This window comes from Shewanella yunxiaonensis (assembly GCF_018223345.1).
Taxonomy (GTDB): domain Bacteria; phylum Pseudomonadota; class Gammaproteobacteria; order Enterobacterales; family Shewanellaceae; genus Shewanella; species Shewanella yunxiaonensis.
Genome location: NZ_CP073587.1, coordinates 2,907,672 through 2,965,342 on the forward strand (window position 1 = coordinate 2,907,672; position 57,671 = coordinate 2,965,342).

Annotated in this window: 50 protein-coding genes, 1 other RNA gene and 1 riboswitch (2 of these 52 cut by a window edge); of the genes, 21 read left to right on the forward strand and 30 right to left on the reverse strand. The window is 49.9% G+C overall.

Annotated features, from left to right (window positions below; genetic code table 11):
- On the reverse strand, positions 1-65 hold the start of the coding sequence (locus KDN34_RS13360; RefSeq protein ID WP_212594216.1) for a zinc ribbon domain-containing protein YjdM. Its footprint begins 274 nt before the window's first position; only the first 65 of its 339 coding nucleotides appear in the window; it begins with the start codon at positions 63-65; its stop codon lies beyond the left edge, outside the window.
- Positions 66-386: 321 nt separating this feature from the next.
- Positions 387-1,310, reverse strand: a complete 924-nt coding sequence (locus KDN34_RS13365) for a carbon-nitrogen hydrolase family protein (RefSeq protein ID WP_212594217.1) — start codon at positions 1,308-1,310, stop codon at positions 387-389.
- 85 nt (positions 1,311-1,395) lie between these two features.
- Between KDN34_RS13365 and KDN34_RS13370 the strand changes: the two genes are divergently transcribed.
- On the forward strand, positions 1,396-2,340 hold the full coding sequence (locus KDN34_RS13370; protein WP_212594218.1) for a LysR family transcriptional regulator: 945 nt from the start codon (positions 1,396-1,398) through the stop codon (positions 2,338-2,340).
- 598 nt (positions 2,341-2,938) lie between these two features.
- The gene (locus KDN34_RS13375; RefSeq protein ID WP_212594219.1) at positions 2,939-3,670 is read left to right on the forward strand and encodes a DUF4197 domain-containing protein; all 732 of its coding nucleotides are present in this window, start codon (positions 2,939-2,941) and stop codon (positions 3,668-3,670) included.
- Between the two features lie 173 nt (positions 3,671-3,843).
- On the opposite strand, the gene gcvP is transcribed toward KDN34_RS13375, so the two are convergent.
- The 6 genes from gcvP to KDN34_RS13405 form a co-directional block, all read right to left on the reverse strand.
- Positions 3,844-6,732: an aminomethyl-transferring glycine dehydrogenase gene (gene gcvP / locus KDN34_RS13380; protein ID WP_212594220.1), complete on the reverse strand. Its 2,889-nt coding sequence runs from the start codon at positions 6,730-6,732 to the stop codon at positions 3,844-3,846.
- A gap of 110 nt (positions 6,733-6,842) precedes the next feature.
- A complete protein-coding gene (gene gcvH, locus KDN34_RS13385) occupies positions 6,843-7,232 on the reverse strand; it encodes a glycine cleavage system protein GcvH (protein ID WP_212594221.1) in 390 nt (129 codons plus the stop codon).
- 23 nt (positions 7,233-7,255) lie between these two features.
- Positions 7,256-8,350 (reverse strand): glycine cleavage system aminomethyltransferase GcvT, encoded by a 1,095-nt coding sequence (gcvT, locus tag KDN34_RS13390; protein ID WP_212594222.1) that lies wholly within the window; start codon positions 8,348-8,350, stop codon positions 7,256-7,258.
- 240 nt (positions 8,351-8,590) lie between these two features.
- Positions 8,591-9,814, reverse strand: coding sequence for an FAD-dependent oxidoreductase (locus KDN34_RS13395; protein WP_212596660.1), 1,224 nt, complete (start codon positions 9,812-9,814; stop codon positions 8,591-8,593).
- Positions 9,814-11,058 (reverse strand): 2-octaprenyl-6-methoxyphenyl hydroxylase, encoded by a 1,245-nt coding sequence (ubiH, locus tag KDN34_RS13400; RefSeq protein ID WP_212594223.1) that lies wholly within the window; start codon positions 11,056-11,058, stop codon positions 9,814-9,816. The genes KDN34_RS13395 and ubiH overlap by 1 nt, the downstream gene beginning before the upstream one ends.
- Positions 11,059-11,092: 34 nt before the next feature.
- Positions 11,093-11,668 (reverse strand): UPF0149 family protein, encoded by a 576-nt coding sequence (locus KDN34_RS13405; protein WP_212594224.1) that lies wholly within the window; start codon positions 11,666-11,668, stop codon positions 11,093-11,095.
- 226 nt (positions 11,669-11,894) lie between these two features.
- On the opposite strand from KDN34_RS13405, the gene KDN34_RS13410 reads away from it, so the two are divergent.
- The 4 genes from KDN34_RS13410 (at position 11,895) to sodC (ending at position 13,741) form a co-directional block, all read left to right on the forward strand.
- Positions 11,895-12,203: a cell division protein ZapA gene (locus tag KDN34_RS13410; RefSeq protein WP_212594225.1), complete on the forward strand. Its 309-nt coding sequence runs from the start codon at positions 11,895-11,897 to the stop codon at positions 12,201-12,203.
- Between the two features lie 32 nt (positions 12,204-12,235).
- Positions 12,236-12,418, forward strand: a non-coding RNA gene (ssrS, locus tag KDN34_RS13415) — 6S RNA.
- 16 nt (positions 12,419-12,434) lie between these two features.
- On the forward strand, positions 12,435-13,094 hold the full coding sequence (locus KDN34_RS13420) for a 5-formyltetrahydrofolate cyclo-ligase (RefSeq protein ID WP_212594226.1): 660 nt from the start codon (positions 12,435-12,437) through the stop codon (positions 13,092-13,094).
- Between the two features lie 119 nt (positions 13,095-13,213).
- A complete protein-coding gene (gene sodC, locus KDN34_RS13425; RefSeq protein WP_212594227.1) occupies positions 13,214-13,741 on the forward strand; it encodes a superoxide dismutase family protein in 528 nt (175 codons plus the stop codon).
- Between the two features lie 60 nt (positions 13,742-13,801).
- Here the strand turns inward: sodC and KDN34_RS13430 are convergent, their stop codons facing one another.
- Positions 13,802-14,752 (reverse strand): DUF808 domain-containing protein, encoded by a 951-nt coding sequence (locus tag KDN34_RS13430; RefSeq protein ID WP_212594228.1) that lies wholly within the window; start codon positions 14,750-14,752, stop codon positions 13,802-13,804.
- Between the two features lie 169 nt (positions 14,753-14,921).
- On the opposite strand from KDN34_RS13430, the gene rpiA reads away from it, so the two are divergent.
- Positions 14,922-15,578 (forward strand): ribose-5-phosphate isomerase RpiA, encoded by a 657-nt coding sequence (gene rpiA, locus KDN34_RS13435; RefSeq protein WP_212594229.1) that lies wholly within the window; start codon positions 14,922-14,924, stop codon positions 15,576-15,578.
- An 85-nt stretch (positions 15,579-15,663) separates the two neighbouring features.
- Here rpiA and KDN34_RS13440 read toward each other — a convergent pair whose 3' ends face one another.
- The 6 genes from KDN34_RS13440 to brnQ form a co-directional block, all read right to left on the reverse strand.
- Positions 15,664-15,975, reverse strand: coding sequence for a cupin domain-containing protein (locus KDN34_RS13440; protein ID WP_212594230.1), 312 nt, complete (start codon positions 15,973-15,975; stop codon positions 15,664-15,666).
- Entirely contained in the window at positions 15,972-16,517 is a 546-nt protein-coding gene (locus tag KDN34_RS13445; RefSeq protein WP_212594231.1) for a putative periplasmic lipoprotein, read from the reverse strand. The genes KDN34_RS13440 and KDN34_RS13445 overlap by 4 nt, the downstream gene beginning before the upstream one ends.
- A gap of 206 nt (positions 16,518-16,723) precedes the next feature.
- Positions 16,724-18,448, reverse strand: a complete 1,725-nt coding sequence (gene recJ / locus KDN34_RS13450) for a single-stranded-DNA-specific exonuclease RecJ (RefSeq protein WP_212594232.1) — start codon at positions 18,446-18,448, stop codon at positions 16,724-16,726.
- 88 nt (positions 18,449-18,536) lie between these two features.
- Positions 18,537-19,253 (reverse strand): bifunctional protein-disulfide isomerase/oxidoreductase DsbC, encoded by a 717-nt coding sequence (dsbC, locus tag KDN34_RS13455; RefSeq protein WP_212594233.1) that lies wholly within the window; start codon positions 19,251-19,253, stop codon positions 18,537-18,539.
- Positions 19,254-19,350: 97 nt separating this feature from the next.
- Entirely contained in the window at positions 19,351-20,259 is a 909-nt protein-coding gene (gene xerD / locus KDN34_RS13460) for a site-specific tyrosine recombinase XerD (RefSeq protein WP_212594234.1), read from the reverse strand.
- 65 nt (positions 20,260-20,324) lie between these two features.
- Positions 20,325-21,719 (reverse strand): branched-chain amino acid transport system II carrier protein, encoded by a 1,395-nt coding sequence (gene brnQ / locus KDN34_RS13465; RefSeq protein ID WP_212594235.1) that lies wholly within the window; start codon positions 21,717-21,719, stop codon positions 20,325-20,327.
- A 396-nt stretch (positions 21,720-22,115) separates the two neighbouring features.
- Here brnQ and KDN34_RS13470 point away from each other — a divergent pair, with 396 nt between their 5' ends.
- From KDN34_RS13470 to KDN34_RS13500, 7 genes are all read left to right on the forward strand, one after another.
- Positions 22,116-22,820 carry a tRNA1(Val) (adenine(37)-N6)-methyltransferase gene (locus KDN34_RS13470; protein WP_212594236.1) on the forward strand — a complete coding sequence of 235 codons (705 nt, stop codon included), beginning with the start codon at positions 22,116-22,118 and terminating at the stop codon, positions 22,818-22,820.
- Between the two features lie 81 nt (positions 22,821-22,901).
- Positions 22,902-24,128 (forward strand): ATP-dependent RNA helicase SrmB, encoded by a 1,227-nt coding sequence (gene srmB, locus KDN34_RS13475; protein ID WP_212594237.1) that lies wholly within the window; start codon positions 22,902-22,904, stop codon positions 24,126-24,128.
- A 174-nt stretch (positions 24,129-24,302) separates the two neighbouring features.
- A complete protein-coding gene (locus tag KDN34_RS13480; protein ID WP_212594238.1) occupies positions 24,303-25,514 on the forward strand; it encodes an efflux RND transporter periplasmic adaptor subunit in 1,212 nt (403 codons plus the stop codon).
- The gene (locus tag KDN34_RS13485; RefSeq protein ID WP_212594239.1) at positions 25,514-28,660 is read left to right on the forward strand and encodes an efflux RND transporter permease subunit; all 3,147 of its coding nucleotides are present in this window, start codon (positions 25,514-25,516) and stop codon (positions 28,658-28,660) included. The genes KDN34_RS13480 and KDN34_RS13485 overlap by 1 nt, the downstream gene beginning before the upstream one ends.
- A gap of 56 nt (positions 28,661-28,716) precedes the next feature.
- On the forward strand, positions 28,717-29,076 hold the full coding sequence (locus KDN34_RS13490; protein WP_212594240.1) for a VOC family protein: 360 nt from the start codon (positions 28,717-28,719) through the stop codon (positions 29,074-29,076).
- Between the two features lie 88 nt (positions 29,077-29,164).
- Positions 29,165-29,779, forward strand: a complete 615-nt coding sequence (locus tag KDN34_RS13495) for a TatD family nuclease-associated radical SAM protein (protein WP_212594241.1) — start codon at positions 29,165-29,167, stop codon at positions 29,777-29,779.
- A 77-nt stretch (positions 29,780-29,856) separates the two neighbouring features.
- A complete protein-coding gene (locus KDN34_RS13500) occupies positions 29,857-32,070 on the forward strand; it encodes a PAS domain-containing protein (RefSeq protein ID WP_228730344.1) in 2,214 nt (737 codons plus the stop codon).
- 26 nt (positions 32,071-32,096) lie between these two features.
- Here KDN34_RS13500 and KDN34_RS13505 read toward each other — a convergent pair whose 3' ends face one another.
- The 8 genes from KDN34_RS13505 to KDN34_RS13540 all read right to left on the reverse strand — a co-directional run bounded on the left by KDN34_RS13505 (position 32,097) and on the right by KDN34_RS13540 (position 41,810).
- Complete coding sequence (locus tag KDN34_RS13505) at positions 32,097-33,557, reverse strand: hypothetical protein (RefSeq protein WP_228730345.1); 1,461 nt, start codon at positions 33,555-33,557, stop codon at positions 32,097-32,099.
- Between the two features lie 93 nt (positions 33,558-33,650).
- Entirely contained in the window at positions 33,651-34,151 is a 501-nt protein-coding gene (locus KDN34_RS13510) for a hypothetical protein (protein ID WP_212594242.1), read from the reverse strand.
- Positions 34,144-34,617, reverse strand: a complete 474-nt coding sequence (locus KDN34_RS13515) for a hypothetical protein (RefSeq protein ID WP_212594243.1) — start codon at positions 34,615-34,617, stop codon at positions 34,144-34,146. Before KDN34_RS13515 ends, KDN34_RS13510 begins: the two co-directional genes overlap by 8 nt.
- Positions 34,618-34,854: 237 nt before the next feature.
- Entirely contained in the window at positions 34,855-35,388 is a 534-nt protein-coding gene (locus KDN34_RS13520) for a winged helix-turn-helix domain-containing protein (RefSeq protein ID WP_212594244.1), read from the reverse strand.
- 162 nt (positions 35,389-35,550) lie between these two features.
- Entirely contained in the window at positions 35,551-37,005 is a 1,455-nt protein-coding gene (gene nhaD, locus KDN34_RS13525) for a sodium:proton antiporter NhaD (RefSeq protein ID WP_212594245.1), read from the reverse strand.
- 224 nt (positions 37,006-37,229) lie between these two features.
- Entirely contained in the window at positions 37,230-37,967 is a 738-nt protein-coding gene (locus tag KDN34_RS13530) for a DUF481 domain-containing protein (RefSeq protein WP_212594246.1), read from the reverse strand.
- Positions 37,968-38,305: 338 nt separating this feature from the next.
- On the reverse strand, positions 38,306-40,462 hold the full coding sequence (locus KDN34_RS13535; protein WP_212594247.1) for a S46 family peptidase: 2,157 nt from the start codon (positions 40,460-40,462) through the stop codon (positions 38,306-38,308).
- Between the two features lie 163 nt (positions 40,463-40,625).
- Positions 40,626-41,810: an amino acid permease gene (locus KDN34_RS13540; protein WP_212594248.1), complete on the reverse strand. Its 1,185-nt coding sequence runs from the start codon at positions 41,808-41,810 to the stop codon at positions 40,626-40,628.
- A 295-nt stretch (positions 41,811-42,105) separates the two neighbouring features.
- Positions 42,106-42,204: riboswitch (yybP-ykoY riboswitch) on the forward strand.
- Positions 42,205-42,288: 84 nt separating this feature from the next.
- On the opposite strand from KDN34_RS13540, the gene KDN34_RS13545 reads away from it, so the two are divergent.
- Positions 42,289-42,846: a TMEM165/GDT1 family protein gene (locus KDN34_RS13545; protein WP_212596662.1), complete on the forward strand. Its 558-nt coding sequence runs from the start codon at positions 42,289-42,291 to the stop codon at positions 42,844-42,846.
- A gap of 55 nt (positions 42,847-42,901) precedes the next feature.
- On the opposite strand, the gene katB is transcribed toward KDN34_RS13545, so the two are convergent.
- From katB to KDN34_RS13560, 3 genes are all read right to left on the reverse strand, one after another.
- On the reverse strand, positions 42,902-44,362 hold the full coding sequence (gene katB / locus KDN34_RS13550) for a catalase KatB (protein WP_212594249.1): 1,461 nt from the start codon (positions 44,360-44,362) through the stop codon (positions 42,902-42,904).
- Positions 44,363-44,671: 309 nt separating this feature from the next.
- Positions 44,672-45,130 (reverse strand): PaaI family thioesterase, encoded by a 459-nt coding sequence (locus KDN34_RS13555; RefSeq protein ID WP_212594250.1) that lies wholly within the window; start codon positions 45,128-45,130, stop codon positions 44,672-44,674.
- A gap of 47 nt (positions 45,131-45,177) precedes the next feature.
- On the reverse strand, positions 45,178-45,789 hold the full coding sequence (locus KDN34_RS13560; RefSeq protein WP_407695772.1) for a DUF2238 domain-containing protein: 612 nt from the start codon (positions 45,787-45,789) through the stop codon (positions 45,178-45,180).
- A gap of 166 nt (positions 45,790-45,955) precedes the next feature.
- Here KDN34_RS13560 and serA point away from each other — a divergent pair, with 166 nt between their 5' ends.
- The 5 genes from serA to KDN34_RS13585 all read left to right on the forward strand — a co-directional run bounded on the left by serA (position 45,956) and on the right by KDN34_RS13585 (position 52,797).
- Positions 45,956-47,185 carry a phosphoglycerate dehydrogenase gene (serA, locus tag KDN34_RS13565; RefSeq protein WP_212594251.1) on the forward strand — a complete coding sequence of 410 codons (1,230 nt, stop codon included), beginning with the start codon at positions 45,956-45,958 and terminating at the stop codon, positions 47,183-47,185.
- 111 nt (positions 47,186-47,296) lie between these two features.
- The gene (ygfZ, locus tag KDN34_RS13570; protein ID WP_212594252.1) at positions 47,297-48,256 is read left to right on the forward strand and encodes a tRNA-modifying protein YgfZ; all 960 of its coding nucleotides are present in this window, start codon (positions 47,297-47,299) and stop codon (positions 48,254-48,256) included.
- Between the two features lie 233 nt (positions 48,257-48,489).
- Positions 48,490-49,170 carry an ABC transporter ATP-binding protein gene (locus KDN34_RS13575; protein ID WP_212594253.1) on the forward strand — a complete coding sequence of 227 codons (681 nt, stop codon included), beginning with the start codon at positions 48,490-48,492 and terminating at the stop codon, positions 49,168-49,170.
- Positions 49,163-51,691, forward strand: a complete 2,529-nt coding sequence (locus KDN34_RS13580; RefSeq protein WP_212594254.1) for an ABC transporter permease — start codon at positions 49,163-49,165, stop codon at positions 51,689-51,691. Before KDN34_RS13575 ends, KDN34_RS13580 begins: the two co-directional genes overlap by 8 nt.
- Positions 51,688-52,797 carry a lipocalin-like domain-containing protein gene (locus KDN34_RS13585; protein WP_212594255.1) on the forward strand — a complete coding sequence of 370 codons (1,110 nt, stop codon included), beginning with the start codon at positions 51,688-51,690 and terminating at the stop codon, positions 52,795-52,797. The genes KDN34_RS13580 and KDN34_RS13585 overlap by 4 nt, the downstream gene beginning before the upstream one ends.
- Positions 52,798-52,821: 24 nt before the next feature.
- On the opposite strand, the gene KDN34_RS13590 is transcribed toward KDN34_RS13585, so the two are convergent.
- The 4 genes from KDN34_RS13590 to KDN34_RS13605 form a co-directional block, all read right to left on the reverse strand.
- Positions 52,822-53,994, reverse strand: coding sequence for a serine hydrolase domain-containing protein (locus tag KDN34_RS13590; protein WP_212594256.1), 1,173 nt, complete (start codon positions 53,992-53,994; stop codon positions 52,822-52,824).
- A 161-nt stretch (positions 53,995-54,155) separates the two neighbouring features.
- Positions 54,156-55,091, reverse strand: coding sequence for a putative bifunctional diguanylate cyclase/phosphodiesterase (locus KDN34_RS13595; protein WP_212594257.1), 936 nt, complete (start codon positions 55,089-55,091; stop codon positions 54,156-54,158).
- A gap of 40 nt (positions 55,092-55,131) precedes the next feature.
- Positions 55,132-56,361, reverse strand: a complete 1,230-nt coding sequence (locus KDN34_RS13600; protein WP_212594258.1) for an MFS transporter — start codon at positions 56,359-56,361, stop codon at positions 55,132-55,134.
- 170 nt (positions 56,362-56,531) lie between these two features.
- Positions 56,532-57,134, reverse strand: coding sequence for a hypothetical protein (locus KDN34_RS13605; RefSeq protein WP_212594259.1), 603 nt, complete (start codon positions 57,132-57,134; stop codon positions 56,532-56,534).
- A 399-nt stretch (positions 57,135-57,533) separates the two neighbouring features.
- On the opposite strand from KDN34_RS13605, the gene KDN34_RS13610 reads away from it, so the two are divergent.
- On the forward strand, positions 57,534-57,671 hold the 5' portion of the coding sequence (locus tag KDN34_RS13610; protein WP_212594260.1) for a diguanylate cyclase domain-containing protein. Its footprint extends 1,233 nt past the window's final position; the window shows 138 of its 1,371 coding nt (coding positions 1-138); it begins with the start codon at positions 57,534-57,536; the stop codon falls past the right edge of the window.

The following is a 57,671-nucleotide window of genomic DNA, read 5'->3' on the forward strand; positions in this document are numbered from 1 at the left end:
AAAGTGCTGCCATCTTCATAGGTATAGCTGGAATTACAACTTGGACAATTTGGTAAATCACTCATTAATCAGTTCTCTATGTCACTGGTAGCTAACAAAAAATAGACACCAACCACTGCTAAAATGGCTACCATTGCAGTATTTTATTTTTTGGCATCATAAAGTTAAGTGAGCATTTTACAATTAATGGTGCAGATTTAGCAAAAGCACATAATAAACACGATTTAGCGCACATAATTCGCCTTATTGAGGCAATGTTTAACAAGTTGATGTGACCACTGCATTATAAATGAGCGCAATGTATTGCCCGAATTCATTATAAAATGGTCGCTAATTTATTGATTAAATACCATTAGCGACCTTTTCAGACAGTGATCAGCCGTGACTCATGATTTTAGGGTTACGCTCTTTTTTGCAGTGACATCCACTTGTAACGAGAACACATCAGGCCGCGCATAGTGCCCCACTACATCAAAATCGTAGCGAGACTTAGTGATTTGCGACATATCAATCTCCACCGACAATAGCCCTTCTTCCCCATACATTGGTCCCGCCAAGATGTTGCCAAGTGGGTCAACAATCATGCTTCCGCCTTTTATAAAGGGACGACTGGGATCCCAGCCCTCAGCAGAGCGGCCGGTTTGCTCTGGTGAACCTTGAACCTGAACGGCACTAATCACAAAACAACGCCCTTCGTGGGCGATATGACGCATACTGCATTGCCAAATTTCACGCTCGTCTACCGTTGGTGCACACCAAATATCAATTCCCTGAGCGTACATTGCCATACGCAATAATGGCATATGGTTTTCCCAGCAAATAGCACTACCAATCTTAGCAAACCCGGTATCCACCGTTGATAACATCGAACCATCGCCTTGCCCCCAAATCAAACGCTCGGTGCCTGTTGGCATGAGTTTACGATGTTTGCCCACTAATCCATGGCTGGGAGTAATATGGAGAGAAGTGCAGTATAAGGTTGACCCTGCTCGCTCAATCACACCGATAACAATAGAACATTGTGTGCGTTGCGAAAGCGCGACGAGTTCATCGGTTTCCTCTCCAGGAACAGTGACCGCATTGTCGTAATAGCGCTCATAAGCTTCACGCCCGGCATCAAGACGATAACCTAAATATGTCCCAAAGGTCTCGCCCTTAGGATATCCCCCAAGCAATGCTTCCGGCATTACCACAAGTTCTGATTTAGATTGGATAATTTCGTTTTCGTAAGATAGGATCGACTGCAAAGTCTCTTGCTTCCCCGACTCCTTTGCGCCAATCTGCAGTGCTGAAACAATATGTTTAGTCATAGAACGATTCTCGACAGATAGTTGATGTCTGCATAGACTCAGCGATACACGCTGGAGAGGGAATAGCGATTGGTTTCTATCGAGTATGAATAAAAATGATAATGGCCACTTCGACTTAAATCTGCTTAAAGTCTTTGTGGCGCTATACGAAGAAGGCAGTGCCAGCCGCGCAGCGGTGAGGCTCGCCGTCACTCAATCTGCGGTCAGTGCTGCACTAAAGAGATTGAGAATAATCTACGATGATCAATTGTTTATCCGTAATAGCCAGGGCCTGCAACCTACCAGCAAAGCACATGCGATTAAACCGATTATCGCGGATTCATTGGATAACTTTGTTTCAACGTTAAATCATTTATCCGATAGCCAACTCAAGTATGCGAACCAATCAATTATGATAGGTTTGTCTGATGATTTTGAATTATTCATCGGTTCGACGCTGGCGGAAAAAATTAAATCCAAGTTTCCACGACTAAAGGTCGTGTTCCGGCAGACCAACAGTCAGAAAGTGGTCAATGCCCTCGTGGAGCGCGAAATCGATATCGCAATCACCTCCACTTACTTACGTTCCTCCACAATACAAAGCGATCTGATGAAATATGGCAATTATTCATGTCTTATCAGTCGCGATTTCGTGCTCCCGGAAACCGAGAAGACGCTCAACCTTGAAACCTATTTAGCGTCTGACCACGTTCTTGTTTCGGGCGATGGTCTAACAGGCTCTGTCGATGAGTTGCTTTCCAGAAACGGGCAAAAACGCAATGTGGCCATGGCAACCACTCATTTTTCTGCCTTACCATTTTTACTACAAGGCCCCAAAACACTAGCGACGATCCCCAGCCACGCAGCGCAGGCGATCAGTCAGGTGTGCGGATTGGTTAACCTGCCATGCCCGCTCAAGTTTGATGATTATCCTGTCTCAGTCAGCTGGCATAAAATACGTGCCAAAGACAGCCTAATTCTGGAAATCATCACCTTGGTCAAAGAATGCTTTAGTGAGTCGAATTTGCAGCAACATTTTGATGTGAATTGAATTCTTTGACAAAAGCTTGCTAGAACTCAGGCGGCATAAGACAGATTTCAGACGAACAAAATTAGGGGACGAAACTGATAGTGTTAACGAGTCCGGCAGCCGTCATGGTTTTGTGACCGGCACTTTTACGACAACACCCGGCACCACCTCTATGGTTGCATTGAAGGTCGAGAGTCTTGAATTCAGCGATGGTTTTACATTTGTTACAAAGCGAATCGTTTCCACTTGAGGTTAATGTTACTCAGCGGTAAATTATCGGCGCAATTAATCATCTTCTTTCGTATTTCAAATCTAACAGCCTCTTTCGCGGGAATGTATCATGATGCGCGGTAATTATCGTGTAGTCTGGTTCGGTAAAATCTTGGTGCCAAGCCAAAGTGTTATTTATCGACGCCTGCGATTATTAACGACAATGCGTCCTCTATTCATCAGTAACGCTTGGCACAAGAGTCTTGAAATCACCTGAGTAATCTCTCCTGTAAATAGACGTTTTTAGCGAAATCGCTTGAGTCGTCAACGCTCGTCAAAACTAGCGCTTTCGACGCAACCGCAGATTTTACTGCGGTATTTTTAGTGTTTATTGGGTTATGGGATTTCTATGTTTGGTAAAATTGTGGTGATGTCTTTATCACTAGTTGTCTGCGCCTGTACTTCGATGGTAGATGACTTAGAAAATCGTGTGCAGCAAAAACTTCAGCAAATGCTGGCGGAAAAATTTGCAGAACGGCTAACGGATGGCATTGATGTAGTTGTCAGCGAATTAGCGAAAAGCGGTGGTTATCTCAATGATCCATTAGTACGCATTTTGCTACCGCCCCCGCTAGGGATTATTGCGGGAGTGGCCAGTGAACTTCAGAAAAATCCTGACGCGGATTTATTACAAACGCTGATGAATCAGGCGGCCGAGCATGCGATCCCTGTGGCCGGCCCAATATTAAAAAATCTTATCACCCATATGGATGAACCCACTTTAGAAGGGGTTCTTCATGCTGGTAACCAAGGTGCAAGTCAATACTTGAAACAACATGCGGGTGACATGGTGCAGACAGCGTTATTGCCAGCCATCACAGCAGAACTCAATGCAAATGGCGCAGTAGAGCTTTACGGAAAGTTGTTGGACATTAAAAGCAAGGCCGATAGCATTACCGCAACCGCAAACGATGTACAACAGACGCTGGAGACTGCCCAGCAACTGCAAGCAGAGCCTGAAAATATAGCCAAAGAACAACTTGCACAGTATGTCGCTGAGCAGGCTATGGGAGGGATGTTCCGTAAGATTGCTCAGCAGGAACTCAGTATTCGCCAAAATCTACAACAGCCTATGCTGTGATCACACATAGAGCCTGAGCACGCTATGACTTCACCATCGCGAACTTACCGATAGTACATGGCCTGCATTCGAGGTGTGAACGCCGCCGAACTAAAGTTACCCGACAGCCAACATTAAAAAAGCGAGCCATTAGGCTCGCTTTTTCATCAGATAATTACTGATAGCACCGGCTATTACAGGTACTCAGACATAGGAACACAAGCGCAGAACAGATTACGGTCGCCATACACGTCATCAATACGATTAACGGTAGGCCAGAACTTGTTGGCACGCACGGCGTCACATGGGAACACTGCCAGCTCACGGCTGTAAGGCCGTTCATCAAAGGCTGGGTCCATGATATCGGCCAGGGTGTGCGGAGCGTTGTGCAGCGGGTTATTATCCGCTGGCCAGTCACCGGCTTCCACTTTGGCGATTTCGCTACGGATAGCCACCATAGCATTGATAAAGCGATCCAGTTCCACTTTTGATTCGGACTCAGTCGGCTCGATCATCAGGGTGCCAGCTACCGGGAAGCTCATGGTCGGCGCATGGAAACCATAGTCATTCAGACGTTTGGCAATATCCATTTCAGTCACACCGGAAGCTTCCTTGAGAGGACGCAGATCGATGATACATTCGTGTGCCACGCGATCATTACGGCCACGGTACAGCACTGGATAATGTTCAGACAGCTTCTTCGCCAGATAGTTAGCGTTCAGCATGGCATTCTGCGTGGATAACCGCAGTCCTTTAGCACCCAACAGTTTGATGTACATCCAGCTGATGGGCAGGATGCCAGCGCTACCGTATTGAGCGGCCGCAACGGCCCCGTTGTTGTCACTGGCTTTACCCAATTTCACTACGCTGTGACCAGCGACGAACGGTGCCAGATGTGCTTTGACACCGATAGGGCCCATACCTGGACCACCACCGCCATGCGGGATAGCAAAGGTTTTATGCAGGTTGAGGTGTGACACGTCAGCGCCAATAAATCCGGGTGAGGTAATCCCCACCTGTGCGTTCATATTGGCACCGTCGAGGTACACCTGACCACCGTGCTGATGGATGACATCGCAGATATCGCGAATAGTTTCTTCATACACACCGTGAGTCGATGGGTAAGTGATCATGATGCAGGACAGATTCGCTGCCATATCACTGGCTTTGGCGCGCAGATCATCCATATCCACGTTACCCAATTTGTCACATTCCACGACCACGACCTGCATGCCCGCCATGTGGGCGGATGCGGGGTTGGTACCATGAGCCGACTGTGGGATCAGACACACGTTCCGGTGTGCATCGCCACGAGATTGGTGATAGCGGCGAATTGCCAGCAGACCTGCGTATTCGCCTTGGGCACCCGAGTTTGGCTGCATACATACCGCATCATACCCGGTGATTTCTACCAGCCAGTCACTCAGATTCTGGACCAGTTCATGATAACCCTCGGCCTGATCCTGCGGGCAGAATGGATGCAGGTTAGCAAATTCCGGCCAGCTGATCGGTTGCATTTCCACTGCGGCGTTGAGCTTCATGGTGCAAGAACCAAGGGAAATCATCGAATGGTTCAACGCCAGATCTTTGTTTTCCAGGTGCTTGATATAACGCATCATCTCGGTTTCGCTGTGATAGCGATTAAACACCGGGTGACTGAGGATGGCATCATCACTCAGCAGTGCCGCAGGAATCGAGTTGCTGCCAGCTGCCACAATTGCGGCATCTAGTGCGGTGATATCCAGCCCATGAGCCGCACCGAGGATGATATCAAACAGTGTAGCGACATCGGCGCGAGTGGTCGTTTCATCTAGGCTCACACCCAGTGCACCATCAGCGTCGATACGCAGGTTGCTTTGTGCCGCCAGCGCCCGAGCCACAACCGCCTCTTTGTCAGCCACGCGGAAAGTCAGGGTATCGAACCAGGTGTTGTTCAGCAGTGATACGCCTTTCGCTTTCAATCCGGCAGCCAGAATATCGGTCAGACGGTGAATACGGTTAGCGATGGTTTTCAAGCCATCCGGACCATGGTACACAGCGTAAAAAGATGCCATGTTCGCCAGCAGGATCTGTGCAGTACAGATATTGGAATTGGCTTTTTCACGGCGAATATGCTGTTCACGGGTCTGCATCGCCATACGCAATGCTACATTGCCACGAGTATCTTTGGATACGCCGATGATACGGCCAGGCATAGAGCGTTTGTGTTCGTCTTTAGTGACAAAATACGCGGCGTGTGGACCACCATAACCCATCGGTACACCAAAGCGTTGGGTGTTACCAAAGGCAATATCTGCGCCCATGCTGCCAGGAGACTTCAGCAGTACCAGCGACATAATGTCGGCAGCGACGGTAACGACGGCTTTCTGTTCGTGCAGTTTGGCAAACAGCTCGGTGTAATCACGAATAGCACCCTGTTTGTTGCTGTACTGAAACAGTGCACCAAAAATTTCGTGGTTGACGGCTTCATCAGCCGGGCCGACCAGCACTTCAAAACCAAAACATTCGGCACGGGTTTTCACCACGTCGATAGTCTGTGGAAATACATCATCCGCCACATAGAAGATATTGGCTTTTTTGGCTTTGGACACACGTTTAGCCATTGCCATGGCTTCGGCAGCGGCGGTGGCTTCATCCAGCAGAGAGGCTGATGCCAGATCCAGGCCGGTTAAATCCATCGACAGTTGCTGGAAGTTAAGGATAGCTTCCAGACGACCCTGGGCAATTTCAGGCTGATAAGGCGTGTAAGCGGTGTACCAGCCGGGATTCTCCAGCACATTGCGCTGGATAACTGCCGGTACCTCAGTACCGTAATAGCCCATTCCGATATAACTTTTGAAAACTTTGTTCTTGGCGGCAATCTGCTTGATGGACTCAGTCCCGGTGGCTTCGCCACAGGAGTCATCAAGTGCCAGTTCCCGATTCAGACGAATCGACCCCGGAACTATCTGCGCGGTCAAATCGTCCAGAGATTCGGCACCGACATAATCCAGCATCTGCTGTTGCTGGGTCTCATCGGAGCCAATATGGCGGCGGATAAAGAGATCGTGCTGCTCTAGCTGAGTGAGGGTTTGCTTGGTCATGATTAACCTTAGTTTCTGTAATCGCCGATATGCAGCCGTAGGGTGGCGCTGTATCGGTCTCTTTTTAAAACGCACGAAGCCCTGTTAAAGGGCTTCGTTGACAGCAACGATTATTCTTCGTCGATGACAGCCTGATAGGCTTCTGCGTCCAACAGGTTGTCCAGTTCGGACTCATCTGAAGGCTTAATGCGGAAGAACCAGCCATCACCGTAAGCATCGCTGTTAACCAGTTCAGGGCTGTCTTCCAGCGCTTCGTTAACCGCAATCACTTCACCTGACAGCGGCGCGTAGATGTCAGATGCGGCTTTTACAGATTCAGCCACGGCGCAATCATCTCCGGCGTCCAGGCTGTCACCCACGTCTGGCAGTTCTACAAATACCATATCGCCCAGCAGTTCCTGTGCGTGTTCAGTGATACCGATGGTGTAGCTGCCATCAGCTTCCTGGCGTACCCACTCGTGAGAGGATGTGTACAGTAATTCGTTAGGAATATCGCTCATTCTTATTGTTCCTTTCCCGTGTTTCAGAATGCTTGTTTGCCGTTGCGCACAAAGCTGGGCGCAATCACTTTGACTGCTACGCGTTTCTTGCGCATTTCCACCTCGGCCGACTCCCCGATTGAAGCGGGAACCCGTGCCATTGCAATAGAATAGCCTAATGTGGGCGAGAAGGAACCACTGGTGATCACGCCCTGCTGCTCGTTGCCTTCAGCATCGGTGAAGAACACCGGCATGTCGTGACGCAGTACGCCCTTTTCTTCCATCACCAGACCCACCAATTTATCGCTGCCCTGTGCTTTTATAGCCGTCAATGCAGCGCGACCAATAAAGTCACGGTCTGTAGGTTCCCAGGCGATGGTCCAGCCCATATTGGCGGCCAGCGGATTAATGGTTTCGTCCATATCCTGACCGTAAAGATTCATCCCGGCTTCCAGACGCAGAGTATCTCGCGCACCCAGACCACAAGGTGCAACTCCGGCATCCTTCAATGCCTGCCACAATGCTTCGGCTTCACTTTCCGGTACCATGATTTCATAACCAGCTTCACCGGTATAACCGGTGGTGGCGATAAACAGGCTTTCCGCCTGAACGCCAAAGAAAGGTTTCATGCCTTCAACCGCCGATTTTTGGACATCACTGAAAACCGTGGCCGCTTTGGCTTTGGCATTCGGCCCTTGCACGGCAATCATCGCTAGCTGTGGCTGCTCGGTGATGGCAACCGCGAAGGCTTTGGCCTGGGCATTAATCCATGCCAGGTCTTTTTCACGAGTAGCGGAGTTCACCACCACTCGATAATAGGTGTCGCTCAGGTAATAAGTGATCAGGTCATCAATCACCCCGGCCTGTTCGTTCAGCATGCCGCTGTACAAGGCTTTACCAGGTTGTTTCAGTTTGGCCACATCATTGGCCAGCAAATAACGCAAAAAGTCACGGGCACCATTGCCAGTTACGTCTACCACAGTCATGTGGGAAACATCGAACATACCAGCGTCTTTACGAACAGCATGGTGTTCTTCAATCTGGGAACCATAGTGCAGAGGCATGTCCCAACCGTGAAAATCAACCATCTTGGCATTGCTTTCAAGATGCTTGTTAAAGAGTACAGTTTTATTAGCCATTGTTATCCCTTTCTGTCGGGGCCTTCAGGTATTTATCACACCTGACATCAGTTTGAAGTGCCGGAAAAGTATACCCCGCGTAATAAACATGTATACATGGGAAATTTCTAATCCGAAAGTTTCGGATTAGTTTTTTTAATCAAAATGCTGAATTTAATTCACGGTAAATTTGTGGCTGAAAAACAAAAAGCCCGGAAAAATCACGATTTCCGGGCTTTTTTAAGGAGTTACTGAAAAATTTCAGCGGGCGTTATCTACTCGACAAAGCGGTGGTAAGTTGAATTTTTGTCCCATGGCCTGTTGCATGAACACAGTTTTCACAGGAGCAGCACTATTCACGAGGTTAAGACCAATATCGCGCAGCGCCTTCTTAAGTGGATGACTGCCACTGAACAGCTGTTTCAGACCTTCCATCGCGCCAATCATCTGCATGGCATCGGCTTTACGCCAACGCTCCAACGGTCGCAGATTTTCATAAGCACCGATATCTTTCCCCGCGTCATGCAGCTTAGTAATGGTATCGATAATAGCGGCAGCATCGAGGAAACCCAGATTCACCCCCTGCCCCGCCAACGGGTGAATGGTGTGCGCCGCATCGCCAGCCAGTATGAGTCGATGCCGTGCAAAATGTCGCGAATAACGCATCCGCAGCGGAAAGCTCTGCCGCTCACTGGCAAGTTCACACAGACCCAATTTACCGTCAAAGGCGACGGTCAAGCGTTGACCGAACTGCGCTGGCGTTAACGCCAACAATTCGCTGACTTGCTCGGGCGGCAGTGACCACACAATAGAGCATAAATGTTCATCATAGAGTGGCAAAAACGCCAGCGGGCCATCGGCTGAGAATACCTGCCGCGCACAATGGCCATGAGGTAATTGGGTCCGGATGGTAGCCACAAGGGCATGATGATCATAATCCCAGAAAGTCTGAGGGATCTGGCACTGCTGCCGTACCCAAGAGTTGGCACCATCAGCCGCAACCACTAGCGTGGCCGAGAGACTGTCACCATTTTCTAATGTCAGCCAGGCTTCACGCTCGCCAAATGCCAGTCGTTGCAGACGGGTATTTTCCAGCAGCGTCAGCGTGTCCAACTCGGCGGCACGCTGCGCCAGAGCATAATGGATGGCATCGTTCTCGATAATAGCACCCAGGCTGTCAGCACTGAGCTGTTCCGCATCAAACTGAATTTGCCCTATGCCATCTTTGTCCCACACTTCCATCTGGCTGTATGGTGCCAGACGCGCGGTCGGCAAGTTACTCCAGGCGCCCAGATGCTCCAGTAATACCCGGCTGGCCTGATTAATGGCACTGACTCGCAACTTAGGCTCGCCACTGACCGCTGAGGCTGCCGAGGCATCTATCACTAACACAGATAATCCATCTTCGGCCAAACCGCACGCCGTCGCCAGCCCCACCATGCCACCACCGACAATAGCAACATCATAGCTTTGCGATTTAAACATCATCGGCTCCTTGCTAAAGCGTTACAGGTATCGCGGCCATGCCACCCCATCGCCCGATGTGCCACCGGCACCTTCAATGGCGGTATCCAAGACAGCAGCCGCAGCCCCAGATTGCGTCCGACCACCAGCGGCCAGTATTGGTTGGAGAAACCACGCACCAGGAATTCGATACTGTTGATAGTCTGTCGCCGATCAGTTTCACGACAGGCCAGATAATCATGAATAACCGATACACTGCCAACATCACCGTATTGTTGCAGCACTGGTTTCAGCACTGCCAGCAAACCGCTGATATCCCGGAGTCCAAGGTTAAAACCCTGACCGGCTATTGGATGCAGCGTCTGCGCCGCATTGCCCAGGTATACGGTGCGATGAAATGCTGGCCGTGACATATAACTCAGTGCCAATGGGTAACTGTAACGGCTACCGACAGCAGTAAATTGTCCGGCGCGGTTGCCAAATGCCTGCTGCAGCGCCTCGAGAAAGTCGCTATCCGTCAAGGTCAAGCGTTCGGTAATGGCAGCTTCTGGCATTGCCCATACCAGCGACAAGCGCGGTTTGCCATTGCTGTCAGCCATCGGCAATAAGGCAATCGGGCCGTGTTCGGTGAAGCGTTCCCAGGCCATGCCCTGATGTGGCCGATTGCTGGCAACATTGGCGATGATGGCACTTTGCCCAAACGCACTGATTTGCTGTGGTTGCTGCTGCAGTTGCCGCACCTTGGAGTTGGCACCATCGGCCGCTACCAACAACTTACAGTAGATTTTGTTACCGTTATTCAGTGTCAGCGTATGCCCCTGCACTTCGCTGTCGATACTGGCAAGCTGTGACGGACAAAAAACGGCAATATCGGTTTTCGCCAGCGCGGCAAACAGCACCTGTCCGACGCGTTCCAGTTCAACCACTTCACCCAAGGCATCAAGGTCAAAACTGCTGCTGTTAATTTCGGTCATACCAAAATGTCCACGATCGGACACATGGATATCACGGATAGGAGTACCGAGATTGGCCAGTTTCGGCCAGATGCCCATCTGCTGCAAAGCATGCCGGGAACCATGCGCGACGGCGATGGCGCGGGCATCAAAGCCGGACTGCCCTTGCCCAGGTTCATGGGCTTCAATCAAGGCTAGTTTTAGTGGCCGCTGCAGGGTTCGGCTCAAATTGCTCAATGCCAACGCCAACGAGGCGCCCACCATAGCGCCGCCGACAATGGCAATATCAACTTCAGTGGATTGCGGATTCATTCATCCCTCACTGGGCTGCCGCTAGCAGCCAGTATTAATGCAGAATACCTTTGTCCTGAGATTCAGCGTCTGATTGCTGATGTAATACAAATTCGGAATAACACAGGATGGCTGACATGCGTACAAATTCCAGCAACTCCTGGAAGGCCTGCTCACATTCATCATCTTCGCTGACATTAAGATCGACCTGAGTGATTTCGGCTAAATCTTTAATCACCTCACGCACATCTTCGGATGCCTGATTTAGTGCTGGCTGAGCGATGGCAATGCCGGTAAGAAAACTCTGAGTCCACAGAGACAAGGCTTCCAGGCGCGTCGCCAGGGCCTCTTCCTCTTCCGGCAACAGCAGGGTAAACCCAAATTCAGCATCTTGCAGACGATTAACGGTATCCTGCGCTAATTCCTGAATTAACCCGGTCAACTCTTGAGGCAGCGGCTGCCCATCGTTCATCAGCTCGAGTAAGGGCTGATGCCAGTCCTCTGACTGCACAGCGCCGCCACAGATAACACCCACCAGCGCACCGTGGACCTCGACCGGGTGTTGTCCGATCTCCGCACTGTCCAGCGCCGCCTGCAGACTGTCAATTCGCAATGAAGGGGGAGTAGCCATAACCAAATTGTCCAATAGATAAATACCTTGCCATGCTAACAGAACTGCAACTTAGCACCAAGTAGCGTGGGGAAATCTGCGGTCATTGACCGGTTTTGTGACGACTGTTCAGGGAATCAGCAATCGCGCCACAAAGGCAGCAAACTGTAGCCAGGGCAACTTGCACTTTACAGACGAGGCTTATATAGTCCGCCTCAAGAGCCGTCTAAAAGGAAACGTGCGTAACATGAGTAACTGTGCCGTAGATATCGCCCTGTTGGGACGCACATACTCTATCGCCTGCCCGAAAGGACAAGAGCAAGCGTTGCAGGAAGTTGCCCGTAAACTGGAGCAGCAACTGGCACAGATCAAAGCGCGGACACCGACGCTCAGCCGAGAAGATATGGTGTTGATGGCGGCGCTCAACATAGGTCATGAACTCTATGTCGAGCAGCGAAAAAATCAGGATTACATGCAACAGATGGATGAACGCATTCGGCTGTTGCAACACACTCTTGAGCAAGCGCTGGTTGAGCGCAGCAACAGAGAAGACTAAACTAGGATTAAGGGCAAACGCCCACCCGAATTTGCTCCCTGGGGTGTACGATAGTCGGTAATGTCCCTGTGCCGATATTTTTGAAAATAGGGCTACTTTCTTACTGACATTGCGCATGCTCGGCTTGACCGAGAAGCCTTAGGAGGTAACCAGCAGCCCGCCTTGAACTGTTAGGTTCAAGGGCTTACACCGACACCGGCATCGCCGGGGAGCATCCTAAATTTGGCGCCTATGACCCTTTTGCAAGCGGCAACGTCTCCCAACCACCATGCGCAGCGTAATGACCTATGGTCAGCGCGTGATGAGGCTTGCCTGCTGCTCAGACGCCAGATCCGTAAACAGCGCCGCGAACTGTCTGAGGCATTTCAGCAACAAGCCGCTTCCGCTGCGCAAGCGCGACTGGTTGCGCTGTTAGAGCAGTTGCAGACGACCGGACAAAAAATCAACACACTATCGCTGTATTTCAGTTGCGATGGTGAACTTAATACCCGCCCATTATTTGAAACTTTATGGCAGCGCGATATCCAGACCTGTTTGCCCGTATTACACCCCTTCACCCCCGGTAATCTGCTGTTTCTGCATTACCACGCCGATTCACCGATGACGTTTAATCGCTTTGGTATTCCCGAGCCTAAGCTGGAAACTCGCAGAATTGTACTGCCGGCACAATTGGATCTAATCCTTACACCATTGGTGGCGTTTGACGCTCAAGGTAATCGCATGGGCATGGGCGGTGGCTATTATGATCGCACCTTGGCCAATCCGCAGGTAACAGCACTGGCAGTTGGATACGCCCATGACTGTCAACAAGCAGAAAGCCTGCCGTTAGCCCCATGGGACAAACCGCTCCCGGTCATCATCACGCCTTCCCAAACCCTCGACAATCGCTAGTCCACTTTTGATTAATTGCTGAACCGCGTATTTAAGGATAAGCTGAAAAAGTGTCACAGATCACATTCTTGCCTATTATTTGACTGTGATTAAATCATTAACCAATGGAGAGGTTTTTTATGATCAAAAAAGCAATTGTTACCTTCGGTCTGGCATCACTGCTCTGTTCCGCTGCAACGATGGCGGCAGAAGCTGAAGTCAGCGTGTCCCTGCTCTCCGATAAAGGTGATACCCCCGTAGGTACGGTAACCCTGAGCGACTCTGCATATGGGCTGGTACTGACACCGAATCTGCACGGACTAACACCCGGGGTACATGGTTTCCATATTCATGCCAACGGCAGCTGTGGCCCGGCAACCAAAGATGGCAAAACTGTCCTGGGTGGCGCGGCTGGCGGTCACTTTGATCCGGATAAAACCGGTAAACATGGCTATCCATGGACAGACGGCAATCACAAAGGCGATTTACCACCGCTCTTTGTGACCGACGATGGCAATGCAATTGTGCCAGTGCTGGCGCCTCGCTTGAAAGTCGCCGACGTTAAAGGTCATGCGTTGATGATCCACGCGGGTGGAGACAACTTCTCCGACATGCCGAAAGCGTTGGGTGGCGGCGGGGCTCGTATGGCCTGCGGCGTAATCGAGTAACATCGACTGCGCATAAAAAGACGCTGCATTGGCAGCGTTTTTTATGCGCTATCTGAGGAATTATTTAGCACGAAACTTTGCTCGTATCCGGCTTAGCAAGGTTATCACGATCAACCCTATGGCCCCCGCGATCAGGCCATAGATAATCTGTAGCAACAATGGCAACAGATGCGATAATAGACTGCCGACGTTGGCAATTTCAGCAGCGGCTTCTGCCAGGTGATGTTCCAATGCCGCCAATGGCGCAATGCCGTGAGCCAGGATGCCGCCCCCCACCAAAAACATTGCAATGGTGCCAATAACCGTCAACAACTTCATCAGCTTTGGTGCGGCACTCACCAAAGTCACCCCCACACGCCGTAACAGCGACCTAAAGGCTGAATGCCCTTTGCGACGACTGAGATAAAGCCCTACATCATCTAACTTAACAATGGCAGCGACGACCCCATACACTCCCGCCGTCATCACGACCGCAATAACTACCAGCGTCGCCAGTTGGGTAAAAAACACTTTATCGGCCACGATGCCCAGTGTCAGTACGATGATCTCCGCAGACAGCACAAAATCAGTACGGATTGCCCCTTTCACTTTTCGCGCTTCCCATGCCTGCAGATCTTTAATCTGTTCCAGCGCTTTGGCTGCCTTGGCTTCTTCGTCCGCACCGCTTTCAGCCGGATGTGTCAGCTTATGCCAGACCTTTTCAAAGCCCTCAAAGCTTAGAAACAAGCCCCCTAGCATCAACAATGGCAAAATTAACCAAGGCACTACGGCACTGATAAGCAGTGCTGCGGGAACCAGAATAGCCTTATTACGCAACGACCCTTTAGCGACAGCCCACACCACGGGTAATTCGCGATCAGCACTAAATCCGGTCACCTGTTGTGCGTTGAGCGCTAAATCATCACTCAGCATCCCAGCGGTTTTCTTGGCAGCAACTTTACTCATCACCGCCACGTCGTCAAGAATAGTGGCAATATCATCCAGCAGTGTCAGTAGTGTTGCACCAGCCATGTCAGCTCCCTGTTGGCGTTGTTTTTTATCAAAATAATCAGCTCATGTTACCCAAGGGCGGTTTGCAAATCAGTAAAAATCAGTATTAACGCGCAAAAGCTTCCGCAAAGCCGCGACAGACAGTTTATAATGGCGTCAGCAACATTCCCCTTTCAAATGGACTTTACACATGACCCAAGATGAACTTAAAAAAGCGGTCGGCTGGGCTGCGCTCAAATATGTCGAACCCGACAGCATTGTCGGTGTGGGCACCGGTTCTACCGTTAACCACTTTATCGATGCTCTGGCGACCATGAAAGCTGATATTGAAGGTGCGGTCTCCAGCTCTGAAGCTTCTGCTGCACGTCTGAAAGCGGCTGGTATCCCCGTGTTTGATCTGAATTCTGTCGATTCACTATCGGTTTATGTCGATGGTGCCGATGAGATCAACGGTCACAACGAAATGATCAAAGGCGGTGGCGCCGCATTGACCCGCGAAAAAATCGTTGCAGCAGTAGCGAAGAAGTTCGTGTGTATTGTCGATGAAAGCAAGCAGGTAGATATTCTAGGCGCGTTCCCATTACCGGTAGAAGTGATCCCGATGGCACGTTCCTATGTGGCGCGTGAACTGGTAAAACTGGGGGGAGATCCGGTATATCGCGAAGGGGTGATCACCGATAACGGTAATGTCATTCTGGATGTGTATAACCTGAAGATCCTTGATCCGAAGACACTGGAAAAGCAGATCAATAATATTGTCGGAGTGGTCACTGTCGGTCTGTTTGCCGCCCGGGGCGCAGACACGGTACTGGTAGGCACACAAAGTGGTGTTGTGACTAAAAACTAACCCACTACACTTTCGCACCGCATAGCAAAACAGCCACAATTTGTGGCTGTTTTTGTTGCAACACGACTCTGATAGTGGCGGCTGATTAGCGATAAAACACGGCCAGCCAGACAGTTAACTGTTCAGGCTCAGTCCAGCTAACGCGGTGACGACAATGCGCAGGAATATCCAGACTGTCACCACGGTTGAGAACCACTTCAGTGCCATCTTGATACTGAATGCGTCCAGCCCCTTGCAGCACCAGCACCCATTCATGTTCATCCTGATCGTACCACTGTCCTGTTGGCGTCACTTGCCCCTGTGACAAAATGCGCTCAATCCGTAAATTTGGACGCTGTAATATTGCATCAAACTGTTCGTTCAGCAGTTGCCCAGGGAGCCCGGCAAACAGGTTCACCGCAGCATCTCGGAACTACCAGAGGCCAGATCTGACTTGCTGATATCCATCACCCGATTATCAATCATCGTGATATAGCCGTTATCCGGATCCAGCATTAACTTCACGCTATATTTAAAAGGCCGCGGCTGAGTGTGTTCATCAAATACAACGTCCACATCGCAGTTATATTTGCTGCCTTTAAGCAATTCCTGCTGTAATTTGGCGAAACTTTGCTGGGCCTGAGGAGACAGCTCATATTGATAACGGGCACGTACCTCAGTCGTAAAAATCCAGCTTTTACGGATCGGCAGGATCTCTTTAGAGACCAGCTTCAACGGAAACTCCAGATGTTGTACCCCTTCAGCAGCTCGTACCTGAGCTTTTAATGTGATGTCCTTTAATTTTACGAAATCATCTACCACCAAACGGGCCCGGATCTGACTGGGATCCAGCGCGGCAAAATCCTGTTCATCAAAAGTGGCAAAATGGGTCAGGGTTGAAAAAGGAACGGCGGAACAGCCGGACAATAACAGCACAAACATCACAAGCAAATACTTCATTAACTTTAATCTCCTCGCAACGATCCGTCTTGGGATCGCACGGTCAACTCGCCCCTGAGACAATACACAGGATCTTGCGTGCGTTGTAAAGACGTAAACAAATTATTTACATGTTTTCTGTACTGTGAGGAATTATTGCTGAATTTTGTGGTCTCAGTCCGATTAACACGGTTAAAAAAGCGTCTTTATTGATCCGGATTAAATTTTTACAGCGGTTCCAACTGTTCGACTAACAACTGCAGCGAGATATTGCCCCGAAACTCATTGACATCGAGCTTATAAAGCAAGTGCACATGTTGAATTGTGGCATCAGGCCAGACGTTCAAATCGACGTTAAATGCAATTGCATCAGCCATCACCGAACCACACTCAGACTCCAACACCAGCTTGAGGTGTTTTTCGCCCACTAAGCGTTGCTGCAGAATCCGAAAATTACCGTCAAAAGTAGGTTCCGGAAATGCCTGTCCCCAAGGTCCGGCATCGCGCAGTAGCTGGGCAGTATCGAGCGTGAAATACTCAGTTGGTAATTCACCATCCGACCACAATTGCCCTTGCAGATCTTCCGCTGCCAGCAGTTCATGGACGGTAGCATCAAACGCATTGGCAAAATCACTGAACGCATGCTTGGGCAGCGTCATCCCCGCCGCCATCGCGTGACCACCAAATTTGATGATCATGCCTGGATGACGACTATTGATCAGTTCAAGCAAGTCACGCATATGCAGGCCGTTGATCGATCTCGCCGACCCCTTTATTTCGCTGTCTGAGGCTTCAGCAAACGCGATAACCGGCCGGTGATATCGGTCCTTGATGCGCGAGGCCAGAATGCCGATAACCCCTTGATGCCAATCCGGTTGATAAAGCGCAATCCCCCAGGGCAACTGCTGTTCCGCGAAATCCAGCGTACGTATATATTGCAGTGCTTCTTGTTGCATGCCGGCTTCCAGCTCGCGGCGTTCGGCGTTAAGACCATCCAGTTCAGCAGCCATCCGTCGTGCCTGATACAAGTCGTCACACAATAGCGTTTCTACACCGAGCGCCATGTCATCGAGGCGTCCGGCGGCGTTCAGTCTGGGGCCAACAGCAAAACCAAAATCTGCCGCCACTAATCGTTGTGGCTCGCGCCGAGCCACTTCCAGTAAGGCAGTGATCCCGGGACGACACTGCCCCGCGCGCACGCGTTTTATACCCGCTTCAACCATAATGCGATTATTGGTATCCAGAGCCACCACATCGGCAACAGTCCCCAGAGCGACCAGATCCAACAGTTGTCCAAGATTTGGAATTGCTAGACCGTTTGCGGCGAAATAGTCGCGGCCGCGAAGTTCTGCCCGCAGCGCCGTCATCAGATAGAAGGCCACCCCAACGCCCGCAATCGATTTGGAGGCGAACGTGCAACCGGGTTGATTAGGGTTAACGATGGCATCGGCATCGGGTAATTGCCGCCCAGGCAGATGATGGTCGGTGATAATCACGGTCATACCGGCTGCTTTTGCCGCGGCTACGCCGTCAATGGATGAAATACCGTTATCCACCGTCACTAGCACTTGTGCGTGCTGACGCGCAGCGACTGCAACGATCTCGGGGCTCAAGCCATAACCATAATCAAAACGATTGGGGATCAGAAAACTGCACCGCTGAGCGCCCATCATACGTAACGCTAATAAACAGACACTGGTAGACGTCGCACCGTCAGCATCGAAATCGCCCACAATCACGACATGTTGCTGTTGTATTATGGCCCCCGCTAACAGCGTTGCCGCCTGCGACAACCCCAGCATGGTTTCGGGGCGTAACATGCGGGTCAGCGTCAACTCACAATCGTCAGCCGCCAGCCCGCGACTGGCGTAAATCTGCTTGAGTAATGGAGGTAAATGGGCGGGTAAATGGCTGTCATCCACCCTCGGACGACGTACAATTTTCTGATTCACTGCGACTTCGCTGTCTTAAAAATGCTGCTGGCACGATAACAAAAAGGCGAGCATTTGGCTCGCCTTTTTGAGGGTATTCGCACGGTTGTTAGTGCATCTCGATACTTTGCAACAACTGCTTTGGCGGCAGGTAACCCGGCACCATAGTACCATCACTGAGGATCATGGATGGGGTGCCATTCACGCCCATCTGCTCGCCCAGTTGATACTGGCTAGCGATATCGGCATCGCATTTGGCAAGCAGCACCTTTTTGCCAACTTCGGCATCATTCATCGCTTGTTTCGGATCTTTAGAACACCATACCGATTCCATCTCATCAGCAACTGCGGAAGGTACGCCCTGACGTGGATAAGCCAGATAGCGGATGGTAATGCCTAAGTCGTTATACTGCTCCATTTGGCTATGCAGCTTACGGCAATAACCACAAGTGACATCAGTAAATACGGTTACCACATGCTTTTCATTCTTGGCTTTGTAAACCAGCATCTTGCTCTCAAACGGCTTCAACATCTCCAACCGTGGGCCAGCCATTGCCGCTTCGGTGAGATCTTCCATGTCGTTGTTCACATCGTAGATATTGCCATGAAACAATTTGCTGCCATCTTCGGTTACGTACAGTACGCCGTGACTGGTAATGGCCTGTAGCAGACCAGGAATGGGTGCCGCTGAAAGTGACTGGATCTTGATCCCCAGCACTTTAGTTAATCGTTGTTTTAATTGCGCGTTCTGATCAGAGGAAGCGGCATGCACTAAGGGCGTAACGGCTAACGCCAAACACAGTGTAAGAGTACGGGTTAACTTCATGGAAATTCCTTGGTTAGGGTCTGCATAACAGCTGATATCAATTCAGACCTGTTCAGAAGTTGAAAGTTACAGCCAAGTGCCTAAGAAAGCAAATCCATTACCCCCGTGGGTGATGCGCAGCATGCAAGGCTTGCAAACGGGCATTGGCTACATGGGTATAAATCTGCGTGGTTGATAGAGAGCTATGCCCTAACAGCAGTTGAACCACCCTTAAATCAGCGCCATGATTGAGTAAATGTGTTGCAAATGCGTGGCGCAGCGTATGAGGAGACAAGGCTTTGCTGATCCCTGCACGCTGTGCATACAATTTAATGCGATACCAGAAGGTTTGACGAGTCATCATGCGCCCCCGACTTGACGGAAACACCACATCACTTTGCCCGTACTCCAGCAGCGCTGGCCGATTTTCACGTAAATAACGCTCCACCTCAGTGATCGCCAGCTCGCCCATTGGTACTAAGCGCTCCTTACCGCCTTTACCGGTGATCCGCACCAGTCCCTGACGTAAACTCACCTGCTCCAGAGTCAGGCCCACCAGTTCACTCACCCGTAATCCGGTGGCATACAGCAACTCCAGCATCGCCTTATCTCGCCCTTCTACGGTATCGGCAGCGTCAGGCTCAGCCAGCAGCGCATCGACATCGGCTTCACTCAGTGTATCCGGTAATTTTCGCGGTAATTTGGGGGAAGCGATCAACGCCAGCGGATCTTCACTGATCAATTGACGCGTCAGCAGAAAGCCATAAAAACGTCTGAGACTACTGAGTAGGCGGGCACTGGAAGTACTGGCGACCCCCTGGTCGAAACGCAAGCCAAGGTAATCTTGAATGGCCTCGCGCCCAACATATGGCAAGGACAGCTGCCGTAGTTGCAGATACTGATCAAAGTGCTGCAGATCGCTGCGATAAGCGCTAAGGGTATTATCACTGAGTCCCTTCACGGACCATAAATCATCCAGAAAAGCTTCAATCAGCGGTTCTGGACGATAGCATTGCGCAAGCGCCATGAATTCATAAATCCTCTATGCAGTAACGGCTTACAGCATAACGCCGCTACCGCACAGATGCCATATCAGGCAGCAATCGGCGCTTTCTTACCGACGAAGAAACAGGCAACCACAACAATCATGGTGGGAACCAGCCATGCCATTCCCTGATCATACAGCGGCATTTTAGAGAGCACCGGCGAGACATTTTCAACGAAATGGACCAATGCGGTAGTCACCGCGCTTTCAGATTTGACATCGAAAGATGCTAATGAGGCCGCGGCGACTTTCAAACCATCAAAAATACCGAAGAACAGCGCGACAGTTAATGCGGCGCGATGTGCCAGACGAGGATTACGGAACCAATTATGCACAAAGGTTACCAGTACCAGTGCAATCGCCACTGGATACACCATCATCAACACTGGAATACTGATGGAGATTAATTGACTCAGTCCGACGTTAGCCACAACCGCACAGACCACACTCAGCAACACCACCAACATCCGATAGGTCACCCCGGGGATCATCGTGCCGAAAAAATCGGAACAGGCACTGACCAACCCGACCGCAGTGGTCAGGCATGCCAGACTCACTACCACAGACAGTGCGATAGTACCAGCATAACCAAATTGATGAGTGACGTAGTTCGTCAGGATCTGCCCACCATTCGCAGTACCTTTTGCCAAATCACCCGCGGTAGCCCCCAGAATAAACAGCGAAACGTAGACAAACGCCAATCCTGCGGCGGCAATAAAGGCGGCACGCACCAGATACTTGGTTTGCAATGTGGTGTCATGAATATCTTTTTGTCGAAGCAGATCAATAATTAACACCCCAAACATCAGCGACGCTAAGGTATCCATAGTGTTATAGCCTTCGACAATACCTTTACTCAGCGGATGAGCCAGATAATCACCAGTGGCCTCTGGCATTGGATTACCGATAAAACTGACAACCGACAAAGCCAACGCAATCAGTAGCAGAATGAGGATAGGCGTCAGCACCTTGCCCACACTGTCCATCAATCGCCCCGGGAAAGCGGCCAGCAGCATGACGACGGTGAAAAATCCAGCGGTGAAATAGAGTTGCGCTTTGTTAAGAACCAGCCCGGCAATAGTGATAGTGCTGTCCACATCCGATAGAAATGGCCGTGCGCCAATTTCAAATGCCACCAGACTGGTGCGCGGGGCAGCGAATGCGGGGCCGATAATGATATATATTGCTGAGGCAAATATCGTAGCCGCAGTAGCGGGCAACATATGCATCACCTGCCCTTTCGCCTTCGCAACGGCAATCAGTCCTGCAAGTGGTAAGCCAACTGCCGTGATCAAAAATCCCAGCATGGCGGTGTAACTATGATCCCCCGCCTGATAGCCAGCGAATGGTGGGAAAATCAGGTTACCTGCCCCTAAAAAGAAAGCAAAGGTCATAAAACCTAAGCCCAGGGTATCACCGACGGTCAATTGTTTATCTTGCACAATCTGCCTCTGTACTTATTATATTTTTATTTAACTTTATGATTATAAAGGGTATTACATCAGTTACAGCGAGTATCCATCATGGGTTCAGAAAAATTGTGCAGTATCTGTGCTTGTAGTCATCATCATCTAAAAAGCGACAGCAAATGCCTGATTTCTTCTGTATCTGATGCTGCATTTTTTACCTATAGGTGTTTTCGGCTTCCACTATTACCAAAGCCGACCGATAGGGGCAATAGCAAGCATAGAAAAATCCTCTCAGCAGCTTTACTATTTTTACTCGGTAGTCGCAGCACTTTTCGCTAAAAGCGGCCGTTATCTTAGTGAACGCAGGACAAAATTATTCCGCCCACTTACAATGGGGTGCTGCTATTTTTGTGTTTCAGGATATTAATCGTGGGTTTTAGCTTCAAACAATTCCAAGTCGATGACAACGGCTGCGGCATGCCGGTCAGCACGGATGGGGTATTGCTAGGTGCCTGGGCACCATTACAAGCGGCGAGAAATATACTGGATATCGGTGCCGGCAGTGGCTTGTTGAGCCTGATGGCAGCACAGCGCAGTGATGCGGTTATTGATGCGGTAGAACTCGATGCTCAGGCGGCCACTATTTGTCAGGGTAATTTTAGTGCCAGCCGTTGGTGTGATCGCCTGCATCTGTATCAAAGCAGTATTCAACAATTTAACGGTATTGACGGCGGCTACGACCACATTCTGTGTAATCCCCCCTATTTTGAACATGGCCCGAAATCCTCTTCGGTGAGCCGCGCCGCCGCTCGACACACACAGCATCTGAATTTCACCGAACTGGCTCAAGCGATCGCCAGGTTGTTACAACCTGAAGGGGTCGCCAGTCTGATCCTGCCTGTCGCAAGCATCGAATCCCTGAGGCAACAATTACAATCGCAAGGGTTATTGTGCTTACAACAAACGTTAGTGAGTGCTCGTCCCGACAAAAGCCCCAACCGTTGCTTATTGCTCATTGGCTGGCACACAGTCGCCAACCTACCGTTGTCTGGCCCACTATGGATCCGAGAGGCGGATGGCCAATATTCTGCAAAGATGCGCCAACTTACCCAGGATTTTTATCTTAAACTCTAATGCTTAAACTTATCTCGCGATGCTATAAAGATCGCTGCTGAGCAGGTATACTGCCGCGCGATAATGACTGAGAGCCCCTGCATGCAATTTGAAGAGTTCGAGTTGGAGCCAGAACTGCTGGCATCCCTGAAAAACATGGGTCATAAAACCCCTACCACAATTCAGCAACTAACTATCCCGGTCGCTATGGAACAGCGGGATCTGCTAGCACATGCGCCTACCGGTACTGGCAAAACCGCCAGTTTCCTGTTGCCAGCGTTGCAACATCTGCTGGACTTCCCTCGGCGCTACCCGGGACAAGCAAGGGTGCTGGTGCTGACCCCAACACGAGAACTGGCAAGTCAGGTACATCGTTATGCCAGCCATTTAGCAACACATGTCGACCTGACCATGGGCATTGTCACCGGTGGTGTTCCTTATGGTCCTCAGGAACAAGCACTGCGTGGCAATATCGACCTGATGGTGGCCACACCTGGGCGTTTGATGGATTACCTCGACAAGGGGCTGTTTAGTGCCACCGAAGTGGAAATTCTGATCATTGACGAAGCCGACCGTATGTTGGATATGGGCTTTGCCCAAGTGGTCAAATCCATCGTGATTGAAGCGCAGAAACGTAAACAGACCATGCTGTTTTCTGCCACGCTGGAAGGTAATGGCGTACGCAACTTTGCTAACGAATTGCTAGAAGACCCGGCGGTTATTGAAGCCGAACCACCGCGCAGCGAAAAAGCCAAAATTCATCAGTGGCTTCATCTGGCAGATGATAAAGATCATAAATTTGCGTTGCTGTGTCATATCTTACGGCGCGAAGAGGTTTCCCGGGCGATTGTCTTTGCCAAAACCCGTGAAATCGTTGCCAGCCTTGAAGGCCAGCTGTTGCAGGCGGGCATTCCGGCGGCCTTTATGCGTGGTGATATGGAACAGAAAAAGCGCTTTCAGGCGCTGGGGCGCTTTACCAAGGGTGAAGTCAAAGTGTTGTTGGCGACCGATGTTGCCGCACGCGGCATCGATGTAGAAGGTATCACCCATGTGATCAATTACGATATGCCACGCACCGCCGATATTTATGTGCATCGCATCGGACGTACTGGCCGTGCGGGTAATAAAGGCACCGCTATCTCGTTGGTGGAAGCCCACGATATGCTGATCGTCAGTAAGATCGAGCGCTATACCGAACAGAAGCTGAAACGTCGTGTCATTGATGAGCTGCGTCCTAAGCACAAAGAAGCCAAAATACCCGTTAAGAAGAAGCCGCAGAAGGCCGATAAGAAAAAAGCTAATAAAAACAAAGAAAAAATTAGCAAATGATAATATAACAAGAACGAAAGGAACCTTAAGGTTCCTTTTTTCCAGGATGGCACTTACTTGTCACTATGCTGTTAGTTTTTGACACATTTTTTTTACAAAAACTCATTTATAGGTTGTAGTGACTCTGGTAATTTAGGCCGCAGATCTCGCTGCCGGTATGGACAGAAAAAGCGTATGAATATCTTTTTAAGAAGAGTACTCCCTCCCGTCATTATCGTAGTGGTTGCCGTATTGGTGGTGGGTGTTTTGCTCGCCACTAAGAAAACGCCGCCGCAAAAACCGGAAGAAAAGCCGATACCCGTTGTGGATGTGCAAACAGTGAAGCCACAAACCATGTCACTGTCGCTGGCTTCCTACGGTACCGTTAATCCTAAATATAAAACCCAACTGGTCAGCGAAGTAAAAGGTCGAATTGTTACGATCGCACCGAGTTTTGTCGCGGGCGGCATGGTGAGAGCCGGTGATGAACTAGCGGTAATCGAACCTTTTGATTATCAAGCTGATTTACGTCAAGCAGAAGCGACACTGGCGCAGAATAAAGCGGCGCTGGACGAAGAGATTGCCCGCGGGAAAGTGGCCAAAGTGGATTTTGCAGATTTCAAAGGTGTGCCACCGGATCTGGGGTTGCGCGTACCGCAGCTGAAAGAATCTCAGGCCAATGTCAAATATGCGCAAGCAGCGGTAGATCGCGCCAAGCGCAATCTGGAACGCACAGTGATCCGTGCTCCATTTGACGGGTTAGTCCGCAGTCGCAATGTAGATTTGGGTCAGTATGTATCCGTAGGTACCGAGCTCGGCGAACTCTATGACACCGCGATTGCTGAAGTTAGGTTGCCGCTGGCCAATAAAGATCTGGCCTATCTGGAATCTATCGATCATCCATTCACAGAGGTGACGCTCAGCACCCAACTCGGCGGTAAAAACATTAACTGGCGCGCCACCATCGTGCGCAGCGAAGGGGTTATTGATCCCGATAACCGCATGGTGTACCTGGTGGCGGAAGTAAAAGATCCTTATTTAAGACAATATCGCGCTCCTGGGCAGTTGCCACTGAAATTCGGAAGTTTCGTCGATGCAGCAATTCAGGGACGTACCGTTGAAGATGTAGTGAAACTGCCCAGCTATCTGGTGCGCAATAATTTGGTAGCCGTCATCGGCCCAGATAACAAGGTGGAAATGCGCAAAGTGACTGTGGTACGCACCGACCTCGATTCCGTCTATATCAAGGATGGTCTCAAGGATGGTGAGCGGGTATCACTGACAACCCTCAATAACATGAGTACCGGACAGCTAGTCAAAGTCGCCGGTGATGAAAACAAAGGTTCGTCCCATCAACCGCAAGATGCTGAAGACGCACAGCGTTTGGCGAAAGCTGGGGAACGCTGATGGAAAAAGAAACTGGAATCATTGCCTGGTTTGCGCGTAATAATGTCGCGGCAAACCTGCTGATGTGGATACTGATCATCAGTGGTCTGGTGTCCGCATTTACAATCAATAAAGAAGTGTTTCCCACTTTTGATCTGAATTACCTGCGAATTTCGGTGGCCTATCCTGGTGCGGCACCTCAGGAAATTGAAGAAGGGATCACCATTAAGATTGAAGAAGCACTGCGGGATGTCCCGGGGATCAAAAAGATCACCTCGGTTGCAGGCGATGGCGTCGGTAACGTCACCATTGAAGTGCAGGACGGCTACGATCCGAAAGACGTACTGGACGAAGCTAAACTGCGCGTAGATGCAATCTCAACCTTTCCTGCCGCCATCGAAAAGCCCAACATTTACCGCATTCGCCCTGAAAACAACGTTATCTGGGTTTCGGTATATGGCGACCTTGATCCGCATGAAATGAAAGAACTCGCGAAAACCATCCGCGATGAAATCACCAACCTGCCAGCAGTAACGCAAGCCAAGGTAACCGGTGTGCGTAACTATGAAATCGGCATTGAAGTTTCTGAAGACAAGATGCGTGAATACGGTCTGACCTTCACTGAAGTCGCCCAAGCCGTGCAGAATTCCTCGCTGGATTTGCCAGGTGGTGCGATTCGTGCGGAAGACGGCGACATTTTGCTACGTACCAAGGGACAAGCCTACACCGCTGACGATTTTGCCAAAATTGTGGTCAAAACTCGCGCCGACGGCAGTCGTATTATGTTACCCATGGTGGCACAAATCAAAGATGGCTTTGAGGAGCGCCTGGATTACACCCGTTTTGACCGCAAGCCAGCGGCCATTATTGAAGTGACCAGTATTGACGAACAGAACGCGATTGCTATCGCCGATCAGGTGAAGGCTTATGTGGCTAAACGCAAGGCAACGCTGCCCGCAGGGGCCCAACTGGATTATTGGGGCGACCTGACCCACTACCTTAAAGGTCGTCTTAGCATGATGTTATCGAACATGCTATACGGTGGTTTGCTGGTGTTTATCATTCTGGCGTTGTTCCTCGATATCAAACTGGCGTTCTGGGTCATGATGGGGTTGCCGGTGTGTTTCCTCGGGTCGCTGGCACTGATGCCGTTGGAACCGTTTAATCTGTCCATCAACATGCTCACGCTATTCGCCTTTATCCTAGTGCTCGGGATTGTGGTGGACGATGCGATCGTTATCGGCGAAAGCGCCCATACCGAAGTGGAAGAGCACGGTTTCTCAGTAGATAACGTGATCCGTGGGGCCAAGAAAGTCGCGATGCCGGCCACCTTTGGCGTGTTAACCACCATTGCGGCCTTCATCCCAATGCTGATGGTGCCCGGGCCGATGGGCATTATCTGGATCTCTATCGGTCTGATCGTGACCTTGTGTCTGAGTTTCTCACTGATTGAATCCAAGTTCATTTTGCCAGCACATTTGGCACATATGAAACAAAGCCACAGCAAACCCGGCTGGATGGGACGATTCCGGCAGGCGTTTAACAGTCGTGTACAGCATTTCATTAATCACAGCTACCGTAACTTTATGGAGCGGATGATCCCACACCGTTACAGCGTGGTCGCGGTGTTTATTGGAATTCTGCTGATCTCTATCGCCATGGTATACACCGGCAAAGTACGCTGGGTTTTCTTTCCGGATATCCCTTCCGACTTTATTCAGGTTCAACTGGAAATGGATGAAGGCAGTTCAGAAGCTAACACGCTGAAAGTGACCCAACAGGTGGAAGACGCGCTGTATGCCATGAACGACAAAATGGAAAAGGAGCTGGGCTATCCGGTGGTGAATCACAGCTTCATCAATATGGACAGTCGTACCTCAGCCTTCATCTTTGCCGAACTCACTAAAGCGGAAGACCGTGCCGTAGATGGCGTCGCGATTGCAGATGCCTGGCGGGCACAGTTGCCGGATCTGGTCGCGGTGAAGAACCTCAATATCAATGCCAGCACCAACGGTAGCAGCGGTGATATCTCGTTCCGACTGATCTCTTCAAATTTGCAGGAATTGTCTGCGGCGGCGGCTGACTTAAAACAAAAGTTGGGGACCTATGAAGGGATCTACGATATTACTGACAATTTCTCTTCCGGTAGCCACGAGATCCGTCTGAAAATCCGCCCAGAAGCGGAAGCCCTAGGCTTAACGTTGTCAGATCTGGCTCGGCAGGTACGTTACGGTTTCTATGGGTATGAAGCACAGCGTATTCTGCGAAATAAGGAAGAAGTGAAAGTAATGGTGCGTTACCCGCAAGACCAGCGACGCACCGTGGGTTATCTGGAAAACATGCTGATCCGCACCGCTAATGGTAATTCGGTACCATTCAGCAGTGTCGCATCTATCGATATTGGCGAGTCCTATAATGCGATTACCCGCGTCAACGGACGTCGCGCAATCACCATCACCGCCAATGCCAATAAGCAAAAAGTGGAGCCAGCGAAGGTTGTCAGTGAAATCCAGGAAAAATTCCTGCCTGAGTTGCAGAAGAAATATCCTGACATTTCCACCACCCTCGATGGTGCCAGTCAGGATGAACAGGATGCGGTTGTCGGTTTAGTAAAAGGCTTTATCTTTGCCATCTTTACCATCTATGCCTTGATGGCAGTTCCGCTGCGGTCCTATAGTCAACCGCTCATCATTATGTCAGTGATCCCGTTTGGTATGATTGGTGCGCTGTTCGGGCACTTAATCCTGGGGTTATCAATGAGCGTGCTAAGTTTGTGCGGTATTGTGGCGTTAGCGGGGGTAGTGGTGAACGACTCATTGATCCTGGTGGACTTTGTCAACCGCGCCCGGGAAGAGGGACATTCCACCCTCAAAGCGGCCATCAACTCCGGTTGTGAGCGTTTCCGGGCAATCATCCTGACCTCGCTGACCACCTTTGTTGGCCTAGTACCAATTATTATGGAAAAGAGCCTGCAGGCTAAAATCGTGATACCCATGGCGGTGTCACTGGCATTCGGTATTCTGTTCTCCACCGTAGTGACGCTCATTCTGGTGCCGATGCTCTATATTATTCTTGAGGACTTTAAACGAATCTTCCGTCGCTTCTTTGTATGGTGGTGGAAACCCCAGGATAAAACTCAGCAGCAGACGACTGAACAAAAATCCTGAGTAAAATGCCAGTCCTTGTGACTGGCATTTTTTTCGTCGTTATCTGGAGAGACACCATGCCTGCACATGAGAAACTTAACTATCTTGAATTTCCCGCTGTCGCACCTGATGCTACCAAAGCATTTTTTGCTGCCGTTTTCGGCTGGCGTTTTGTTGACTATGGGCCGGATTACACTGCATTTGAAGGCGCGGGCATGGATGGTGGGTTTTATCGCGCGCCCCTGGCATCAACCACCGATAAAGGTGCGGTACTGCCGGTTTTCTACAGTAGCGATATTCTCGCGACTCAGGCCAAAATTGAAGCGTCTGGCGGCAAAGTGATTAAGCCGCTGTTCTCGTTTCCTGGCGGTTATCGGTTTCATTTTCTGGAACCCAGCGGTAACGAATTTGCGGTGTGGTCAGAAACAGCTGACTAACAGCACTAAGCAATTTTCTGATCTGCATGACATTACCTGCGGCGTCACTGGGCTACACTGCCAACATTGCTTTTTATGATGTAACGTTATGACCAATCAGACCAGTGCTGCCACCCTCGTGTATGACATTCACGACAGCCGCTACCTGAACATTACAGGACGCTGCACGTTGCGCTGTCGTTTCTGCCCCAAAAATAATGGCAGTAAGCAAGTTCACCAGTATCAACTGGCACTCGATCATCAACCAACCGCTGACGAAATTATCCCGTTACTTGGTGATGTCCATCAGTATGCAGAGTACGTTTTTTGCGGCTACGGTGAACCCACCCTCAATCTGGCAACATTGCTGACTGTAGCAACTGAGATCAAACAGCGTGGCGGCAGAGTACGCGTCAATACCGATGGTCTGGGCAATCTGTTTCATCGCCGTAATATTCTGCCGGAACTCGGTCAGTGTGTGGATGCCTTATCCGTGTCACTTAATGCGCAAAATGAACAACTTTACCTGCAACATTGTATGCCTAAACTAAAAGGCAGCTGGCAGGCTGTAAATGACTTTATTCGCCTGGCCCCACAGTACATTGCCGACGTACAGGTATCGGCAATTGATGGCTTGGAAGGCGTGGATATCGCCGCCTGCCGAGCGATTGTCGATGCTGCTGGTTGTGGTTTTAAACACCGGCACCTGGGTCTGGTGGGCTGATACGCTAAGCAGGACTGGCTGTTAACTTTTTTCGTGTTAACATACCCTTCAATTACAGTCGCAGTCCAAGTAGTTTGATGTTGAAAAAAAGCCCCGCTTCTACGGACACACGGTTACTGTTCCATCTCCGAGGAGTCCACTGGTCCCGCCAACGGTTACTGGCAATAGCCAGCCAGCTGAGCATGCTGGTCATCACCGTATTTCTGATCACCAATGTGTTAATCACATTAGGCGAACGTCAGGTGCAGAAAGAATGGGCAGTGCAGCGATACAGCGAGCTACAGACGATTGGCACATTGCTGGCCGATAAAATCTCATTTCAGCAATTTCGTACACAGATGTTCTCCCGTGCTGAACCACTTAAGCACTTTCTCAATACCCCCGGCCATCAGGAAGAACAGCATCTGCTTCAAAGCTGGCAAAGCCTGAAAAGCAATATCCCAGAACTGATGGATATTGCCTTGTATGACGCTAACGGTAAATTCCGTCTGGCCAGCAGTGGTAATTTCAGTAACACACCGCTCTCAAAAGCCTTGCTCGATAGCACGCAGAGTATGGGCGGGGATGATATCTATACCTCTAATGTAGAGTTTGCGCCGGTAGATGACCGACTTGAACCCTATGTCATGCAGATGGCGTGGTTGGAAAATGCAGATCAGAGCGTTCGGGGTTACCTGGTCACCTACAACTCGCTGAGTCAGATGTTGCAATCGATCAAACCCGCGTTTTCCAGTAACGATTCACCGATGTTGTTGCTCGACAATCAGGGACAACTCTATGCAGGCGCCTCCAATCTGGACCCCTTACCGGGTATCCCGGATACCCTTGGTAGTAGCCTGCGGCAAAGTTATCCATTGTTGTGGCGTGATCTGGCAAACAATAATTTTGGCGAGTTTCATGGGGCCTTGGCATCATTTGTCTATTTGAAAATTTCATTAGCCTCCGCCAGCCAACATGACGCCGACTACCTGCTACTGTCGTATATTCGCAATGAAGACATCAGTGAACGTTTTGCACAATGGCGTAATATTCTGCTCGTCACCTCGGTGATAGTGACGCTACTGGCGGCGCTGACCATCTTACTTATCCATCTGTTCCGACTGGAACAACGAGCTCGGTTGGGCAGCATTCGCCTCGCCGATGGGCTGTTCCGTGCCGATTACGGCTGTTTGCTGATCAATGACTCGGGCCGCATAGTGTGTGCCAACGACACTGCTGCCACCATTTTGAAACAGCGCCAGCAAGATATTGAGAATCGGAGTCTGCAAAAATTATTGGAGCAGGAGCAACAATGGTATGACGATGTGCGGCATCAGTTGCAACAAAACAATGTATGGCAAGGCGAAGTGCAATTGCAGGCGCTGGATAACATGGTGTTGCATTTCAATATCCGCATTATCGGTCAAGGCAGCGATGGCTATGCGCTCATCTCCTTTGAGGATATCAGTGAGCTCAAACAGGTGCGGCAGGACGCTTTTCTCAATCAACTGCTGAGTGACTCAGCGGTAGCCACTGCGCTGCTGACCCCTAAAGGCAATTTAGTTCGGGTCAATGAAGCTTTTGACCAGATGCTGCAACTGGATGGTAATCTCGAACATACACTCACAGAATTGCTGCAGAACGACTTGGATAAGCAATGGCCGCGCATTATGCAGTCAGTTGCCACACATGGTTTATGGCAAGGGCAGATCCTTTGCCAAGATAAACGACCCGGGTGTTTACAGGCAACCCTCAAGAGTTACCAGGACAGTGATGGCGAACTGAGTTATCTGATCTGTACGCTGGAGCGCGCGAGCAACATCCGTGAACTTCCCGGGCCTAAAATCCCTCATCGCATCAAAGTGATGCCTGAGCCGGATGATTTGGACAACTTTTTTAACGCCATGTCGCCACAGGAACAGCAACATAGCTGTCTGATGGTGCTGGATATCAGTCCGGAAGCGTTATTGAGTCATATGAGCGAAATTGAATCGCTGGAAACTCGCCAGCAACAGGTGGAAACGCAAGTACTGGCGGACTTACCGCGGGGTTACCAGATAGCCAACCTACAACTCGGTAAAATTGCGGTGTTATTACCCAATACGGATGCCACTGCCAGTCACCATTTTGCGGCTCAAGTACTGGAAAACCTTGGACAACATGGTCTTGCGAATGGCGTTTGTATTGGCATCGCCGCTTATGTAGCCGGACAATCGCTACAGCAGTTTCTCAAAAATGCTGAAGTGGCGCTCAAGCGCGCCAAACAAAGCGGCGAACGCAATATCTGTCAGGCGTTTACCCGCCAGGCATAAACGCAAACGGTGACGAAACCAGCCGGCTAACTCAGCTCTCGGGGCGTTGTGCTGTCATCCAGCCGGGTGGTTGCCGCTGGCAGCGTCGCTTCGTCCACTAGCTCATCAATTATCGGCAAAGTATCGGGGATCTCGCTCATACTCAAATCGACAATCTGCGACCAATTCATCGTGATTTTAAAACGCGCGTATTGTGGCGGCTGCTTTTCCTTACGGCACACCACGACCAGATTTATCTGATAACGCCGCTCGACCGCTTCGGACGAAATCGTGCCGTCCTGCTCGGAATAAATCTTATCTTTACCGCGTTCCAGATAGCGGGCAAACGGCACCAGACTGAACACCACCTGCTCTTGTATGGTGTTATAACCCGAGAGGAAATCCGTATCTTCCACTTTGGTGCTGATACCATAATGCAGAATTTCTGCTTCGACTTTATTCTGGCTGTGACGTTGCCGCAAAATCTCTTGTACCGCCTCAGGGAGATCTTTCTGGCGCATAAATTCGAGCCAGACCAGCTGACGTGCAATCAAGTTCTGCGTGGTGGTGTCACGCAAGATTCGGCTCCAGCGTGGGCGACCGCGCTGCACATAACGCCACATGGCATTACGAACATCATCCTTGAAAATTTCACGGGCGCCGTAGATTAAGGCCAATACCAGTACCATCACCATGGTCACACCGTTAAACACGCCTTGAGCCTTAATAATTAACGATGACACCACCAACATCACCAAGGCAGTTGCCACCCCCGTTGTCAGCTTCTTCAAGCCAACACCTAAGGGTTTTAACTCCTCTTTAAGCACAACCCCCTGCTGGATTAAGCGTCTGAGCAACAGCATCTTGTTAGCGATGCGGTTAGGCTCTTTCATGGTTTGTGACGAGTTGTATTTGTGGTTTTCGCGGTGATGTTGCTCCATGTGACACAAAGACAATACCTTGTCACGGATGTGCTGATACTGCTCATCTTGGGCAGCATCAGCCAACAGCTTCAGCAATTGCTGCTGGCAAAACCATGACAGATAATTATCCGCATTTTCAAAGTAATGCTTCCATTTCGTATCCGCCGGAGCATTGCGTCGGAAACGCCGCAGTAAGGTGGCACAATGGACCGTCAGTTCGTTGAGATCCTGATAAAACTGCTGCACATCCTGTTGGCGAGAAAGCTCTTTAGCATCGTTTTCCATCGCCACCACAAATTGGTAGGCGAACAGATTCATATACAAGCGATATTCTTCCAGCGTGCGCTTTTTCTGACTGATGAAGCGAGATTGCACCAGCGGCAGATGCAGCCCTTCTGAATAATAGGAGCGTCGTCCTAACACAGCACTGAAGTAATATTCCTCTTCATTCAGACTTTGCGGGCCAATACCCATCTCTTTGGGCAATGAAAAGTACAGATCAAGCTTACGCCGTTCACCGACCCCTAACAGATGGCTGAATTTGATCGAAAGTTGTTCTTCCTGCTTGATGCGTAATTTGGACACGCTGGATTATTTCCCCACAAAATGCTTAGGAATCATTATGCTAGTTTAACAAGACTGGAAGAGAATAACGGGTTTAGCGCGCGATAGGAAGGATCATTGTTGCAGGCGACAAGCGTAAACCCCATTACCGGGCTGAACTCTGATGGCGGCAAAATGCTGCTTATCGTCTGCATCCAGCACTTCTAAGGTCATCTTGTGGACTGCGTGCTTTTTAAGATTAACATCGGTGATATATGACAGGAATCGCATGTGCTCCGGAGTCGGTCCGTCACCCTGCTGTTCTTGTTTGTCATTGACCGCTATCTGGTAGTTCACCCCGGCGGCACCTCTGGTAATCTGTCCGCGTAGCAGGACACTGCCAGCAGGTGAACCATTGGTGTTGAAGTAGCGATAGTTGATCAGCGCATCGTGCCCAGTTGCCTGTAAATCTAACAACAGAAAATATTTACTCTGTTGTTGCTCATCATGGTCATAAAGTTCAGAACTGCAATTGAGCAGTAATTGTCGCGCTTTATGTTGGCCACTATAAAAGCCGTTAGCGACGGCAACTAATGCTATTAACGCCAGCAGCAGCCAAGGCCAGGCTTTAGTCACAGAGATGAACCTCTTCAAGCCACTGTTGATTGATAAATCCCATCTGCCGGCCACTATCTCCGGCTTTGATGTTGCGTAATATCAACCGACCATTACGTTCCCCTTTGAGGGTAATGTTCAATATCTTCTTTTCCAGCGATATTGACAGGTAAACCTGTTCCCATGACGATTTATGGCACTGCATCAGCGCTGCTGAAACCGTATCAGCAGCCGACTGCAACAGGTGGTTATTCACTCTGGAATCGGCAAACTGCAACAGCATAATCGATTGTCCGGACGTCAGGGTTACAGTCTGCTGAGCCAACGGCAAGACCGCATCGCTCACCGGAAACTTCTTGATGAAATAGACACTAATACTGAGCATCAGCAACAGCAACACAACCACCATCACCAAACGTGGTGCCGGATTGATTTGCTCGCGCAGCATATATTTGTTCGGCTGCGACTGTGACAGTGAATTAAGCATAAATTTCTGATTCGTTTCCATTAGCAACACAATGTTCTGGCAAAGGCACCCGATAAAGGTTTTTGCCATTGGCGATCAGTATAGGCAGTGATAACTACTGGTACTGTGATCGTCGTAACCTCAAATGATGGATTTTAGTGATCAATTTGCGAAATAGTGATCCACGCCAAAGCTTGGAAATTTATGTTGACTGGCACTAGCTTTAGCAGAAGTTGTGAGCCTCGAGACGCGCTGAATTTATTGATTTAGCGCTGATAATAAGTGGCATTGATGATCGCTATGTGCAAATAACGGCAGCATGGCGTCCTGCAACTCAGTGCCGGAATACAGCCATAACGCAGAAGTCTGCGGCCACCATAATGGCAATTGCACCGGCAACTGATGCCAAAGCATCGTGACTGCCAGCAAAGTGACCAAAATGATAGTGCAGTAATGATTCCAAGAAATGGGTAACCCACCAAACCAGCTAGCACGAAGCTGAGTCTTGACATGTTGATGCAAAATAAATCCTTCACTCGCGACCTTTTGCAGCAACACCCCACGGACATCATCCAGCTTTTGTTGCAAGCGTTGGATACTGCGATCCAGCAGCTGCTCATTAGGATGCCCCAGTATTTGCAACAACTGAAACCTGGACACGACTTTATCCCGTTGCTGGATCAGTTCAGCCAAAATACGCCGTTCAGCAACACTCAGCCGTTTATGAACATCCCCTACTAATGCCTGCAGTTCACCTAATTGTGCCGAGTACCAATAATTACCGAGTTGCATAAATCACCTGCCAATATCATTGCAGTGATTATAAAGAGCAACGGCGCCGAAACTGAGAGATCCAGCACGGCGCCGCAGACTTTGACTGAGAAGCGTGATCCTCTTCTCAGGCTTTCGAGCAGTATGAAATACTGTCGAAATATTTTTCAAACAATTAGTTAACTAAAACAAACCACTGTTGAGCAGGCGATGCACCACGATACTGGCGATATAGCCTAAAGCAATGGCTGGGGTCCAACGCAGATGCGAACCAAAGGTATAAATACCGCGCGCTTGTCCCATCAAGGCCACGCCAGCAGCACTACCGATAGATAACAAACTACCACCAACACCGGCGGTCATGGTGACCAGCAACCATTGGCCGACTGACATATCCGGGTTCATGGTCAATACCGCAAACATCACAGGAATGTTATCTACCACAGAAGACAGCACACCAATAGCGACGTTGGCATAAGTTGGGTTCCAGTGGCCATACAGAGTCTCAGAAACGCTTGCTAGATAACCGATAAAGCCCAGACCGCCCACACACATGATCACACCATAGAAGAACAGTAAAGTGTCCCACTCGGCGCGAGCAATACGGGAAAACACATCAAATGGCACCAGTTCACCGACATTTGCCAGACGCTTGGTATCATGTTCAGCTTCCGCTTCTTTACGAATGCGTGCGACAGCCTTATCGAAGTTACGACGCAGATAGAAGCCAAAGCACTGTAACAGCCCCAGACCTGTCATCATACCGAGAACTGGTGGCATCCCCATGAAGGAGTGAGCACACACCGCCAAGAAGATAGTAAACAGGAACAACAGCACAATGCGGCGAGCACCGGGTTTCATGTGTACTTTTTCAACCACTACATCGCTGGTATGGTTAGAAATAAAGAAGCTCATGATCGCTGCAGGTACAACGAAGTTAACCAACGCCGGAATAAACAGATCGAAGAACTGAGAAAACTGTACAACCCCTTTCTGCCAAACCATCAGCGTGGTGATATCACCGAATGGACTAAATGCACCGCCGGCGTTAGCACCAACGACAATGTTGATACAGGCGACGGTGATAAAGCGCTTATCATCACCCGCCATTTTCATTACCACAGCACACATCAGCAATGCAGTGGTCAGGTTGTCAGCAATAGGTGAAATGAAGAATGCCAGGAATCCAGTGATCCAGAACACCTGTCTTAGCGTAAAACCTTTGCTCACCATCCAGGCGCGCAAACCATCGAACAATCGCCGTTCTTCCATAGCGTTGATATAGGTCATCGCCGCCAATAAGAACAGGAATAGCTCGGCATATTCCATCAAATCATCTCTGAACGCGGTTTCTGCAATATCAGGCATACCGTGTTGAGTATAGATAAAACCGATCACACCCCAGATCAAACCCGCCGCCACAATCACTGGCTTGGATTTTCTGATGTGTAATTTTTCCTCCATCATGACCATCAGATAAGCGAGGACAAACATCGCGATCGCGAAATAGCCTACGCCGGAGTGGGTCAGTGATAACTGTGCCTCAGCTTCAGTACCTGCCAAAACGGCGGGAGAAACCATGGCCAGCAAGCACGCCAGAACGACTGCAGGTCCTCGGTACATATGCTTCAACTTCATTTTTATCTCTCATTATGGGATAGGATTTATTATTAGAAACTACCATCGTCCCGGATCGGCACAGCTCATTAGACTGCAACTTCTGGTGACTCGGCATAGCAGATAATCTGTGATCCAGCCACGCGATCAACTGTTTTTTGTGGTCACAATCCCATGCTGAGACCAAGATCACAAAGGCACCATCAGGTGCCTTTGAGTTGATCACAGAATAAGCAGCCAGAAACTCAGAATGAGTACAGCAACGTCATGTTGGTTTCAGTGTCAGTGCTTTTCTTATCATCTAGCGGATCACTGTTATAACGGACTATCACTGCAAATTTCATTGCCAATGAGCCGATGATATTGGCGGTAATGGAGGTTTCCGAACGGGCATTCAGTTTATCACCATAATCAGCTACAAACATCTGCTTAAATTTAGAAGTTTTACTGATTTCCACTTCGTAATTCAGTACGCCGTGGGCAACCCAACTACTATCAGAGGTATAACCTAGGTCCTGTTGCTGCTCGCTATCTAACCGCTGGTATTGATAACCTGGACCAATCTCACCATCAAGAAAACTACCGCTGCCCTGGAAAATACGATAACCATAACCAGCTGCGGTGTTGAAGGTGTAATCGTATCCCGTAAACGGATCGACTTCATAGCTGCCAGTCGCAAACATATAACTGCGGCCATCGAACTTGTAATTTCCCTGAGCACTACCAACATAACGTTTAGCAGTCACAACATTGGTGTCTTCTTTATAAAGGCCTTCAAGTACATACTGATTTTCCCACTTCCCAAGTTCCTGTTTTAAGGCCAAACGGCCTTTTATTGAAGTGGTGTCAGTGTTACCTGTGGTTAATGTCGCTCCCATCTCGGCCTCACCGGCAAATGTGGCGTCACCTTTCACAAAGTCAGATGCCGCATAAGCGGAAGGGGCAAAGGCAACCAACGCTGCCATCCCAAGCAGTGATTTCATATACTTCTCCAATCGCACTAAATTTGTCAATTTCGGCGATACTTTAACATTTATTCGTAAAAACTGTGAACCAAGTTACATTTGTTTACCTTTTGTGGCACAAAAGTCAGCTAAAAACTGCTTTATGTATATTAAAAATATCTTTTAGATACCTGTAGTTGCTTCATCCATATATCGCTGTATGACCACTTGAAATAAAACTTAGATAAAAACCACCATCTAACGCATATTCTAAAGCGATGATTGCTGGTAAATGGTTAACGGTAATGGAGTAATAAAGTAACAAGCCCCAGCAATCAGACTTGCCAGGGCTTGAGCGATGCAGCGGAAGCATGTGATCAGTGAGTGATCACCATTTCATCCAATAGATTATCGGCATGGTCAAGATACTTCATCACCCACAGCATATAGCGGCTATCCAAATGAATTGAGCGGTTGATATTATCGTCATAATTCCAGTCACCGATAATGCTCTCGTATACCCCGTCAAACAGCAGCCCCACCAGCTCTGCCCGACCATTCAGTGTCGGCGAACCAGAGTTCCCCCCAGTGGTGTCCACTGTTGACAGGAAGTTAACGGGCACTGAATCCAATGACTTGACATAGAAATCCCCGTAGGCTTTGTCTTTGATCAGCTTCAGCTCTGCCTTGGGCGCATCAAACGGTTCAATTCCGGTGTCTTTCTGGGTAATTCCCTGCAAGCGGGTAAACGGCGTGGCATACAGACCATCTTTAGGAGAATAGCCCTTCACGTTACCGTAGGTAACCCGCAAACTGGAATTAGCATCGGCATATACAGGTTTGCCCTGGCTCTGATAGTAGGCGATGATCGCCGCCATATATTGTGGCCGTACTTTCATCAGTTCCCCGTCCAACTGTTTGTTGGTGTCACGCAGTTGCTTATTAGTGTCATACATGGCCACCGCAAAGCGGATCATCGGATCTTTAGACTGTTCAAACGCAGCCACGGACTTGTCCATCCAGCCCAATCTGACACGCTTATCAGCCAATGTTGTCGCCGCGTACATTTGGTCCAATTGCTGTTGTAGTTGTTGCAGATCCAGTTTGTCCTGAATACCGAAGAACTTATCCAGCGCGGGTAAACGGTCAGCCGCAGGTAACGCAGCATAGCGTTTCAATAGTTCCAGAGTCATTGCCTTATCCACTGTTGCCGCATAACGCCGATCAATGCGTTCGAGCCCAGAGGTGAAACGATTCATATCACGCTGTTGGAACCCAGGTTCCCGTTGCATATCCGGCAACTGTTTTTCATGGGCCAAACGCAGCAAACGTTCGGCGGTCGGTAACATGGTGGTATAGCCAAGGTAACCGAGGATCAGATCCCGCTGTTGATGTTGCTGTCCCTGCTGCACCAGCGTATCCAGTTGATGGAGCACTTGACCATACAGCTGCTCACGTTGTTTATCTGCCGCCAACCACTGCTGCAGCTGCTGCTCCTGCGCTTTTTTGTCATGCAGCATCGAAGACTTGCCATAAAACTCTATCATGGAGGTAAAGTTTTTGGCGTAGTTTGCCAATCCCGCCAGCATGCTTTCGTACTTGATCCGTGCTTCACTACCTTCTGCGGCAGTATCGCGGATGATGTTGATCAGTGTTTCTCGCAGTACTTTGGCAGCTGGATAGTAGTACTCAAACTGGTTCTGTACTTCTTCCGCGGTACGATAACGATTGGTACGCCCTGGATAACCGGCCACCATGACAAAGTCTCCATCAGCAACGCCTTTAGCCGAAACTTTCAGGAAACTCTTTGGCTGATAAGGCACGTTATCCAGGCTGTAATCCGCCGGTTTGCCATCCTTGCCAACATAAGCGCGGTAGAAGGAAAAATCACCGGTGTGACGTGGCCACATCCAGTTATCAACATCACCACCATATTTACCCACGCTGAGCGCTGGGTTATACACCAGCCGCACATCACGAATCTCCAGCTGTTTCACCAGATAATATTCCAGCCCACCATGAAAACTGTATACCTGACAGCGGTAACCGGCAGCCTGCTCACAATCGGCAACCAGACTCTTCTCAGCCATCTCAACCGCAGTGTAAAAGTCGGCCCCAGTCAACTTGGCGGTATGCTGATTGACTTTATCCGTCACATTCGTCACCGCCTCAGTAACATAAACGCGAGAACCAGGCGCGGCGGGGAGTTCTTCTTTCAGCGAATGAGCCAGAAAGCCATTCTGCAACAAGTTTTTTTCCGGAGTGGAATTGTATTGAATCGAGCCGTAGGCACAGTGGTGGTTAGTCACGACCAAGCCTTTGGGCGACACAAAAGACGCAGTACAGCCGCCAAGGCTAATCACCGCATTCATTGGGAATTCTGTCAGTTTTGAAATGGACTTAGGATCAATCTCCAATCCTTTAGCTTTCAATTGCTCTGCCATTGCCGGTAACTGGTCGGGCTGCCACATTCCTTCATCTGCGAGTGCAGTAAAGCTGGCAATCACGGTGCCAGCGAGAATTAGTTTTCTCATTAATTTCAGTTCCTTTGGAAAATTTGATCACTACCCAGGCAAATCACAGACAATAAAAAAGCCGGGCCTGGCCCGACTTTAACAAAAACACAACAGTACAACAGCAGTCTGACAAACTCGCTTACAAGGCTGTCATTGAGGAAAAATCCCCTTACAAATATCCTCAGAGTGCCGCGTATAACTGCGCCACAATAATGATCACACCAAGCAAGCTAAGCAACCATAGTGCAGGCTTACCGCCACCCACCTGATAACCTTCCTTGTCACAGGTACGTTGTTTCAAGACAATCAGTACCGGCAAGAACACCGTAATCACTACCAGAGGAATTGCGGCGAAGCCTAACAGTGAGATAAATCCTGGTGCATATAATGCGACAACCAAAGGCGGAATAAAGGTCAACAACCAGGTTTGTAAACGACCACTGAACGTATTTCGGGCACGGATCAGTTCCGCATTAAAATCAAACAGACTTAAGGTTACACCGAGGAATGAAGTAATCAGCGCCAGATCCGCAAACAATCCAATAATCTTACCAATCACAGGTTGTGCAGAAATCTCCTGCAATGCGCTGATCATTTTTGCCAGCGAACCGTTGAAACTAGCAATAGCATCACCACCAACGGTGCCAAATGTCACCAATAACCACAGCACATAGCAGAACAGTGGCAACGTTGAACCAATCAGCAACACTTTACGTAATGAAGGGACATCACCTTTCAGATAACCGACTAAGGTTGCAATACAGACGTGAAAGCCAAATGAGGTAAACATCACCGGTATGGCACTCAGCCACACGCCCGTCATCGAGTCAGTGGCGGCCTTTGCAGCTAAACTGCTGTAACTCACTTCCGGCATCAAGAATACCAGTACCAGTACCAATGCGATGATCATGGCCGAGAACAGTGCCCGAGACACCTTATCGACCCAATGCACCCCCAGCGCAGCGAAACCGCCCAGGAATACCGTAAACAATAACACTGAGGAATGACTGCTCAGTTGCAAACCAAACCAGGCATCAGCTTTTTTACTTAACAGATCAGCACCACCACTGAGGTAAGCGGCAGTCAGTGCAAACAGCAAGCTGAGAAACGATAGACTTTGCACCACCTGACCGGCGCGACCGAGAGATTTACCGGTTATCGTGTGCAGGTTGTCACCAACACCAGAATGCAAGTTCACTTCCAGCATCAATAACGCGATAAAGGCAGACATGGCCCATATCACTAGCATCAGGAATATCGCAGGGATAAGGCCCATTGCGGCAGTTGCCATAGGTAAGGCCAGCATACCAGCACCAATCGCGGTACCGGCGACGATCGCAATCGATCCAATTATTTTAAGATTCACGGAATAGGTCCTGTCTTTAATTGTTATTTTTTTACTAATTGTTATTTTTTAGCGGCCGGATTTTCCATTGTAGGGAGCGGGTACAGTCAGCAAGATGCGAACAGCATTTACGGATGTGCTTCCGAAAAATCGACACAGATTTGACATTATCAGAGCAATTTGCTGCAAGCAAGAACTGATTTAGCCTTAAAATCGTAAAAAATATTGTCATTTATGCAAACAATCTGCAATTTTGATTTTGTTACCGAGAATTTAAGGGTTGTTAAGCATAGCGTTCTGGATATAATGGTCGCCTCTCTAGTTCTTGGGGGAGTAGCCGACCTGTTAATCACAGGGGCATTCATCAACAGACTTGGCCATATGCCATGGTGAATGCAGCAAGCCTGACTTGCCTGGCAAGACCTGAGCACAGCGCACCATTTAACAGGGGTGAATGGCGTGTTGTGCCCGGTTAAAGGTCACCCCTGAGGATCTCATCTTGGAAGCGCTGTTCACTTCTGCTCTTACTGTCTCTGTTGCTGAAATTGGTGACAAAACCCAGTTATTGGCATTGCTATTAGCCGCAAGATTTAAAAACAAAACGGCCATTATCAGCGGTATTCTGTTGTCAACACTGGCCAACCACTTTATGGCCGCGTGGTTGGGTCATTGGGCTATCGCGTGGTTAACACCAGAAGTCGCTCGTTATCTGATTGCATTCAGTTTCTTCGCCATCGCCTTATGGATATTAGTGCCGGACAAAGCCGACGATGAAGATAGCCGTTTCTATCGATATGGTCCTTTTTTAGCAACCTTCGTGCTGTTCTTCCTGGCCGAGATGGGTGATAAAACCCAGATTGCCACAGTGGTGCTGGCAGCTAAGTTCCACAATCTGCCATTAGTGGTAGTAGGGACCACGTTGGGAATATTGTTAGCCAATGTGCCCGTAGTGCTCGCAGGCTCCTTTGGTGGCAGCAAGCTGCCGGTTAAGCTGATCCACCGAGTCTGTGCGGTGCTATTCTTGCTGCTGGGGATTGTCACCTTAGTCTGGCATTGATCGGCTAATGAGCTAAAAAGCCCGTCACTGACGGGCTTTTTAGAATTAACGAAGCTTAAAGCTCCAGTTGCCGACGAATCCGTTCGCCATAATCAGCATCAGCTTTGGTGAAGTGTTCCACCATCTGTTGTTGTACATCATGGCTCACCTGACTCAGGGTGCCACAGATGTTGCTGACTAAACGTGCCTTTTCTTCTTCGCTGAATAACCGATATAGATTGCCTGCCTGGGTATAGTCGTCTTGATCATAACGACTGTAGCGACTGGCCTCGCCTTCCAAACGCAACGGCGGTTCTTTGAACATCTCGGCATCAATCAAACCATTCACTGTAGAATTAGGCCCATAGTTTGGGCTGGCGTCGGCGCCAGTTTGGCTATGATGATACGGGCACTGAGTTCCCGCCATCGCCCCCGCACGCTGGTGATGATTGGCCGCTGCCGCATGCGGGCAGTTCACGGGCAGCTGATTGTAGTTAGCGCCGACCCGATAACGTTGGGCATCGGCATACGCAAACAACCGCGCTTGGAGCATTTTGTCCGGTGAGGCGCCAATGCCAGGCACCAGATTACTTGGTGCCAATGCCGCTTGTTCGACTTCTGCAAAGTAGTTTTGCGGTAAGCGATTCAGTTCCAATATGCCCACCTCCATCAGCGGGTAATCCTTGTGCGGCCAAACTTTGGTCAGATCAAATGGATTAATATGGTAATGATTCGCATCGGCCTCAGGCATTATCTGCACCTGTAATTTCCAACGCGGGAAATGACGATCAGTGATTGCGGCCACCATATCTCGCTGCGCATGATCCGGGTCGATACCCTTTACAGTCGCGGCCTGGGCCTCGGTCAGATTGGCAATGCCCTGCTCACTCTTAAAATGGAATTTCACCCAGAAACGCTCACCCTGACCATTCCAGAAGGAAAAGGTGTGTGAACCATAGCCATGCATGTGCCGATAGTTGGCGGGAATACCGCGATCAGACATCAATATCGTTACCTGATGCATTGACTCTGGGTTCAATGCCCAGAAATCCCACATTGCTTGCGGATCTTTCAGGTTGGTCTGAGGGTTGCGTTTTTGTGTATGAATAAAGTCGGGAAATTTAATACCGTCCCGTAAAAAGAAGGTTGGCGTGTTGTTACCGACGATATCGTGGTTACCGCGAGCCGTATAAAAACGTACAGCAAAGCCTCGCGGGTCACGCTCGGCATCTGCCGACCCCATCTCCCCACCCACGGTCGAGAAACGCGCGAATACTTCCGTTTGTTTACCAACACCATTGAAATGATCGGCAATCGTATAACGGCTCAGATCATTGGTCAGGGTAAAAGTGCCGTAAACACCGGTGCCTTTGGCATGCACCACCCGCTCCGGAATACGTTCACGATTGAAATGAGCCAGTTTTTCAATTAAATGAAAATCTTGTAACAACAGTGGGCCGCGTTCACCAGCAGACAGTGAATTCTGATCATCTGCTACGGGGGCACCATTCTGGCTGGTAATGAAATGCTGTGTCATCTTGTGCTCCTTACGATTTTTTCTGGTTTAACCAAAGTTCGATCAAATCAACGATTGTGGCCATGTTGCACTCCTTAAACGACGTTAATGGGCATCGCGGCGTTGAGAAGATAATAGAGAACCCAGCAAAACCAATAAAACGATTAAAACTGATTATCACAATTCATTTACTGAATTAAATTTGAAACAGCACGACTTAACCGATGTTCATAATTGTAGAAGTCACGGCCATCAGTGACGGTGAAAAATCTCGACACACTGAAATGAAGAAAGCAGCCTGCGGCTGCTTTCTGGTAGGCAATGGTGGCGTTAGCCCGCGTTTTTGGTATCGGGGCGTTTAACAACGGCGGCGGTCATCCGTGAAATACAGGTGAGTTCATCCGCACTATTAAAGATTTTCACTTCCCAGACGGAAGTGCGCTTACCTAAATGGATTGGACGGGCAATAGCCTTGAGCTCACCATTACGCGCAGCCCGAATATGATTGGCATTGATCTCCTGCCCGACACAGAAATAGTGTTCAAAATCCACCGCAAAATTGGCGGCATAACTGGCGACGGTTTCGGCCAACACCACATTTGCGCCACCATGCACCATACCGATAGGATTATGAATCGCCGGCGATGCGGGCATGGTTGCTACCAGATAATCATCGCCAATCTCGGTCACTTTGATGCCCAAAGTCTGCATTAGCGTGCCTTTGCCCCCCTGTCCCAGATCCAGACGGGCACAGTCATCAAGGGTGATCTCTCTGAACCAGATACTCATAGCTTAATAGTTCCTGTTGTCATACTGCCGGACAGTGTAACGCCTGATTACTTGGCAGATATAGCCAATTCGGCTAATTGACGATCATGCAGCTTGGATAAGCTGAGCACGGCACAAATCGCGCCAATCAGCGCAAACAGCATATCTGACTGTGTATCCCAGACATATCCCTGAGTACCAAGGAATGCTTCAGCGCCATCATTGGTTAACACCGCCACCCACCATTCCACCAACTCATAAAATGCCGACAGCGCCAAAGCAAAACAGCAGCACAGAAAATTACACCAGCGACCTCGCGGTAACACCTGTTTACGCAGCAGCACCTCGCGGGCAATCATCGCCGGAATAAATCCCTGCGCGAAATGGCCTAACTTGTCATAGTTATTGCGTCCCCAACTAAACCAGTCAGATAACCAGTCGAATAATGGCACCTGGGCATAGGTGTAATGGGCACCGACAAACAGCACACAACAGTGCAGCAGGATCAGCACTGATAATAAGCTTGTTAAGGGAAATACTCGCCGGCACCACAGCAGGATAGGAACCGCTAGCAGTGCCGGAGCGGCTTCCATCCACCAGGTAAAGCCATCATGAGGCTGCCATGCAGACCACGACAGCACCATTGCATAAAACACTAGCCAGATCAGCGGATTTTTCAATTTTCGCCTCAACTTGCAAATTGTTCATGAACAAAAATAAACACTTCAGCCATCCGGACCTCCACATGTGCAAAAAAAGGTGCTAACGTGATCCTACAGCTTGGGGAAGCTTAACACACTACACTTTGTTCACTAGCAGATACACGAAAGAAGGGGTACCGAGATCATGGCGAAAGTTTCGCTGGACAAGGATAAAATCAAGATCCTGTTGTTGGAAGGCGTTCATCAATCAGCATTGGATGTGCTGAAAAATTCCGGATATAACAATATCGAATTTCATAAAGGTTCCCTGTCCGGAGATGAACTGATTGATGCCATCAAAGATGCCCATTTTGTCGGTATTCGCTCCCGCACACACCTGACCAAGGAAGTGTTGGATCACGCCGAAAAGCTGGTCGGTATTGGCTGTTTCTGTATTGGTACCAACCAGGTTGATCTGAAAGCGGCTGAATTGCTGGGCATTCCAGTATTCAACGCGCCATTCTCCAATACCCGCAGTGTTGCAGAGCTGGTGATTGGCGAAATTATCATGTTGATGCGTGGCATCCCACAACGTAACGCTTCGGCACATAAAGGTGGCTGGATTAAAAGCGCCAAGGGCAGTTACGAAGTTCGTGGCAAAACCCTCGGGGTTATCGGTTATGGTCACATCGGGACTCAGCTTGGCATTCTGGCTGAAACGCTCGGTATGCGAGTGATTTTCTACGATATCGAAGACAAACTGCCACTGGGTAACGCCCATCAGCTGCGCTTTATGAACGAGCTGTTAGCACAGGCGGATGTGGTGAGTTTGCATGTTCCAGAAACCCCACAAACCAAACTGATGTTCGGTGCTGCGCAAATTGAAGCGATGCGTCCAGGAAGTTTCCTGATCAACGCATCTCGCGGCACTGTGGTGGATATCGATGCGTTGGCTGCAGCGCTGGAATCCAAACATCTGGCCGGTGCTGCGATCGACGTATTCCCGGTAGAACCTAAGTCCAATGACGATGAGTTCCAGACCCCATTGCGTGGTTTTGACAATGTGATTCTGACCCCTCACGTGGGTGGCAGTACTGAAGAAGCACAGGAAAATATCGGTATTGAAGTGGCCGGTAAGCTGGCTAAGTACTCAGACAACGGCTCTACCGTGACCGCCGTGAACTTCCCGGAAGTGTCGCTGCCACAACAGCATGGCACCTCACGTTTGCTGCATATTCACCGCAACCGTCCTGGTATTCTGCTGAAAATCAACCAGGCATTCTCTGAAAAAGGCATCAACATTGGTGGCCAGTATCTGCAAACTACCGCCGATATCGGTTACGTGGTGATGGAAGTTCATACCGATCAGGCAACTGAAGCCTTGGAAGAACTGAAAAACATTGAAGGCACTATCCGTACCCGTTTGCTGTACTGATATGTGAAGCAAGTAAATGTTTCGCAGGGCGCCTTCTTGGCGCCCTGTTTATTTGCGATAGATCCGTTACAATCGAAGCACTTTTGCTGTTGTTAATCTCAGGATGATCCTATGAGTCTTACTGATCCCCAACTCACCTGGGCACCGGATGCCCAGCTACCAGAACTGCTGATTTCACCGCTCTCCCATCTGGGCCTGATCCAGGTCACGGGTGAACAGAATCGCAGTTTTATTCATGGCCAGATTACTGCCGATGTTAATGCGCTTAGCGCCGATGACTGGTGCTGGGGCGCCCATTGTGATCCCAAAGGTAAAATGCTGTCGGCATTTCGTTTGTTTGCAGTTGCCGATGCTCTGATGCTCTTAATGCCCAAAGACACTGTAGCCAGTGACCTGCCGGAGTTTCGCAAATATGCGGTATTCAGCAAAGCCGAACTCAATGATGTTGCTGCAACTTGGACAATACTCGGTGTCGCCGGCAGTGCGGCTGCGGACTGGATTAAAGGTCATTTTCCGGCATTCAGCACTGACCACAAACTGATTGCGCTTGAACAAGGCGCGGTACTGAATGATGGTGAGCGGTTCTTAATTGTATTACCGACCGCAATTGCCTCAACGTTAGTAGAAGGTGAAGCCTTATATCATCACAGTGCCTGGCAAGCTTTAGAGATATTAGCCGGTTATCCTGCACTTTCTGCAGCACATCAGGCGCAATTCGTGCCGCAAATGTGCAACCTGCAAGCACTTAATGGCATCAGTTTTACCAAGGGCTGTTACATGGGGCAGGAAACTGTCGCGCGCATGAAATATCGCGGTGGTAATAAACGGGCAATGTACATTTTGAACGGCACCGCCGACATTGAAGTCACGGCAGAATCTACGCTGGAACTGGCGTTGGAGGATGGCTTCCGTCCTCAGGGCACTATTGTGGAAGCGGTACAGATTGATGGTCAACTCTGGCTGACAGCCGTTCTGCCAAATGATACCGAACGTGATGCTAAGTTCCGTATTGCCGAAGCGCCACAGAGTCAGCTCTCGGTAGTGCCGTTGCCCTACACTTTAGAAGAGTAATCGACGTAGAGGGCACCGCTGGGTGCCTTCTGTTTTTTGCACCGGCTATGATGCCGATGCAGTCAAGCGATGATGGGCGGGTCATACTGCCATCAACATTTAAAAAGCCTATTGCCTTAAGTGGCCGCTAGCCCAAAGACGTTTTTATCGTACCTTGATTCACTTAACTGTTTGCGCTACAGCAGATAAACTGATCTGCATCAGGTGCTATTTCGCAAATACAAGGACTGAAAATGCCGCAATCCCACCAGCAGTCATTGGTTCAACTATCGCAAATCAGCAAAGGATTTAATGACGGCGATCAGTATCATCTGGTGTTGGACTGCCTCGACTTAATCATCCAGCAGGCAGAAACCGTGGCACTCACCGGTCCTAGCGGCAGTGGCAAGAGCACTTTGCTGAATATTATTGGCGGTTTTGAATACCCAGACACCGGCGAACTCCAGCTTCAGGGCGCTGATTGCCGTAAGTGGCATGATCCGCAATGGAGCCGTTTCCGCCGTCAGCATCTGGGGGTGGTATTCCAACAGTTCAATCTGCTGACCCCACTGAATGTCCGCGATAATATTCTGTTCCCGCTATCGCTGCTCGGGCAAAAATGGAATGACTGGTGCGATTACCTGCTACAGAAACTCGCCATCACTGAACTGGCACAGCGGCCAATCGAGCAGTTGTCCGGCGGTCAGCAGCAGCGGGTTGCCATTGCTCGAGCACTGGCACATCGTCCGGCATTGTTATTAGCGGATGAACCGACCGGCAATCTTGATGCTGAAGCCGCTGAGGAAGTGATGCAGCTGTTGTGTAAACTCGCCGCTGATGCTGGCACGGCGATTCTGATGGTGACGCACAGTGACAGTGCTGCCGCCCATATGCAACGGCGCTGGCATCTGCAACAGGGGAAAGTCCATGAGTGATTGGCGTCTGGGCTGGCAAGCGCTGCGGGTGTATTTAGCGCACTATCGCCAAGCCCCGCTGCAAGCGGGCGCTATTCTACTGGGTGTTGTGCTGGCAGTAACGTTGCTGATCGGGGTCAAAGCCACCAATGATAACGCCATTCACAGTTATCAGGACGCCGGCGAAGCATTAGCTCAGCAAGCGGCGCTGTTTATCAGTGCCCCTGGCCGTGGGGCCAGTGTTGATGAACAACTCTATTTCCGCTTAAAAAAACTCGGGCTACATGCTTTGCCGGTAGTGAGTGGCACGCTCGAAGATGCTCAAGGCCGTAAATGGCAGATTGATGGCAGTGATATCGTCGCAGCCTTACACAGTTTTCAGCAACAAGCGCCGAGATTTGAAGCGCAACTACCACTGGTCTCAATGCTGGCCGGCGAACCTTTGATACTCGCTAGCAAAACACAGGCGCAGTCGATGGGGGTTAATGACGCTTCCGACGCGTATTTCACGCTCGCAGGTCAGCAGCTAAAGGTCGATGTTTTACCTGACAGTGCCAATCTGGGGAACCGCTTATATCTGGATATTTCGGTTGCACAGTCGCTGTTGCAACTGCCCGGGCGTTTAAGTTACATCGCCTTATTTGGCGATGCAGCCCAATTAAAGCAGCAGTTAGCGCAAAGCGGGCTGCCGTTGGCGGGCTTGCAAATTACCGAACAGGATCAGGGCAAAGCGCTGACCGATCTCACCCGCAGTTTTCATCTGAATCTTAATGCCATGGGGATGCTGGCGTTTCTGGTGGGCTTATTCATCGCCTATAACGGTGTGCGCTACAGTCTGATGAAGCGCCAACGGCTGCTGTTACAACTATTACAACAGGGCCTCAGCCGCCGAGCCCTCATGCTGTCTCTGCTGCTCGAGTTGTTGCTGTTGGTGGCCATCGGTTCGTTTGTGGGTTTTTTACTGGCACTGCAACTCAGCCATTGGCTGCAACCTATGGTAGCCGTCACGCTGGAACAACTTTATGGTGCCACCCTGTTGCCCGGTAACTGGCAATGGGCCTGGCTGGCAGAGGGCGCAGGACTGACACTGATTGCGGCCCTGTTGGCCTGTGTGCCGTTATACCGACAACTGTGTCAGCGCAGTATTGCTCAGGGCACACAACGCTTTGCCCAGCAGGAACATCATCGGCGCATTCACCGACGGCTATTTGCGCTAGGGATGCTACTACTGCTGCTGACAGCAGCACTCTACCCTTTCAGCCGCGCACATGGACAAAGTCTGGCATTAATGGGGCTGCTTACTATCGCCATGCCGCTGTTACTGCCACAGGTGTTGCAAACCAGCCTCAGCCTGTTGACGCCATGGGTGCCAGCCGGGTTGCCGCGTTATGCGATTGCGGAAACTCGCGAACTCACGGCGCCACTAGCGCTGGCAATGATGGCGTTACTGTTGGCATTATGCGCCAACATCGCTATGAATACGCTGGTTGGTAGCTTCGATCGAACCCTGCGCAGCTGGCTCAATACCCGACTGCATGCCGATTTGTATATTAGGCCCGGTAACAATGAGATGTCCGCATTACAGCAATATCTCGACACCAATGCGCCTAAATTACCGCGTTACTATCAGTGGCAAGCGCCATTTTATGTGGCAAATGGCACTGAAGTGCAGTCAATTAACCTGTTGAGTCGCGACCCGACCTCAATTGCGGAAACTACCGTGTTTAAACAACCTGATCAGTTGGCAAAGCAACGCCTGGCGGTACAACAGGTGTTGGCGGGCCAAGGCATCTTTATCAGTGAGCCATTGGCACTGAAACTGGCAGTCCAGACGGGAGATAATGTGCGTTTATGCCAGGATAACCGCTGCCAACACCCTCACATGACCCAAATTGCGGGGGTCTATTTCGATTACGGCAATCCCAGAGGCGAGGCGTTGGCAGCACCAACGCTATGGCAACAGCTGCTGTTACCCGCACAACCTTATAGTCTGGCCATCGGAGGCATCACTGCGGGGCAGGCAGCCATTGATAATCTCGGTGAGCAGATAGGCAATACGCTGGGACTCAACCCGGCACAGATATACAGCCAGCAAAAAATTCGCACACAAGCCCTGAAGGTATTTAACAAGACCTTTAGTATCACCTTAGTGCTGAATACCCTGACATTGCTGGTCGCGGCAATCGGGTTATTCAGCGCCGTATTAATGCTGACCCAGTCAAGGCAAGCACCGCTGGCAATCTTGCGCAGTCTTGGCGTACCGCAAAAGCAGCTGTGGCTGATGCTGCTAGCCCAGATCCTGCTGGCGGTGTTCATCACCTGTCTCATGGCCCTGCCGTTAGGTGCCATCCTCGGCTATCTGCTGATCCATAAAGTGACGTTGCAAGCCTTCGGCTGGACCATCATGCAACACTGGGACTGGCTGGCTTATGGACGCGTTGTTGGCCTGTCATTAGGATGTTGTCTGCTGGCGGTGTTGCTGCCGCTTTACTGGCAAAGTCGGCGCTCAATGGTGTCAGCACTGCAGCAGGAGGTACTATGAAACGGCATCACCTGTTTGGGCTGTTACCGCTGTTACTGTTAACCGCCTGCAGTCCCGCGGAAAAATCAGCCTCGATGGGACAGATATTAGGCCGAGCTGATACTGGCTTTGCCCAAGTATTGCCAGGCAAGAATTTTGCGTTTCCAGAGGATCATTTAGCGCATCCGAAGTTTCGTCAAGAATGGTGGTATCTCACCGCGAACCTGCACACCGCTGATGGAACGCCACTAGGATTACAGTGGACCCAGTTTCGCATAGCGCTGTCAGCCGCCGCCCCGGCAAGTTCCTCGCCCTGGGCCAGCAATCAATTGTATATGGCACACGCTGCACTGACGTTTAAGCAACAGCATCTCACCGCTGAACGTTGGGGTCGAGGCACTCACGGTGAGCAAGCGCCCGCACAGGTATCAGGACCGCCGTTATCGGTGCGACTGGATGACTGGCAATGGCAGGCACAGGCAGGATCAGACAATCCCAACCACGGACTACTCCCTGCGACCCTCTCGGTGGCCGATGCCCAATTTGCCTACAACCTGCAACTGTCAGCCAACGCGCCGTTGGTATTGCAAGGTGATCACGGCTACAGTCGCAAAAGTGCTGATGGTAAAGTCGCGTCCTATTACTACAGTCAGCCGTTTATCAATGTTGATGGTACAGTGCTGCATCAGGGACGTTGGCAACATGTCAGTGGTATCGCCTGGTTAGATCGTGAATGGAGTTCTGAGTTTCTCAGTCGCCAACAACAGGGTTGGGACTGGTTTGCGCTGCACCTTAACGACGGCTCTGCCCTGATGCTGTTTCAGCTAAGGGGAACGGATAAAAGTGACAAGGCGTTTTATAGCGGTAAACGTATGTTTCCAGATGGTCGTAGTCACTCACTAAGCGCCAAGGATATTCGCATGCAAGCCACTGCCTGGCAGCAGACCACCAGCGGTCGCTATCCGGTAAGCTGGCATCTGTCATTGCCAACGGAACAACTGGAACTCGACATTACCCCGCTCAATCGCAACGCAGTAATGCCGTTATCGGTATCCTACTGGGAAGGCCCCATCAGCATCAGCGGCAGTCAACAGGGCGCGGGTTATCTGGAACTGACCGGCTATTGAGTTTCACGGTCAGCATCAAGCCATTCACATCGGGCGACGAGTTGCCATATGTTCGCGCTGGTGATAATAACTCAGGGTTTGCAGCGCCAGCAGAAAGACATCTGCACTGTTATCACCATCAACATTCTTGACAACGGTGACCGCGCGATGATGTTCAGTACATAAGATAGTCATGGTAATGCCGCCCATACTACCGCCTGAGTGCATCACGGCATGAGGCATCGCGTCCATCAGCGCTAACGCCTGGGTATCATTCTTATATTGTTTGCGCTGCCGATAATCATCAAAACCGATAAACCAGCCAATGCCAACATTCACCGGCTTACCATCGTTGAGATGCGCTTTGGTCAGCATCAACTTACTAACCTTTGGCTTCAGGTAATGACCATCAATCTGCGCCACCGCAAAACGCGCAACATCTGCGGCACTGGCAATAATGCCGCCGGCCGCCCATTTGTAGCTATGGTCAGTCTGCGGCGAATTGATCAGCTTACCATCGCGCACGCTGTACGGCCGGACGCGATTGGGAATAATCTGCGATTGCTCATCAAACGCGGTGTCATTAAGGCGCAATGGCGTAAACACTTCATCTTGCATAATCTGCTGAAAATTTCGTTTTCCATCAGCCCCTTCCATTGCCGCACTGATCAGCGTCCAGCCCAAAGTGGAATAGCTAAAAGCCGTTCCCGGGACGAATAGCAATGGATCATCTTTGAATAAGGCCAGACTGGCGCTGACCGAGGGAAAATGCTCGTTGAGCAGAAATTCATTCGCGCCTTCCTTGTAGTGGCGCACGCCTGCCGTATGGGACGCCAGTTGCCGCAGGGTAATCACAGGTTTGTCGTTGGGCCAGGCTGTCACATAGTCAGTCACCGGTTTATCCAGGTTGATTTTTCGCGCCTGATACAAACGCATTAATCCGGCAGCGGTCATCACCTTGGCAACACTGCCAATCCGCAGTTTGTCTTCGACACGCATCGGTAATCGATTTTCCACATCAGCAAAGCCGTACCCCTGAGCCCACTGCACGCCGTTGGCATCTGCCACCGCCACACTGATGCCAGGCACAGTATCAGCTGTCACCGCTTGGCGATACAGCGCATCCAGTTGTGGCGGAATCGGCTCACCGAAAACAGAGAAGCTCAGTGCGACTAACGTCAGCGGTAATAAAACGGCACGTAAACAATAGAATGGCATTTCAACAAGCTCACTAACAACGGATAAGCAGTCAAGATACTGCTAAAGATGATGGATTTTCAAATGACTAACGCCAAACATTTACGCAATACTTTGTCATCAACCTGTTTCCCAATACTGTCACCATCGAGACAGAAACGGTCCGCTTAATCGGCTTGGGGTTAACTGGTAACGCTGATTTTTCTGCATTCACCATACTGCTGCAAATAGGCCATAAACTGGCGGGCTGGCATCGGGCGACCAAGATAATAGCCTTGTACTTCATCACACCGGTATTGCGCCAATAACGCCATGGCTTCCGCAGTCTCAACCCCTTCAGCAATGGTTTTCAGCCCCAGTCCTTTGGCGACTTGCACGATAGCCCTTACGATAGCCGCATCATCTTCGTCTTCGGTAATATCCCGCACAAATGACTGATCAATTTTTAATTTATCAACCGCAAAGCTTTTGAGATATTGCAGACTGGAATATCCGGTACCAAAATCATCAATGGTGAAAGCAAAGCCTTTTTGCTTGAGCCGCTTTACCGTTGCCAGCACGCTCTCAGTGTTATGAAGCATGATGGATTCCGTCAGCTCTAACTCCAGCATTTGCGGGGTGATCCCAGCGCTGGCAACCGCATCACTAACCGCCTGCTCGATATTACCTCGGGCGAACTGCAATGCGGACAAGTTAACCGCCACCACCGGGTTACTCATGCCCGAATCGCGCCAACGGGCCGCTTCTCGACAAGCTTCCTGTAACACCCAGTTACCAATTGGCACAATCAAACCAGAGGCCTCTGCAACCGGAATAAAGCTGGCAGGAGACACCATCCCTAACTCCGGATGAAACCAGCGAATTAACGCTTCGACTCCCACTATCTTTCCGGTGGTCATCTCCAACTGTGGCTGATAAAACAGTTGAAACTGGTTCAACTCCAGCGCTTTACGTAAACCCACACGGATATTCAGTTGTTCAGTCGCTTCATAGTTCATCTCTTCGTTGAAGAAACGATAGGTATCGCGTCCTTTAGACTTGGCGCGATACATTGCCATATCGGCCTTTTTCAATAGCGTCTCAAAGTCACCACCATCAGACCAACGAGATATATGCAAAGCATAAAAAACGGGGGCGATAATTGCCCCCCGTTTTCCACTATTCTTTTAATCGTTGTCGGTTTCGCACCTGAGGGAACATCACCATCCACGCGGCCACGACCACTAACGTGCCAATCCCCCCAATGACCGTTGCACCTACCGCCCCCACTAATGCCGCTAACACCCCAGATTCAAATTCTCCGAGTTGGTTAGAGGTGTTAATGAAAATTGAGTTAACCGCGGTAACTCGTCCACGCATCTCATCAGGGGTTTCTAATTGCACTAGCGCGCCACGGATCACCATACTGACCATGTCAAAGGCACCCAGTGCGGCCAATGCCACTAGCGACAGCCATATATTAGTTGATAACGCAAACACCAATGTTGCCAGACCAAAACCCGCAACGGCACCAAACATGGTCATTCCCACCCGGCGCTGCAACGTATGCCGAGCTAACCAGAATGACATCAACAAGGCGCCGACTGCGGGAGCAGCCCGCAGCAAACCCAGCCCCCAGGGGCCTGTATGCAGAATATCGCGGGCAAAAACCGGCAATAATGCCGTGGCACCACCTAACAATACCGCAAACAGATCGAGTGAAATCACGCCAAGGATCACCGGCCGCGCCCGAATAAAACTCACGCCTGCAAACAGCGTGTTCAAGGTCATGGGTTGGCGCACCGATGGCAGATAATGGTATTGCAGTTTCAGCAGCACGGATAACGACGTCAGATACAGCAATGCCGAAAGACCATAAGTTAACACCGGGCCACCAATATATAACAACCCGCCCAACGCTGGTCCGGCAATGCTTGCCATCTGCATTCCTGACGCATCCAATGCCAGTGCTCTTGGTAATAAGCTTTCAGGGACTAACGATGGCACCATGGATTTTAACGCCGGGAACTCAAACGCCTTAAAAGCGCCGATAACAAACACCAGTGACAGGATGAGTCCCTCACTCAGGAATCCTTGCCAACTGCCTATCACCAGCAGCAATAGTGCTAACCACTGGCAAGTCTGTGTCACCAGCACAATTTTGCGACGCGGAAACTGGTCAGCAACATGGCCGGCTGGCAGCGCCAATAAAACTGATGGCACAAACTGCGCCAGGCCAATCAACCCTAAATCCAACGGATCGCGTGTAATATCGTAAACCTGCCAACCGACGGCTACCGATAACACCTGAAATCCAAAAGATGATGCTAATCGCGCACACCAATAACGCATAAAGGCGGGATATGCCCGCAGTGACTGCAACGCATCCGCGGTAGTGGGAGTACTCATAAGGGAAATTAATGAAATGCTTATAGAGGATTGATGCTACCACAGGGGCAATTTAAGGTGCCAGCAACAAGCACAATAAACCGCCAAAGTTAGCGGACCGGCAAGATGCTTGGAACGCCATCCGCTAACGGCGGATATACAGCCGATGGCACTCCATAGGTTAACGCATCTTAACGACCATCTTCAGGCGACAAGGTCCGTTTACTAATGTCGGCGGCTGATTTCTGTTGCCACTGTAACCAGTATTCTTGCTGTTTGGCTTTTACACTCGTTTTATTGGCGTCATACCAAGCTTGAGCCGCCGGGGACAATTCCACCAGCTTGGTACTGCGCTTCCAGTCAGCAAAATCTTTACTGTCCAGTTTGTACTCGGCATAGGCACCGGCCTTAACCGGCCACATCGAAAAGCGGGCTTTCCATAAGCCCATACGCGGCGTGATGATGCTGTAATAGGTTTTTCCCGCTGCCAGCTGTGCTTCCATAAAGTCCGCGGCTTCCGAGACCACCATAAACACATGCTGACCGGGATTCACCAGATACGCCAGTTTGGTGCCGTTATCCAGAATGCCGATAAACATTGGCTCACCATCACTGACATCGTATACCGAAGAACTGATTGCACTGCCAACAAAGGAATCGCGCATAAAGACGACCTGTGCTTTGTCAGAAGGCGCTGGATTGACATCGACTTGATTGGTCGCGGTCATTGGAACAGACGCACAGCCTGCAACTAACAAGCAGCAAAACATGAGAACAAGCTTAATTTTGTTCATTGATGTTCCTTAAATGCCGAATATCTGAATGCCATTAATAAAATATGGCGGACGACAGCAGCCCGGCCCTATTTCATCAGGCGGATGGGCGATAATCTTAAGGGTTACCGCACAGCTCGATTATCACCTGAGTAATATTTTAGTTGGTGCGCCACAAATTCATCATAAATACCGAACAGCCGAGCTTTATTAGCAATCATTAACCGACCCATTCAGTTGTCCTTAACTGTCACAACAATAGGAAAAATCATCATAAATTTAGACAATTAAAGTTATTGGTTGTGGAAATGGGTAGGATGTTACTGCATTATGTCCGGGTAACGGCATTCACTAATGTCGCGACCGATAAGCGTGTCACCAAACGTCGCGACCGGCAGTAACCCGACTAACAGGTATGCTATGTCCTCTCAGATGAGTCAAAAAGAAAAGCTGTTCTTTTTACTTTTCACTCTGGTGTTTTTTTGCTTATCCGTGCTGATTGTCAATACTGTCACGCAGGTCTTTGTCGCCAAAGAAATCAACTATAAAAAGGAAGAA

Excerpts from the sequence above, each read along its gene's own strand:
- KDN34_RS13365 (WP_212594217.1), bottom strand. The coding sequence starts at position 1,310 with ATGACTAAACATATTGTTTCAGCACTGCAGATTGGCGCAAAGGAGTCG.
- KDN34_RS13370 (WP_212594218.1), top strand. The coding sequence starts at position 1,396 with ATGAATAAAAATGATAATGGCCACTTCGACTTAAATCTGCTTAAAGTC.
- KDN34_RS13375 (WP_212594219.1), top strand. The coding sequence starts at position 2,939 with ATGTTTGGTAAAATTGTGGTGATGTCTTTATCACTAGTTGTCTGCGCC.
- gcvP (WP_212594220.1), bottom strand. The coding sequence starts at position 6,732 with ATGACCAAGCAAACCCTCACTCAGCTAGAGCAGCACGATCTCTTTATC.
- gcvH (WP_212594221.1), bottom strand. The coding sequence starts at position 7,232 with ATGAGCGATATTCCTAACGAATTACTGTACACATCCTCTCACGAGTGG.
- gcvT (WP_212594222.1), bottom strand. The coding sequence starts at position 8,350 with ATGGCTAATAAAACTGTACTCTTTAACAAGCATCTTGAAAGCAATGCC.
- KDN34_RS13395 (WP_212596660.1), bottom strand. The coding sequence starts at position 9,814 with ATGTTTAAATCGCAAAGCTATGATGTTGCTATTGTCGGTGGTGGCATG.
- ubiH (WP_212594223.1), bottom strand. The coding sequence starts at position 11,058 with ATGAATCCGCAATCCACTGAAGTTGATATTGCCATTGTCGGCGGCGCT.
- KDN34_RS13405 (WP_212594224.1), bottom strand. The coding sequence starts at position 11,668 with ATGGCTACTCCCCCTTCATTGCGAATTGACAGTCTGCAGGCGGCGCTG.
- KDN34_RS13410 (WP_212594225.1), top strand. The coding sequence starts at position 11,895 with ATGAGTAACTGTGCCGTAGATATCGCCCTGTTGGGACGCACATACTCT.
- KDN34_RS13420 (WP_212594226.1), top strand. The coding sequence starts at position 12,435 with ATGACCCTTTTGCAAGCGGCAACGTCTCCCAACCACCATGCGCAGCGT.
- sodC (WP_212594227.1), top strand. The coding sequence starts at position 13,214 with ATGATCAAAAAAGCAATTGTTACCTTCGGTCTGGCATCACTGCTCTGT.
- KDN34_RS13430 (WP_212594228.1), bottom strand. The coding sequence starts at position 14,752 with ATGGCTGGTGCAACACTACTGACACTGCTGGATGATATTGCCACTATT.
- rpiA (WP_212594229.1), top strand. The coding sequence starts at position 14,922 with ATGACCCAAGATGAACTTAAAAAAGCGGTCGGCTGGGCTGCGCTCAAA.
- KDN34_RS13445 (WP_212594231.1), bottom strand. The coding sequence starts at position 16,517 with ATGAAGTATTTGCTTGTGATGTTTGTGCTGTTATTGTCCGGCTGTTCC.
- dsbC (WP_212594233.1), bottom strand. The coding sequence starts at position 19,253 with ATGAAGTTAACCCGTACTCTTACACTGTGTTTGGCGTTAGCCGTTACG.
- xerD (WP_212594234.1), bottom strand. The coding sequence starts at position 20,259 with ATGGCGCTTGCGCAATGCTATCGTCCAGAACCGCTGATTGAAGCTTTT.
- srmB (WP_212594237.1), top strand. The coding sequence starts at position 22,902 with ATGCAATTTGAAGAGTTCGAGTTGGAGCCAGAACTGCTGGCATCCCTG.
- KDN34_RS13480 (WP_212594238.1), top strand. The coding sequence starts at position 24,303 with ATGAATATCTTTTTAAGAAGAGTACTCCCTCCCGTCATTATCGTAGTG.
- KDN34_RS13485 (WP_212594239.1), top strand. The coding sequence starts at position 25,514 with ATGGAAAAAGAAACTGGAATCATTGCCTGGTTTGCGCGTAATAATGTC.
- KDN34_RS13490 (WP_212594240.1), top strand. The coding sequence starts at position 28,717 with ATGCCTGCACATGAGAAACTTAACTATCTTGAATTTCCCGCTGTCGCA.
- KDN34_RS13495 (WP_212594241.1), top strand. The coding sequence starts at position 29,165 with ATGACCAATCAGACCAGTGCTGCCACCCTCGTGTATGACATTCACGAC.
- KDN34_RS13500 (WP_228730344.1), top strand. The coding sequence starts at position 29,857 with ATGTTGAAAAAAAGCCCCGCTTCTACGGACACACGGTTACTGTTCCAT.
- KDN34_RS13515 (WP_212594243.1), bottom strand. The coding sequence starts at position 34,617 with ATGCTTAATTCACTGTCACAGTCGCAGCCGAACAAATATATGCTGCGC.
- KDN34_RS13520 (WP_212594244.1), bottom strand. The coding sequence starts at position 35,388 with ATGCAACTCGGTAATTATTGGTACTCGGCACAATTAGGTGAACTGCAG.
- nhaD (WP_212594245.1), bottom strand. The coding sequence starts at position 37,005 with ATGAAGTTGAAGCATATGTACCGAGGACCTGCAGTCGTTCTGGCGTGC.
- KDN34_RS13530 (WP_212594246.1), bottom strand. The coding sequence starts at position 37,967 with ATGAAATCACTGCTTGGGATGGCAGCGTTGGTTGCCTTTGCCCCTTCC.
- KDN34_RS13535 (WP_212594247.1), bottom strand. The coding sequence starts at position 40,462 with ATGAGAAAACTAATTCTCGCTGGCACCGTGATTGCCAGCTTTACTGCA.
- katB (WP_212594249.1), bottom strand. The coding sequence starts at position 44,362 with ATGACACAGCATTTCATTACCAGCCAGAATGGTGCCCCCGTAGCAGAT.
- KDN34_RS13555 (WP_212594250.1), bottom strand. The coding sequence starts at position 45,130 with ATGAGTATCTGGTTCAGAGAGATCACCCTTGATGACTGTGCCCGTCTG.
- serA (WP_212594251.1), top strand. The coding sequence starts at position 45,956 with ATGGCGAAAGTTTCGCTGGACAAGGATAAAATCAAGATCCTGTTGTTG.
- ygfZ (WP_212594252.1), top strand. The coding sequence starts at position 47,297 with ATGAGTCTTACTGATCCCCAACTCACCTGGGCACCGGATGCCCAGCTA.
- KDN34_RS13575 (WP_212594253.1), top strand. The coding sequence starts at position 48,490 with ATGCCGCAATCCCACCAGCAGTCATTGGTTCAACTATCGCAAATCAGC.
- KDN34_RS13580 (WP_212594254.1), top strand. The coding sequence starts at position 49,163 with ATGAGTGATTGGCGTCTGGGCTGGCAAGCGCTGCGGGTGTATTTAGCG.
- KDN34_RS13585 (WP_212594255.1), top strand. The coding sequence starts at position 51,688 with ATGAAACGGCATCACCTGTTTGGGCTGTTACCGCTGTTACTGTTAACC.
- KDN34_RS13590 (WP_212594256.1), bottom strand. The coding sequence starts at position 53,994 with ATGCCATTCTATTGTTTACGTGCCGTTTTATTACCGCTGACGTTAGTC.
- KDN34_RS13600 (WP_212594258.1), bottom strand. The coding sequence starts at position 56,361 with ATGAGTACTCCCACTACCGCGGATGCGTTGCAGTCACTGCGGGCATAT.
- KDN34_RS13605 (WP_212594259.1), bottom strand. The coding sequence starts at position 57,134 with ATGAACAAAATTAAGCTTGTTCTCATGTTTTGCTGCTTGTTAGTTGCA.